The 55,400-nt window shown below is 69.0% G+C and carries 60 protein-coding genes and 2 pseudogenes; 29 read left to right on the top strand and 33 right to left on the bottom strand.

The window, feature by feature from the left end:
• Window positions 1-167: 167 nt before the first annotated feature.
• Window positions 168-1,082 (top strand): pentapeptide repeat-containing protein, encoded by a 915-nt coding sequence (locus tag OHA98_RS39725; protein WP_266933047.1) that lies wholly within the window; start codon window positions 168-170, stop codon window positions 1,080-1,082.
• A gap of 401 nt (window positions 1,083-1,483) precedes the next feature.
• Here OHA98_RS39725 and OHA98_RS39730 read toward each other — a convergent pair whose 3' ends face one another.
• Together OHA98_RS39730 and mobF are read right to left on the bottom strand one after the other, a co-directional pair.
• Window positions 1,484-1,837, bottom strand: coding sequence for a hypothetical protein (locus OHA98_RS39730; protein ID WP_266933048.1), 354 nt, complete (start codon window positions 1,835-1,837; stop codon window positions 1,484-1,486).
• On the bottom strand, window positions 1,834-3,603 hold the full coding sequence (mobF, locus tag OHA98_RS39735; RefSeq protein WP_266933248.1) for a MobF family relaxase: 1,770 nt from the start codon (window positions 3,601-3,603) through the stop codon (window positions 1,834-1,836). Before mobF ends, OHA98_RS39730 begins: the two co-directional genes overlap by 4 nt.
• 1,177 nt (window positions 3,604-4,780) lie before the next feature.
• Between mobF and OHA98_RS39740 the strand changes: the two genes are divergently transcribed.
• The gene (locus OHA98_RS39740; protein WP_266933050.1) at window positions 4,781-5,332 is read left to right on the top strand and encodes a hypothetical protein; all 552 of its coding nucleotides are present in this window, start codon (window positions 4,781-4,783) and stop codon (window positions 5,330-5,332) included.
• Window positions 5,333-5,506: 174 nt separating this feature from the next.
• Here OHA98_RS39740 and OHA98_RS39745 read toward each other — a convergent pair whose 3' ends face one another.
• Together OHA98_RS39745 and OHA98_RS39750 are read right to left on the bottom strand one after the other, a co-directional pair.
• On the bottom strand, window positions 5,507-6,565 hold the full coding sequence (locus OHA98_RS39745) for a ParB/RepB/Spo0J family partition protein (RefSeq protein ID WP_266933052.1): 1,059 nt from the start codon (window positions 6,563-6,565) through the stop codon (window positions 5,507-5,509).
• On the bottom strand, window positions 6,562-7,782 hold the full coding sequence (locus OHA98_RS39750; protein WP_266933053.1) for a ParA family protein: 1,221 nt from the start codon (window positions 7,780-7,782) through the stop codon (window positions 6,562-6,564). The genes OHA98_RS39745 and OHA98_RS39750 overlap by 4 nt, the downstream gene beginning before the upstream one ends.
• A 372-nt stretch (window positions 7,783-8,154) precedes the next feature.
• On the opposite strand from OHA98_RS39750, the gene OHA98_RS39755 reads away from it, so the two are divergent.
• From OHA98_RS39755 to OHA98_RS39790, 8 genes and pseudogenes are all read left to right on the top strand, one after another.
• The gene (locus tag OHA98_RS39755) at window positions 8,155-8,325 is read left to right on the top strand and encodes a hypothetical protein (protein WP_266933055.1); all 171 of its coding nucleotides are present in this window, start codon (window positions 8,155-8,157) and stop codon (window positions 8,323-8,325) included.
• Between the two features lie 357 nt (window positions 8,326-8,682).
• The gene (locus tag OHA98_RS39760; RefSeq protein WP_266933057.1) at window positions 8,683-9,492 is read left to right on the top strand and encodes an ABC transporter ATP-binding protein; all 810 of its coding nucleotides are present in this window, start codon (window positions 8,683-8,685) and stop codon (window positions 9,490-9,492) included.
• Window positions 9,489-10,250 (top strand): ABC transporter permease, encoded by a 762-nt coding sequence (locus tag OHA98_RS39765; RefSeq protein WP_266933059.1) that lies wholly within the window; start codon window positions 9,489-9,491, stop codon window positions 10,248-10,250. The genes OHA98_RS39760 and OHA98_RS39765 overlap by 4 nt, the downstream gene beginning before the upstream one ends.
• A gap of 15 nt (window positions 10,251-10,265) precedes the next feature.
• Window positions 10,266-11,060 carry a MerR family transcriptional regulator gene (locus OHA98_RS39770; protein ID WP_266933061.1) on the top strand — a complete coding sequence of 265 codons (795 nt, stop codon included), beginning with the start codon at window positions 10,266-10,268 and terminating at the stop codon, window positions 11,058-11,060.
• A gap of 223 nt (window positions 11,061-11,283) precedes the next feature.
• A complete protein-coding gene (locus OHA98_RS39775) occupies window positions 11,284-11,766 on the top strand; it encodes an Imm21 family immunity protein (RefSeq protein ID WP_266933063.1) in 483 nt (160 codons plus the stop codon).
• 247 nt (window positions 11,767-12,013) lie between these two features.
• On the top strand, window positions 12,014-12,445 hold the full coding sequence (locus OHA98_RS39780; protein WP_266933065.1) for a DUF5958 family protein: 432 nt from the start codon (window positions 12,014-12,016) through the stop codon (window positions 12,443-12,445).
• Window positions 12,446-12,777: 332 nt separating this feature from the next.
• Entirely contained in the window at window positions 12,778-13,323 is a 546-nt protein-coding gene (locus tag OHA98_RS39785) for a hypothetical protein (RefSeq protein ID WP_266933067.1), read from the top strand.
• Window positions 13,324-13,552: 229 nt separating this feature from the next.
• Window positions 13,553-13,975 (top strand): annotated as a pseudogene (locus OHA98_RS39790) (FAD-dependent oxidoreductase); the annotation flags it as partial.
• A 444-nt stretch (window positions 13,976-14,419) separates the two neighbouring features.
• On the opposite strand, the gene OHA98_RS39795 reads toward OHA98_RS39790, so the two are convergent.
• The 3 genes from OHA98_RS39795 to OHA98_RS39805 all read right to left on the bottom strand — a co-directional run bounded on the left by OHA98_RS39795 (window position 14,420) and on the right by OHA98_RS39805 (window position 19,083).
• On the bottom strand, window positions 14,420-14,719 hold the full coding sequence (locus OHA98_RS39795) for a hypothetical protein (RefSeq protein ID WP_266933069.1): 300 nt from the start codon (window positions 14,717-14,719) through the stop codon (window positions 14,420-14,422).
• A 63-nt stretch (window positions 14,720-14,782) separates the two neighbouring features.
• Window positions 14,783-15,115, bottom strand: a complete 333-nt coding sequence (locus OHA98_RS39800) for a hypothetical protein (RefSeq protein ID WP_266933071.1) — start codon at window positions 15,113-15,115, stop codon at window positions 14,783-14,785.
• Window positions 15,116-15,309: 194 nt separating this feature from the next.
• Entirely contained in the window at window positions 15,310-19,083 is a 3,774-nt protein-coding gene (locus OHA98_RS39805) for a CHAT domain-containing protein (protein WP_266933073.1), read from the bottom strand.
• Between the two features lie 81 nt (window positions 19,084-19,164).
• On the opposite strand from OHA98_RS39805, the gene OHA98_RS39810 reads away from it, so the two are divergent.
• From OHA98_RS39810 to OHA98_RS39820, 3 genes are all read left to right on the top strand, one after another.
• Window positions 19,165-19,560 (top strand): hypothetical protein, encoded by a 396-nt coding sequence (locus OHA98_RS39810; protein WP_266933075.1) that lies wholly within the window; start codon window positions 19,165-19,167, stop codon window positions 19,558-19,560.
• 10 nt (window positions 19,561-19,570) lie between these two features.
• Window positions 19,571-20,494, top strand: coding sequence for a hypothetical protein (locus OHA98_RS39815; RefSeq protein ID WP_266933077.1), 924 nt, complete (start codon window positions 19,571-19,573; stop codon window positions 20,492-20,494).
• A 601-nt stretch (window positions 20,495-21,095) separates the two neighbouring features.
• The gene (locus OHA98_RS39820) at window positions 21,096-21,485 is read left to right on the top strand and encodes a hypothetical protein (RefSeq protein ID WP_266933079.1); all 390 of its coding nucleotides are present in this window, start codon (window positions 21,096-21,098) and stop codon (window positions 21,483-21,485) included.
• Window positions 21,486-21,504: 19 nt separating this feature from the next.
• On the opposite strand, the pseudogene OHA98_RS39825 reads toward OHA98_RS39820, so the two are convergent.
• From OHA98_RS39825 to OHA98_RS39935, 23 genes and pseudogenes are all read right to left on the bottom strand, one after another.
• A pseudogene (locus tag OHA98_RS39825) lies at window positions 21,505-22,098 on the bottom strand (transposase); the annotation flags it as partial.
• Complete coding sequence (locus tag OHA98_RS39830) at window positions 22,088-22,273, bottom strand: hypothetical protein (protein WP_266933081.1); 186 nt, start codon at window positions 22,271-22,273, stop codon at window positions 22,088-22,090. The gene OHA98_RS39830 and the pseudogene OHA98_RS39825, both read right to left, overlap by 11 nt.
• Window positions 22,274-22,332: 59 nt before the next feature.
• Complete coding sequence (locus OHA98_RS39835) at window positions 22,333-23,007, bottom strand: hypothetical protein (protein WP_266933083.1); 675 nt, start codon at window positions 23,005-23,007, stop codon at window positions 22,333-22,335.
• The gene (locus tag OHA98_RS39840; RefSeq protein WP_266933085.1) at window positions 23,004-23,414 is read right to left on the bottom strand and encodes a hypothetical protein; all 411 of its coding nucleotides are present in this window, start codon (window positions 23,412-23,414) and stop codon (window positions 23,004-23,006) included. Before OHA98_RS39840 ends, OHA98_RS39835 begins: the two co-directional genes overlap by 4 nt.
• Window positions 23,415-23,950: 536 nt before the next feature.
• Entirely contained in the window at window positions 23,951-24,391 is a 441-nt protein-coding gene (locus OHA98_RS39845) for an ASCH domain-containing protein (RefSeq protein ID WP_266933087.1), read from the bottom strand.
• Window positions 24,392-25,045: 654 nt separating this feature from the next.
• Window positions 25,046-25,369, bottom strand: coding sequence for a hypothetical protein (locus tag OHA98_RS39850; protein WP_266933089.1), 324 nt, complete (start codon window positions 25,367-25,369; stop codon window positions 25,046-25,048).
• A 179-nt stretch (window positions 25,370-25,548) separates the two neighbouring features.
• Window positions 25,549-25,704 carry a hypothetical protein gene (locus OHA98_RS39855; protein WP_266933091.1) on the bottom strand — a complete coding sequence of 52 codons (156 nt, stop codon included), beginning with the start codon at window positions 25,702-25,704 and terminating at the stop codon, window positions 25,549-25,551.
• Between the two features lie 109 nt (window positions 25,705-25,813).
• On the bottom strand, window positions 25,814-26,038 hold the full coding sequence (locus OHA98_RS39860; RefSeq protein WP_266933093.1) for a hypothetical protein: 225 nt from the start codon (window positions 26,036-26,038) through the stop codon (window positions 25,814-25,816).
• Between the two features lie 397 nt (window positions 26,039-26,435).
• A complete protein-coding gene (locus tag OHA98_RS39865) occupies window positions 26,436-28,904 on the bottom strand; it encodes a hypothetical protein (protein ID WP_266933094.1) in 2,469 nt (822 codons plus the stop codon).
• Between the two features lie 121 nt (window positions 28,905-29,025).
• Window positions 29,026-29,550 carry a hypothetical protein gene (locus tag OHA98_RS39870; RefSeq protein WP_266933096.1) on the bottom strand — a complete coding sequence of 175 codons (525 nt, stop codon included), beginning with the start codon at window positions 29,548-29,550 and terminating at the stop codon, window positions 29,026-29,028.
• Between the two features lie 13 nt (window positions 29,551-29,563).
• A complete protein-coding gene (locus OHA98_RS39875; protein WP_266933098.1) occupies window positions 29,564-30,058 on the bottom strand; it encodes a hypothetical protein in 495 nt (164 codons plus the stop codon).
• A 2-nt stretch (window positions 30,059-30,060) separates the two neighbouring features.
• Window positions 30,061-30,381 carry a hypothetical protein gene (locus OHA98_RS39880; RefSeq protein WP_266933099.1) on the bottom strand — a complete coding sequence of 107 codons (321 nt, stop codon included), beginning with the start codon at window positions 30,379-30,381 and terminating at the stop codon, window positions 30,061-30,063.
• A 275-nt stretch (window positions 30,382-30,656) separates the two neighbouring features.
• Window positions 30,657-30,914 carry a hypothetical protein gene (locus OHA98_RS39885; protein ID WP_266933100.1) on the bottom strand — a complete coding sequence of 86 codons (258 nt, stop codon included), beginning with the start codon at window positions 30,912-30,914 and terminating at the stop codon, window positions 30,657-30,659.
• A 142-nt stretch (window positions 30,915-31,056) separates the two neighbouring features.
• A complete protein-coding gene (locus OHA98_RS39890) occupies window positions 31,057-31,338 on the bottom strand; it encodes a hypothetical protein (RefSeq protein WP_266933102.1) in 282 nt (93 codons plus the stop codon).
• Window positions 31,335-31,535, bottom strand: a complete 201-nt coding sequence (locus tag OHA98_RS39895; RefSeq protein ID WP_266933104.1) for a hypothetical protein — start codon at window positions 31,533-31,535, stop codon at window positions 31,335-31,337. The genes OHA98_RS39890 and OHA98_RS39895 overlap by 4 nt, the downstream gene beginning before the upstream one ends.
• A 277-nt stretch (window positions 31,536-31,812) precedes the next feature.
• Window positions 31,813-33,159, bottom strand: coding sequence for a hypothetical protein (locus OHA98_RS39900; protein ID WP_266933105.1), 1,347 nt, complete (start codon window positions 33,157-33,159; stop codon window positions 31,813-31,815).
• 111 nt (window positions 33,160-33,270) lie between these two features.
• Window positions 33,271-33,849: a hypothetical protein gene (locus tag OHA98_RS39905; RefSeq protein WP_266933107.1), complete on the bottom strand. Its 579-nt coding sequence runs from the start codon at window positions 33,847-33,849 to the stop codon at window positions 33,271-33,273.
• Between the two features lie 123 nt (window positions 33,850-33,972).
• On the bottom strand, window positions 33,973-34,218 hold the full coding sequence (locus OHA98_RS39910) for a hypothetical protein (protein ID WP_266933109.1): 246 nt from the start codon (window positions 34,216-34,218) through the stop codon (window positions 33,973-33,975).
• Window positions 34,219-34,296: 78 nt separating this feature from the next.
• Window positions 34,297-34,488 (bottom strand): hypothetical protein, encoded by a 192-nt coding sequence (locus OHA98_RS39915; RefSeq protein ID WP_266933111.1) that lies wholly within the window; start codon window positions 34,486-34,488, stop codon window positions 34,297-34,299.
• Entirely contained in the window at window positions 34,488-34,922 is a 435-nt protein-coding gene (locus OHA98_RS39920) for a hypothetical protein (RefSeq protein WP_266933113.1), read from the bottom strand. Before OHA98_RS39920 ends, OHA98_RS39915 begins: the two co-directional genes overlap by 1 nt.
• Window positions 34,923-35,059: 137 nt before the next feature.
• Complete coding sequence (locus OHA98_RS39925; protein ID WP_266933114.1) at window positions 35,060-35,290, bottom strand: hypothetical protein; 231 nt, start codon at window positions 35,288-35,290, stop codon at window positions 35,060-35,062.
• Window positions 35,291-35,348: 58 nt separating this feature from the next.
• Complete coding sequence (locus OHA98_RS39930; RefSeq protein ID WP_266933116.1) at window positions 35,349-35,693, bottom strand: hypothetical protein; 345 nt, start codon at window positions 35,691-35,693, stop codon at window positions 35,349-35,351.
• 112 nt (window positions 35,694-35,805) lie between these two features.
• A complete protein-coding gene (locus OHA98_RS39935) occupies window positions 35,806-36,762 on the bottom strand; it encodes a hypothetical protein (RefSeq protein ID WP_266933118.1) in 957 nt (318 codons plus the stop codon).
• Window positions 36,763-37,158: 396 nt separating this feature from the next.
• Here OHA98_RS39935 and OHA98_RS39940 point away from each other — a divergent pair, with 396 nt between their 5' ends.
• From OHA98_RS39940 to OHA98_RS39985, 10 genes are all read left to right on the top strand, one after another.
• On the top strand, window positions 37,159-37,899 hold the full coding sequence (locus tag OHA98_RS39940; RefSeq protein WP_266933120.1) for a GntR family transcriptional regulator: 741 nt from the start codon (window positions 37,159-37,161) through the stop codon (window positions 37,897-37,899).
• A 198-nt stretch (window positions 37,900-38,097) separates the two neighbouring features.
• The gene (locus OHA98_RS39945) at window positions 38,098-39,327 is read left to right on the top strand and encodes an XRE family transcriptional regulator (protein WP_266933122.1); all 1,230 of its coding nucleotides are present in this window, start codon (window positions 38,098-38,100) and stop codon (window positions 39,325-39,327) included.
• A 189-nt stretch (window positions 39,328-39,516) separates the two neighbouring features.
• The gene (locus OHA98_RS39950) at window positions 39,517-39,756 is read left to right on the top strand and encodes an antitoxin MazE7 (protein WP_266933124.1); all 240 of its coding nucleotides are present in this window, start codon (window positions 39,517-39,519) and stop codon (window positions 39,754-39,756) included.
• Between the two features lie 3 nt (window positions 39,757-39,759).
• Window positions 39,760-40,149, top strand: coding sequence for a toxin Doc (locus tag OHA98_RS39955; RefSeq protein WP_266933126.1), 390 nt, complete (start codon window positions 39,760-39,762; stop codon window positions 40,147-40,149).
• Between the two features lie 1,471 nt (window positions 40,150-41,620).
• Window positions 41,621-42,946, top strand: coding sequence for a cell wall protein (locus OHA98_RS39960; protein ID WP_266933128.1), 1,326 nt, complete (start codon window positions 41,621-41,623; stop codon window positions 42,944-42,946).
• Entirely contained in the window at window positions 42,943-43,818 is an 876-nt protein-coding gene (locus OHA98_RS39965; RefSeq protein WP_266933130.1) for a DciA family protein, read from the top strand. The genes OHA98_RS39960 and OHA98_RS39965 overlap by 4 nt, the downstream gene beginning before the upstream one ends.
• 18 nt (window positions 43,819-43,836) lie before the next feature.
• The gene (locus tag OHA98_RS39970) at window positions 43,837-44,307 is read left to right on the top strand and encodes a hypothetical protein (RefSeq protein ID WP_266933132.1); all 471 of its coding nucleotides are present in this window, start codon (window positions 43,837-43,839) and stop codon (window positions 44,305-44,307) included.
• A 174-nt stretch (window positions 44,308-44,481) separates the two neighbouring features.
• Window positions 44,482-45,999, top strand: coding sequence for a hypothetical protein (locus tag OHA98_RS39975; RefSeq protein WP_266933133.1), 1,518 nt, complete (start codon window positions 44,482-44,484; stop codon window positions 45,997-45,999).
• 156 nt (window positions 46,000-46,155) lie between these two features.
• On the top strand, window positions 46,156-46,626 hold the full coding sequence (locus tag OHA98_RS39980; protein WP_266933134.1) for a hypothetical protein: 471 nt from the start codon (window positions 46,156-46,158) through the stop codon (window positions 46,624-46,626).
• 355 nt (window positions 46,627-46,981) lie between these two features.
• A complete protein-coding gene (locus OHA98_RS39985) occupies window positions 46,982-47,599 on the top strand; it encodes an NYN domain-containing protein (RefSeq protein ID WP_266933136.1) in 618 nt (205 codons plus the stop codon).
• A gap of 485 nt (window positions 47,600-48,084) precedes the next feature.
• Here the strand turns inward: OHA98_RS39985 and OHA98_RS39990 are convergent, their stop codons facing one another.
• Window positions 48,085-50,148, bottom strand: coding sequence for a hypothetical protein (locus OHA98_RS39990; protein ID WP_266933137.1), 2,064 nt, complete (start codon window positions 50,146-50,148; stop codon window positions 48,085-48,087).
• A 344-nt stretch (window positions 50,149-50,492) separates the two neighbouring features.
• Between OHA98_RS39990 and OHA98_RS39995 the strand changes: the two genes are divergently transcribed.
• The 3 genes from OHA98_RS39995 (at window position 50,493) to OHA98_RS40005 (ending at window position 52,950) form a co-directional block, all read left to right on the top strand.
• Window positions 50,493-51,020, top strand: coding sequence for a hypothetical protein (locus OHA98_RS39995; RefSeq protein ID WP_266933138.1), 528 nt, complete (start codon window positions 50,493-50,495; stop codon window positions 51,018-51,020).
• The gene (locus tag OHA98_RS40000) at window positions 51,017-52,009 is read left to right on the top strand and encodes a hypothetical protein (protein WP_266933140.1); all 993 of its coding nucleotides are present in this window, start codon (window positions 51,017-51,019) and stop codon (window positions 52,007-52,009) included. The genes OHA98_RS39995 and OHA98_RS40000 overlap by 4 nt, the downstream gene beginning before the upstream one ends.
• Window positions 52,010-52,143: 134 nt before the next feature.
• Window positions 52,144-52,950: a hypothetical protein gene (locus tag OHA98_RS40005; protein ID WP_266933141.1), complete on the top strand. Its 807-nt coding sequence runs from the start codon at window positions 52,144-52,146 to the stop codon at window positions 52,948-52,950.
• A gap of 33 nt (window positions 52,951-52,983) precedes the next feature.
• Here the strand turns inward: OHA98_RS40005 and OHA98_RS40010 are convergent, their stop codons facing one another.
• Entirely contained in the window at window positions 52,984-53,295 is a 312-nt protein-coding gene (locus OHA98_RS40010) for a hypothetical protein (RefSeq protein WP_266933142.1), read from the bottom strand.
• 222 nt (window positions 53,296-53,517) lie between these two features.
• Here OHA98_RS40010 and OHA98_RS40015 point away from each other — a divergent pair, with 222 nt between their 5' ends.
• Window positions 53,518-53,964, top strand: a complete 447-nt coding sequence (locus OHA98_RS40015) for a DUF6228 family protein (RefSeq protein ID WP_266933143.1) — start codon at window positions 53,518-53,520, stop codon at window positions 53,962-53,964.
• A 75-nt stretch (window positions 53,965-54,039) separates the two neighbouring features.
• On the opposite strand, the gene OHA98_RS40020 is transcribed toward OHA98_RS40015, so the two are convergent.
• Window positions 54,040-54,219, bottom strand: a complete 180-nt coding sequence (locus tag OHA98_RS40020) for a hypothetical protein (RefSeq protein WP_266933144.1) — start codon at window positions 54,217-54,219, stop codon at window positions 54,040-54,042.
• An 89-nt stretch (window positions 54,220-54,308) separates the two neighbouring features.
• On the opposite strand from OHA98_RS40020, the gene OHA98_RS40025 reads away from it, so the two are divergent.
• Window positions 54,309-54,437 carry a hypothetical protein gene (locus tag OHA98_RS40025; protein ID WP_266933145.1) on the top strand — a complete coding sequence of 43 codons (129 nt, stop codon included), beginning with the start codon at window positions 54,309-54,311 and terminating at the stop codon, window positions 54,435-54,437.
• Between the two features lie 166 nt (window positions 54,438-54,603).
• Entirely contained in the window at window positions 54,604-54,753 is a 150-nt protein-coding gene (locus tag OHA98_RS40030; RefSeq protein ID WP_266933147.1) for a hypothetical protein, read from the top strand.
• Window positions 54,754-55,400: the final 647 nt, after the last annotated feature.

A 55,400-nucleotide genomic window follows, 5' to 3' on the forward strand; every position in this document is an offset into this window, starting at 1 on the left:
GAACCTCACCCGGCGCGGCTCCGATCGAACCTGGGGGGCGGAATCGGTCATATGGGGCGGGGTTCTTCAGTCATCGTGCTGGCTGCAACCGCTGACCTCAGCACCTTGTCTTCATCGTCATGACGCCTAGGCGAAGGCCACGATCACTGAACGAACGGGAACTGCGGTTGTGGAGGGTCGGCCGGGCTCTCACCCTCACGTTCGTCGCCGCGGTCCTGGTCGCGAGCGGCGTCTTCTACGGCTTGGTAGTCCTGCTGGACGTCCAGCAGATCGACAGCACCACGAAGCTCGACGCGAAGACGCTCCTCGACTTGGTGAAGCTCTCCTTCGGTGTGGTCGCCGGGGCCGGTGCGCTCGTTGCCCTGGTCGTCGCCTACCGCCGCCAGCGCGTCGACGAAGCCGGCGCCCACCGCGAAGCCACCCGGCTCCACACCGAGCGCTTCTCCCAGGCCGTCGACAAACTCGGCTCCGATTCCCCAGCCGTTCGGCTCGGTGGTGTCCACGCGCTGGCCGGCCTGGCCGACGACGCCCCCACACAAGACCTGCGCCAGACCTGCATCGACGTCCTGTGCGCCTACCTCCGCCTACCCTTCTCCCCTGATCCCGGCGACTTGCCCGATACCTTTCCCGACGGGGCTTCACCCTCCGAGGAACAACGCGATACTCATCAGGACAAGAAGAACAAGTACCTCGCACTGCGTGAGGTCCGGCATACGATCTTGCGTCCTATCGGAGACCACTACCGCATCCCCAAGGGCGCTCACCGCTCGTGGCAGGGTTGCAACCTCGACCTCACCGGGATCGTCATCGACGGTGGTCTGAACTTCGTCGGCGCGACGTTCTCCAGCGGCATCGTGGAATTCTCCGGCGCGACGTTCTCCAGCGGCGACGTGAGCTTCGATTTCGTGGACTTCTCCAACGGCTACGTGGTCTTCGAGCAGGCGGAGTTCTCCGGCAGCAACGTGAGCTTCCAGGGAGGACCAACTACTGGCCCTCCTCCGATACAGCTCCTCGCAGCAATCGGTACTCCGGTGCCATCCGAGGTTCGCCTGCCCGACCATTGGCTTCCTCCTGGTCCATAAAAACGGGGGGGCGAAATCGGCCGTCTACGCCCACTCTGGCCGGTTCGATGACCCGAGCACACGTACACGGCCGGTAGCCGCGCAGTCCAATCAGGTTCCCTGCGTTTACGCCTCCCCCTTTCGCACCTCCTTCGCACCGTACGAGACACAGGCGAGTGTCTGGAGAACCGTCGAACTTCGGCTCGTACCACCAGCCCGGCCCGCGCGGCAGCACCGGCACCGCCCTGGCCAGCGCCACCCTGATCGGGAACTCCACACCCCGAGCCTGCGGGCACGGACACACCGAGGCGCGGCAGGCATTCCAGGCGGCCTACCCGCGCAGCGCCTCAGTGCGCCCGCCGAACGCACCACCGGCGTGTAGTACATCGAGCGGTCCACTCGGTGGACGATGCCCGGCATCGTCACCACAGCCAGGCACTGGAGTGCCGCACCCGAGACAGGGCGCGGGCGTCGCGGCGGGCGGCCGCGTTGCCGATCCGGCTCTGCCGGGACCGGGGCCTGCGGGACTCTCCGGCCGCGAGGCGGCGCTTCCCGGCGTCCTGGAGCCGCCGCCGCTGCTTGTGCAGCTCCAGCTTCTCCGCCGCCTTCGACTTGTGCTTTCGGGGCCGCTTCCAAACCGGCTGCCATCCCAGGTCCTCGTCGAGCTCGGGCTCCTGGTCCTCGTCGAGCGCGGCGGTCATCTCCTCACTCGCTGCGCGGGCTCGGGCGAGGGCGTCCTTGAATCCCGGGATCTGCGGGTTCTCCGGTGTGGTCATGCGAGTCCTCCAGTGGGTGTCCGGCCCGGCGCCTGCTGTACGCCGGGTGGCGGTGTGTGCGACGGGGAGGGCGTCGGCGGGGTGGGGTGCGGCCGGGGGCGGTGGGCGACGGCGCGCTCCCGCACGCCGTCCTGGAGCCTGACGGCCATCTTGGCGACGGCCTCGATCGTGGCGCGGGTCTGCTCCAGCGCGGCAACATCGGTCCCCTGCTGCTCCTGGGCGCGGCCGGCCTTCCGGTCCGTACGCGAGAGCCGCGGGCCGGACCTTGAGGCGCCGGGCACGGCGACGGTGTGCGGGCGGGTGCGGGAGCCCAGGCGCTCCGAGCGGCGCACCGCGTGAACCCGGGCGGCGAGCGCTCCGGCGGCCAGCCGGGCCCGCGCGTAGAGGGGAAGCATCCGGTTGCGGGTCAGCGGGCGCAGCACGGCCTGGCCGTCGGTGTCGTGCGGGTACAGGGCGTGCAGGTCGGCGGTCATCGCCAGGCCCCGGCCGACGGGTCGGGTGTAATTGTCGACGACGGTCTGGACTATCTGTTCGTCCAGGCCGGGCTGGTGCGGGCGGCCGCGCAGGACGTAGGAGAGGTGGCGGCGCGCTTCGGCGAGGAGGTGGTGGTGCTTGAACGCTCCGCGCATCACGTAGACCACGGCCACGGTGTCGACGGCGGCCAGCACTATGTCGACCACCGGCCGCACCCGCGCCCACACCGCCACAGCTGCCGCCCGTGCCCGCTCGGCGAGCCGGTCCACGACGTCGGGACCGAACGCGTCGATGGCTGACTCCCGCCATTGCTCGCGCAGCTTGGACAGCGACCGCGGCTCCTTGCGTTTGGGTGGGCGTGTCCGGTCGGCGGCCCGGCAGGCCAGCCCGTAGGCGGCCCGCTCCCCCGGCTCGTGCCCGTGCTCCTCCACGTACTCGGCAGTGAGGACGAACAGCGCTTCCTCGATCTGCTGACGGCGCGTCGACTGCCAGCCGATGAGCCGCCGGTCGATGCCCGCGATCTCCATGACGGGACGGCGCCCCGGGGTCACCGAGCGCGGCTCCCACGCCCACCCGAGCCGGGCGGACACCTCCTCCATGAAGAACAGGAGGTAGAGAGTGTCAGCGGCAACGATGTGGGACAGCAGCGTGTCCGCCGACAGGTTGCCCCACGTCCCTGACCCGTCCGGGCGCCGGGCGCGGATCGACAGCACGGCGTGATCGTGGAGCAGCGGCTTCGATTCGGCGGCTCGGGACTCGTAGTGCCGGAACACCGCGACGATCAGCCCGTCCTTCACCGGGGCGCGGTGCTTGCCGCCGCTCCCCCAGCGGATCTGCGCGACCGAGTCCCCCAGCCACTTCAGCATCTTGTCCACGGCGGTGTCCTGGCACGACTCCAGCACCAGACGGCACTTGTCATCCATCAGCGCCCACGCGATGTGTGCCGTCGGCGGCGGCCGGAACACCAAGTCCAGGCCCAGCCAGGGGGTGCGCTCCTTGGCCTTCTCGGTCTTCGCCGACCGGTTGTGCTCGATGGGCCTGCCCAGCACGGTCGCCCGCCAGGCCTCCGCCGGGCTCTTGCCCTCCGCCACGAGATCGCGCTCGATCCGGTCGGCGTCCGGGTGCCGGCCCTCCCCCAGGAGCAGCTCGGCCTGCCGCTCGGTCACCACGTCCCCGACCGCAAGGCCGACCGCAGCCAGCCCCTGACCCCTCCAGATCCCGGGCGGGACACCGGCCTCGTCCTGAGCGGCGCGCAGCGCCATGCCTGCGGGGCGGTGGACATCGCCGACCATCACACCGCGGAAGAAGTACCGCCACCCGTCACCCGGGCGAACCTCCGATTTACTGATCACCGGCCCATGGAACACCGGCTTTGACCTGCACAAAAGCGCAATCCGAGGTCCCTCCCGCCGGACGGGAAGCAATCACCGAATCTTCACCGCGGCGCCCGCCAGGCGGGCCGCCACACCAGCCCGAGACGGTAAGCCGACGGTGGGTCTTCCACCCATGGAGATCACACGAGACGGAATCGCCTGCGCCCTCTGCCGCACGACCACCCAGGAGCCCCGGTGTACCTGGTCCTCAGCACCCGGTCGCCCTTCCCTCAACGAAAACAGATCAACGACCGCTGGTGCCCCGCCGGCTGCCATCTGCTCCACCCCGCCCGGTGGCGGGAGGTGATGCCGCCACCCCGCAGCGACTTCTGACGACGCCGTGCGAATACTGCGCCACGACCACTCGGGCCCCACCCCCCCCTGCATCGCACCGCAACTCACTCCACCTTCAACGACGGTCCGCAGACCAACCCCGCACTCCCCCAGCGATGACCAACGAGGTCCCGCCCCGCACTAGTCGCTGACTCCCTTCAACCCGAGAGACACATCCACCGCCCCCGGCACCCACGTGCCGGGGGCTTCGTGCGTCCTGGAGGTTCACCGTGCCCACGTACGAGACCCTGCCCCGCTTCAACGCCGACCTTCATCACCTCACCCCCGCCCAGCGCCATCGCTTCCGCCGCGTCGTGCTGGATGCCTCGTGCCAGACCTACGCCAGTTCCGCCCCGGGCTACGCATCAAGGGCGTGCGCATCTCCCCCGGCGTTACGAACTGACCTGGGCCGGGAACGGCCGCGCAACATGGGAGTACGGAGCCTCACGGAAGCCCGGCGAGTGCCACATCATCTGGCGCCGCATCGGCACCCACAACATTCTCACTAACTCGTGACGATCCATGTCGCGGCACGGCATCGGCAGCGGCCGTTCTCCCCGCGACCGTGACTGTCGGAGTCGTGCCTCGTTGAAGCGGCTGGTGCCGCCTGACGCTGCCGCGACGGTGTCCGGCTGAGTGCCGTCCGGCCCATGACCGGCGGACTGGTAGGCCCGAGAAGCTTCGCTTCATCGCCGCAGACCATTGCGTGGACTGCCACGGTCAGTGCCGTTTCATGGGGCCGGTGCCTCCTCAAGGACCAAGCATGACTTCACACGCACGCAAGAACGCGGCCCGTCGGCAGCAAAACCTGACCGGCATGAACCGGAGGGCGGCCCTGCAGGCCATCCGCGACACCCTCCCCCCTGCACCGCAGTCCCGAAGCGTGGCAAGGCCGACGGGCAGCCAAGCGGACCCTGACGTTGTACCGGCTGAGCTGATCGCCCTTGTGCAGGACTTCACGCGTTGGGGCCGTCGGCATCTGGATGACGCGGTCAGCGTGGCGCGCAGGAACGTTGAGCGGCCAGGCGATTGGCATCGTCTGGTGCTGTACGCGCTGACTGATGCCCTCGCGTACAACTTCCTCATGGTGGGCACCCTCGCCTGCTATCTCCAGGAGCAGGGGATCGATGCGGAGCTGCTGTGCCGTCATCTCCAATCGCCTGACGCTGATCGTTTCATTACTCAGGAGGCACTCGAACTGCTGGCGGGACTGAGGGGCAGGACGGTCGCCGAGGGTCAGCTGGAGCCCACTTGGCATTTCATCGGCAGGCAGATCGCCGAGGCCGGTGTGGAGCGCGATGTCATGTCCGAGTGAAAGTGGACCATGAAGATGCTGTGACCAACGGTGGTTCGGGCTGATTGCGGCGGCGTTGGCCTGCCCACCTCAGTCAGTCTGGACTAGAGCTGTGGCATCCCGGCGATCTGCAGAGCAAACGAATGCGGGCGATGCCCCACACTTCGGAGTGTGGGGCATCGCCCGCCTGGCGGTTCAGCTGGCGTTATGGGCTTCGAGTAGCCGCTTCAGGAGAACGGCTTGCTGAGCCGTGTCCATCTTCGCGAAGACGAGATCCGCGACTTGGTTGCCGTCGAACCAGGGCATCCTGATAACTGGTTTGCCAGTCCCGTCCGGGATTCCGTTGCTGGGTCTCGGGGCAGCGGCAGGGGGTTCCGGCGATGTGCCGGTCGTGGGTTGCACATCACTCTGTGGTTGATCAGGGGTGCTAACGGCGTTAGCACCCGCTGTCTCATGACTCTGGGTGCTAACGCCGTTAGCACCTCCAGACGCATCCTGCCTTCTCCGTTTACCCTTGCTCTGTGCTCGCTTCATCAGAGCGTCGGTAGCCGCCGTGTGCTGTTGCTGCGCAGGCAGCTGTCCCACATTCCGCGCGATCTCGACGGGGAGGCTGCGGTCTTCGACTGCTGCCTGGAGTTCAGGAGTGAGTTTGAGAAGGGCGATGCGCTGTGTGACCCATGGGCTCGACTTACCGAGAGCCCGTGCGACTGCACGTTGCGAGCCGTGGACCTGGACCAGGCGCTGCAGAGCTTTGGCTTCGTCGAGGGGGTCGAGGCTCTCGTGCTGGACGGCCGCGGTGAGCGCGGTCTCGAGGAGGGTGTCGGCGTCGTCCGCGAGCGAGTCGTCGATGTGGACGGGTACATCGTCAAGCCCTGCGAGTGTGGCGCCGGCCAGGCGTCGGTTTCCGTCGACGACGATGTACTGGGCTCCCCCGAGCGATTCCTCTTGCCCGGGGTGAGCGCCGAGGAAGGCTTCACGGGTGACGACCGTGAGAGGTTGGATGATGCCGCGGCCGGTCAGGCTGTCGGCCATCTCCTCGATGGCTTTGAGCTCTTCACGGGGGTTGAAGGGGTTGGATGCGATGGCGCTGATCGGTACGCGGGGGGAGCGCGGTGATGGGTCGCCCGCCGCTGTGTGAGGTGCCGGGGGAGTGTCCTGACCGGCGAATCGCGCGAAGGAGGCCGCTCGGCTGCTGATTGGCTGGGCGACGGCGTCGAATGTGGGCGAGCCACCGAGGGAGTCGGCCTTGCTCATGTCAGCTTCACGCCCTTCGCGATCTGTCGCATCGCCTGTGATTGCTCTGAGTTGGGGGAGTAGTCCAGGAGGGACCTTTGCATGCGGACCGCCTCACGCTGTTCCTTGAGGTCAGAGACGATGGCGAGGACGGGGGGTGTGCCGAGTGACTTCCATTTGTCTCGCGATGAGGTGGCGATGTATCCGCGGCGTGAGTCGTACTTGTTGATCACAAGTCCGAGCTGGCCGATCTGGATGTCGTAGTCCCTGGCGAGGGAGTCGATCTGGCTGATGAGCATGCCGTATGCCTGGGCGGAGGTGTCCTCGGCTTCTACAGGGATGATCAGGCCGGATGCGTCGGGCTTCTCGCCGTCGCGCTGGCGGCCGTAGTAGATTCCGGCGTCCATCGCGAGACCCAGGCTGGGCGGGGAATCGATGACGATGACGTCGAAATGCTCCTCGATGGGCGCGAGTGCTCGTTCGAGGGCGGCGTGGCGCGGGCCTCTGAACATAGTCAGACCGGAGTCGAGCAGGAACGCGTCGAAGGCCGCCGGGAGGATGTGGAGCCGTCCGCCGAAGCGCTCACCGTCTATGGGGACGGTGAGGTCGAGCAGTGGGTGCTGAGTCTGCTCACGGTGGAGCATGTGCGTGACCAGGCTCTCCTCTCCAGCGGGGATGGCCTTGAGGCCAAGCTGGTGGGAGAGGTGGCCTTGGGGGTCGTAGTCGACAAGCAGGACGCGGAGGCCCCCCGCTTCCGCCAGTTCCTTCGCGTCTTTCTTCGTGAGTCCGGCGGCGAGAGCTGCTTTCAGGATGTGTTCTTCGCCCTCGGCCAAGGCCTGGGCCAGCCCGGCCGCGACGGATGTTTTGCCGACGCCACCCTTCTGGTTGCAGACGACGATGCGTCGGGCTACCGGCTCTTCCCCGGCCGGGTTGTGGGCAAGCCACAGGGCCACGGACTGTGCCAGCCCTTGGATGTAGGAAACGTCGCGGTCGCGGCAGTCCTGCTTGAACTCGTCGTAGAGGCCTTCGGGGAGGTACGTGCCGAACGATTCAGCGCCGGCCGTGTCGATCGTGGGCATCGGCTCGACGCGTGCCCGCCATGCATGGATACCGGCAGCAACAGCGTCTTGTACGTCCGTACTGAGCTGGGCTGCGCGGACTTTGAGTGACTGTTTGAGGGCTGCGGGCAGCTTGGAGACCAGCTTCTCGCGGTCGGCAGCTGAATTCGGAGTCGCCATGTGCGGCAGCATACTGCCGCACATAGGATTCAGACGCATCGATAGATACGTTTTGCCTACTTGAGGCGTTAGTTTCACCAGGGTGCTAACGGCGTTAGCACCCTGAACCAGGCACTGCAGACCGACTCCGCATCACAAAAACGCGGCTGTCCCGTCTCAACTAACCCAGTCCGCGCCGTTTCGTCTCACCGAATCCAGTCGACGCAGGCCGGCACCGGGGCCTCGGTGGGTGCGCCCGGCCAGGCCGTCTCAACGAAGTCAGTCGACCCAGGTCAGGCGCTGGCCGTCGACTTGATTCATTGAGACGGGACAGCGGCCCCCACTCCCCGAACGCCCCTTAGGTTCTAGCGATCCTCGCAACACTCATGATCAATGGGAGTTGCGAGGACCGTGGGCGGTAAGAGGCTTGATCCGGCGTTGAAGAGGCGTTTCCTTGAGCGGCTGGATGTCGTGGGGAGCGTGTCTCCCGTGGCCCGTGAGCTGGGGCTGGTAGTCGTCGGCGTGACCATCGGGCACGAGGGCACCGCGACGCTTGAGTGGTGAGCCAATCAGTCGACATTCTTGAGCAGGCTCGGTGTGCGAGTCGCGGTCCGTGTCGTCGGCAACTACTGGACGTGCACCGTCATCTCCCGCAGGGGATCCCCGAGCATCAACGCCGCGGCCGTGAGTGGCAGGAACCGACACGTGAGTGGTTCACCGACAGCTATGAGTACGGCGGTTTCGCGGCCTACGAGCTCGGGGCTAGCAGTCCGGCATCGCTGCGATGTACATGATCGACCGGCGATTCAAATGCCCTGGTCGGAACAGGCTTGACCTTGACGTTGGGTCAACCCTCCATCCTTCCTGGGAGGAGCTTCCGCGCAGTCGCCTGGAACAGCTCCGCTAAGGAGGCAGATGACCATGGCAGCCCAATCGAACGCCGGTCCGGCGATTCGCGTGCAAGGTCTCAAGAGGTCGTACGGGAAGCTCGAAGTGCTGCGCGGTGTGGACTTCGACGTGGCGCGGGGCAGCATCTTCGCCCTGCTTGGTTCCAACGGGGCGGGCAAGACCACGACCGTGAGGATCCTTGCCACGCTCCTGAAAGCCGACGCGGGGGCGGCAAGCATCCATGGCTTCGACGTTGCCACACAGTCGGCGAACGTACGGGAGTCCATCAGTCTCACCGGACAGTTCGCGGCCGTCGACGAGATCCTCAGCGGTCGGGAGAACCTCACCCTCGTCGCCAGGCTGCGCCACCTCAAGGACCCGGGCGCGATCGCGGACGACCTGCTGAGGCGTTTCTCGCTGACCGAGGCCGGCGCGCGCCGAGTGTCCACGTACTCGGGTGGGATGCGCCGCCGACTGGACATCGCGATGAGCCTCATCGGGAATTCGCCGGTGATTTTCCTGGACGAGCCGACAGCCGGACTCGACCCCGAAGCGCGCATCGAGGTGTGGGATGCGGTCAAGGAGCTCGCCGGCCACGGAACGACGGTGCTGCTCACCACGCAGTATCTGGACGAGGCCGAGCAGCTGGCCGACCGGATCGGGATCCTTCACCAGGGTCGGATCATCGTGAACGGCACCCTCGCCGAGCTCAAGCAGCTCTTCCCGCCCGCCAAGGTCGAGTACGTCGAGAAGCAGCCGACTCTCGAGGAGATCTTCCTCGCAGTCATCGGCGGCAGCGACAAGAGCGACGTCACTGGCACGACAACTGGGGGACAACAATGACCGCGTACTTCTTCAGCGACACTGTCGCGCTCACGGGGCGGACCTTGCGCCATGTCACCCGAAGCATGGACACCATCATCACGACTGCCATCACGCCGGTCGCCATGATGCTGATGTTCGTTTACGTGTTCGGCGGCGCCATCGATACCGGGTCGGTTTCGTATGTGAACTACATGCTGCCCGGCATCCTGCTCATGACCATCGCATCGGGCGTCTCCTACACCGCGTACCGGCTGTTCACCGATGTGAAGAGCGGGATCTTCGAACGATTCCAGTCCATGCCGATCGCGCGGTCGGGTGTGCTGTGGGCCCACGTCGTCACCTCTCTGGTCGCCAACCTGATCGCCCTCGCGCTCGTCGTGGGCGTTGCTGTGCTCATGGGCTTCCGCTCAGGGGCAGGTGTGCTGGCCTGGCTCGCCGTCACCGGTATCCTGCTCCTGTTCACCCTGGCGCTGACCTGGCTTGCCGTGATCCCCGGGCTCTCCGCGTCGTCGGTCGAGGGCGCTGGCGCGTTCGCCTACCCCCTCATCTTCCTGCCGTTCGTCAGTTCGGCGTTCGTTCCCACAAAGACGATGCCCGGCCCGGTGCGCTGGTTCGCCGAACATCAACCGGTTACGTCGATCGTCAACACGATCCGCAACCTGTTCGCCCAGCAGCCGGCCGGCGACGACATCTGGACCGCCCTCGCATGGTGCGTCGGCATCCTCGTCGTGGCGTACATCTTCGCGATGGCCGCCTACCGCCGGAAGATCGCCTGAGGCAGGCTGAGACCCATGCTCACCATCAGCCAGCTCGCGGCGTACGCCGGGGTGACGGTGCGGGCGGTACGTCACTACCACCGGATCGGGTTGCTGCCGGAGCCGGAGCGCGACCGGTCCGGATACCGGACCTACGACGCTGTCGCGGTCGTACGACTGATCCGGATCCGCACCCTCGCAGACGCCGGCGTGCCACTGGCCCGGGTGCAGGAACTCCTCGACGCCGGCCCGGAGAAGTTCACCGGCGGTGTCCAGGAGATCGACAAGGCCCTGCGCGCCGAGATCCGGCGGCTGCAGAACACTCGCAGCCGACTCGCCAGGCTCGCCGCAGGAGAGCACCTGGCGCTCCCGCAGAGCGTCGTGGACTACCTCGACCGGCTGCGCGGTCTCGGCATTGGGGAGCGGTACATCGAGATGGAGCGGGACGCCTGGATCATGATCGCTGCCCAGGTGCCGCATGCGATCGACTCCGTGATCGCCAGGAAACATGAGGAGCTGGACGACCCCGACATGGTGAAGCTCTACAGCCTTCTCAGCGGGGCACTCGACTGGCCGGCCACCGACCCGCGGATCGTCGAGGCCGCCGACATCATGGAGCGCTTGATGATTCGCGCGGTGGAGGCCGGCGAGGTGGGTGTCGACGACGGCATCGACGACCAGTTCGTCGACCTGATGGACTCAACCATGCTCGAGTCCTCACCGCACGCCGCACAGCTGTTGGCGATCCTGCAGGAGCGTGGCTGGAGGGGCTGGACCCGCATCGAGCGAGTGCCTGCCGACAGACTCAACACTGAACTGCCGCCACCTTGAAGGCAGGTCAGGGTCCTGGAGGGACACTCTTTGGGGGTGCACGCGCTGGCCGCGGGCGACCGCCTGCCTCAGTGAGGAACAGGGCCGGCGCGGTAGGGGTGGGCAGCGTGGATGTACTGCTCGTCACCGGGCACCCCCAACCACCAGAGACGCGAGGCCGCGCTGTCCGACCCTGCGCATACGCTGTCGCGTCGGAGCTGAGAACCTTGGAGCTGGAGGCGGCATGTCGTTGACGTGGCTGGAGACGGGGGGCGGCCCGTTCATCGTGGTTCCACGCACCGCGTTGTCGCACTGGTCGGGAACGGAGGGCGACTACGACCGGGCCTGCGAGATCATGGATCTCGTCGGAGTACTCGAACTGCCTGACGGAGGCGAGGCGCTCGTCCTCGGGGACGAACCGCTCTCCGCTGCCTACCTTCCCGCGCACCGAGTGCTCGTCCGCTGGTGCTATGCGGAGAGCGAGGAGGGCGTCGCTGACATCATCCTGGCCGGACTTCCCACTGCTGAGTGGGACGAAGGGCCCGTTCTGAGGACCACTGGCGAGCTCGTCATATTTGACGCCGCCTACTCCGGCACTGAGGTCGGGACGCTCGCGGACAGCACCGTTCTCGAACTCGGCGCCAGCCGCTACCGGGTGGACTCGGCAAGCATCGAACCTGACCAGCTGACGTCCTTTCGCGTCCACCGATTCGTTGAGCTGGACTGACCCGAAGCCTGTGCAGAGAAGGTCGGTCAAGTACGCGCCGTTCGTCCTGGCCGACTTCAGCTCCGCGTCTGTGAAGCTGACCCGCCCCAGAATCCAGCGGACCAGCCACCTGCAATCGAAGAACACGTTAATCACGAGCGAGACAACTGGACCGGTTCCTATAGATCCTGGGCATTGGCTTGGGGAGAAGTCGTGCCGCATGCCGCCAGCTCCCTCTCGGACCGAGGCGACGTGGGATGATCGAGGAATGCGGGGGACCAGCAGCGAGGACGGGCGAGCCCTTCGGCGTGACGCCGAGCGAGTCGTCAACGAGGTCGCGCAAGGACACCGCACGTTGGATGACGGGACGTCCTGGTTCGCAGCCCTCTTCCCAGCGGGACGGCAGGTGGTGCTGCAGGAGGTCGTCGGCTATGCGATGCAAGCGCACATCACGTCGGCGGACGGCCATGCGGGGGTTGCCCGGTCCGGAGTGAAGCCCACCGCTAACCCTGCGGTGATGATTTGCATGGACCCACCCCGCTACGGGTTCGTAGCCCTCCCCGCCGACGAGCACGTCAAGGCGTTCCGTGTCCTTGTCTCGGTGTTCTCCGTCGCCGACACCCGCCGCAGACAGACCTACTGCAGAGGCACCTGCGGACACGCGTGGCACAACTTGCCTCCCTCAGTGGAGAAGCTGTAGCGCAGCTGGCCGAGCAGTATTGAGAGCCGGTCCGCCGGCCGCAGTCCGGCTTCCGAGCAGAGGCTGCTTTGTCGGTCGGCTTTCGATCGCGAGTCCTGCAAGCAGCGCAGGCAGGGCAGTTGTCTGGCGGGTGTCTTGAGTACGCGCGGCAGGTGGATGTGCAGGTGCTCGACTTTCCGGCCGCGGACCAGCAGTTCCGTGAGGCCGGATGCCCTTTTCCGGACTGAGACACTGCTTCTCCTGGTGGGTAGGTGCCGGGCATGATGGTCATCGACGGGAGCCCATGCCCGAGAGGACGAGTGCGACAGGTGTTTGGAGACGTACGGACGGACTTGACGGACCTGTGGCAGCAGCATTGGCCCGACTGCCCACCGGTTGGTTACAAGCTCCGCGACCCGTATCGCAATGTCTGGGTGCGCTTCCACAGCCTGCCGGAGTCGAAGCGATACGCAGAGAACGAGAGCGAGTACGCCGTCGTCCTGGGGCGATACAACGCGGTCCTCGATGAGTTGTTCGCTGGTGGGGATGTGTACGTGATCACGCCGGTCTGGACGACCGAAGCCGACGTTCCGCCGTTGCTGCCCGACGCCACCTACTGGCAGAGCCTGCTGGTGGAGAACGATCCCGACCCGGAACTCCGCACCTACTGCCATCTCTTCGCCGCCCGCCGGCCCTGGCGGCGTGGCTGCCTCGACGAGTTGCTTCGTGACATCGCCGACGAGAAAGTGGCGGGAGTCCTGGTCACCGACATGCAGATGCGGCGCATCCACCACCCCTACGACGGGGGCGCTGATGTCTTCCTCACCACGCCTGAGGAACAGAATCTCACGCGCGAGCGGCATGCCAACTGGCTTTCCAGCAGCCCGTCGGGGCTTTGACGGGCCAGGACCACCAACCACCGCATTCCTGGCTGAGGATGATCTCCTGAACTCCAGGGAAGGCGAGCCGTCGAGGTCGAGGTCGAGGACGTGCTGGTCGCGGACGTCCGCCGTCCGATCGGCAGCGGGCGGGGCGGGGGAGCCGTCCCGGCCGGTGGGCAAGTGGAGGTAGCTGAAGGAGATCAGGCGGATCTGAAGCGCACCGGCCGCGTTCCGCAAGGACGATACCGACTTCACCGATGCCGCTGCGGCCACCACGCGGATTGCGGCCGAGTTCGACGGCTGGGCACCGGAGCTCACCGCACTGATCACCGACGGCGACACCGCGCCGGTCCTGCGCCCCCAGTACGCCCTGCCGACCGGGCACCGGTGGGATCGAGTGCCGGGGGTCACCCTGATCGGCGACGCCGCCCATCTCGCGCCCCCGAACGGCGACGGCGCCAACCTGGCCATGTACGACGGCGCGGAACTCGGCAAGGCCCTCGCCGCGCACCCCGACGATGCCGAGGCCGCGCTCACCGAGTATGAGCAGGCCATGTTCCCTTGCGGCGCCGAGGCCACCACCTCTGAACGTGGAGAGGTTCCGGGGACCGACTCCGAGTACAACACGGCCCAGGGCCTGATCAGCATGATCACCGAGAAGAGCCAATGAGCCGCTCAGGCCCCGATCTGACGCTGGCCGGGATGAGAAGCGGACGGCCGGTCGACTCCTCAGAGGCCGACCCCGACGGGGTCAGCATCTACGTCGGACGTGCCTCCGAAGCGGGCGACGACGGTAGAGACCAGTCACACCCAGGCTTCAGCGGCTCGTATGGCGCTTCAGCGCCACTTCCCTGGCACCAAAAACCGCTGTGCGCCTCTCTGACGGCTCACCACGAAGCTCGACACCGTCTCGCACCAGGTGCATCGCGTTCAGCCGCCTGAGGTGCCATTCTGGGCATCGCATTTCTTCCAACTTAGGAGTTTTGCCGGATTGATGTGCTGGCGGCAGCTGGACCGCGAGCACAAATCCGAATGTGGCCGGGGCGCCCGAAACACAAAAGGTCCGTGCCACCAAGGTCTTGGTGGCACGGACCTTTCCCGTCAGTCGTACATGTCAGCCAGTTCGCGTCCCGCGTTCACCGTCCTCGACGGCTGCGGCCAGGAGCGCAACGACGTCCGTCTCGTACGGATCGACGTAGCGCTCGTGGTCATTGAAGTCGCACGGCGCACCGTGCGCGGTGACGGTGAATCCGGGGATGACGGTGGCTGCCCTGCCCTCCAGTTCGGTGTTGAGGCGGTCGGCGTCCCGGTCGGCAAGCCAGGTCTGGGTGTAGGGGCCGAGGCGGAGCAGGGTGTGGCCGGTGCCGTCGCCGCGGCGGGCTTCGACGTGGACTCCGTAGTGCGCGGGTTTCATGCCGACATTGTCGGGGAGGTCGAGGCCGGCCGCGGCGTGGGTGAGCGGCGTGTAGGCGGGGTTCTAGACGCCGAGGGTCGTAGCTGTCTTGCAGCGGAGCCAGCCCTTGTTGGTGTAGCCGAGTTGGTGGCCGTGGAGGTAGGCCATGGCGTGTGGGCTGTCGGGGTGTTGCAGGGCGATGGCGATGAGGTCGGGGCCGTGGTCGTCGCCGGGGCGGGGGCGGGCGCGCTCGACGAACGGGCCGATCCTCACCGCGATGTCCTGGGCGCATCCGGATCCCCAGGGCTGCGGGGTGTGCAGGGCGGCGAGCATGGAGCGGAATGCGTGGACGACGGCCAGGTCCTCGGAGGTGAGAGCAGTGCCGGGGTGTTGCCGCAGCGGCGGCGGGAGAGTCACAGCTTCATCGGGTGGGCTCCTGGTCGTGGGTGGGGTGGGTCCAGGGGAGGGTGAGGCCGTCGCCGGCGGTGCGGGGGAGTAGATGCCCGTGGTGGTGTTCTTCGCGCTCGGCACGTCTCATGAGACATGCCGTCTGATGCGAGCGGGGTGTCTGGGCTGGGGCTGAAGGAGCCGGATCTCCAGAAGACCAGCCATTAGGGCCCCGCGTGTACCTGGCACGCCCACAGGCTGGGCGTCTGGGAATAGGTGTCGCGCAGGGTGCGTACAGCGCGGTGCAGGGCCTCGGCCGTGCGGGCGACGTCGAGTGTGCCGTCGCCCCTTTTCAGGGTGTCGTACACGCTGAGCGCGACTTCCGCCCCGATCAGGTCGTCGACGTGCCACAGGGAGCCGACGACATGAGGGAAGCCAGCCATCTGGAAGGCGCTGACGATGTGGACGGCCTCGTCTGCGAGCTCGGGGCTGGTGCGCAGGGTGTCGCAGGCGGACAGATAGGCGAGCCGGACCGACGGCAGCCGCAGCCGGGCCAGGTCGCGGACGGTCAGCGGGCGTTCGGTGTGGTCGTGCAGGACGAGCCGGCTGCCGGAGGCGCGTTCCAGGTCGCCCAGGGCATGGCAGGCGAAGTGGGCGTAGGCGTGGCGGGGCAAGGCCGAGATGACCGCGGAGTGCGTGGCCGAGGCGTCCGCCAGCAGCGTGGCTTGGGGGAGCAGGCGGGCCAGGTGGTCGGCCTCGCGGCGTGCGCCGGGGAGCGGAGCCTGTCCGGTGGCCTGTGCGACGCTGACGACGAGGGTTCCGGTGCCCGCCGGGCGGGCGACACGCTGGCGGGCGTGGTGTAGGGCACGCAGGGTCGGCGTGTACGAGGAGACCACCCGGTCCAGCGCGCCCGGAGCGGCGCCCGCGGGAGCCGCCGCGTGCAGCGGCAGCGTGCCCAGGAGACCGCCAGGCGACCACCACACGCGGGTTGCCGCGGGGAGGCGGTTGAGGACCGGGCCGGTAACCGCCTGCCACAGCCAGGCCAGGGTTTCCCGTACGTCCTGCTGCGCGCGCTGCGACTGCTTGCGGGAGGTTCCGGGTGTCTCGATGCGGATCAGCGCGTCCTGGAAGGTCTGCCGACGTGTTGCCGTCGTCCGTGGGTCGAGGCCCGGGAGCGGTATGGCGTCGATGGAGTGCTCGGTGACGACCAGGGCGTCGCTGCCGTAAGGGGAGACGTTGACCAGGACCACCGGGCCAGCGGCGGCCGTCGCGCACAGTTCGCGTTCGTCCCAGTCCCGCACCGGACGCAGCAGGCCCAGTTCGGGGTGCTCGGCGCGGATCCTGGCGGTGAGGTCGCGCCACTCGGCGGCCAGTCGCTGCCGAAGGTCGGCGCGGGCGTCGTCGGGGCCGGACGGTCCCTCTTCCAGGAACCCCTGGCTGTCGGTCGCAGTGTCGAGTGCTTCCCGGAGTTCCTCGAAGCGGTCGGCGAGGTCCGGGGCGGCCTCCCGGAGCCGGGTCAGATCGCTGTCGGCGTCGAAGGCGTGGGAGAGGATCACGCCCCTGGCCTGTTCGAGCAGACCGACCGCGAGCCAGGGCCGGCCGCAGCGCACCGCGCAGGCAGCGGCGGCGGCGCCCAGCCCGACGGTCCGGCTCAGCAGGAGCTCCTGGTCGTCGCGGACGAGATGGCGCGGCGCCACGGAGTGCAGCAGGTCGACGGCCACGACATAGCCGTCCAGAGCGCCGTCCCAGTCACCCAGTTCCGCCTGGACGTCGCCCCAGGACCGTGCGGCGTCCAGGCGCAGGGCGGGCGCGCACTGCTGCTCCAGGGCCGCTTCCTGGAACCGCTTGGCCGCTTCGACTAGATCAGCCGGGCGGCGACGGCGGCGGGGACCCACGTCGCGCAGGGCGCGGCCGAGGTTCGCCAGGCGCGGTGTGCGCGTGGGGTGGCCGGGCGGGGTGGCCTCGACCGCCCGGCGGTGCAGCGCGACCGCCTCGTCCCGGGCGGTCGACGACAGCAGGGTGCGGGGGCTCAGGAGCCGTGCGTTCGCGGCCACCGTGAGGGCACCCGGCAGGTCGGGGGAGTTCGCGGGCAGCATCGCGATCACCGAGTCGGCCAGCTCGCGTGCCTCGCTGGCGTCGCCGAACCGCAGCGTCCGCGAGATGCGGAGCAGCAGGGCGACGGCGAGGTTGCGGCGGCGCCGGGGCAGCATCGGGTCGCCCTCCGGGGTGAGAGCGAGGGCCTTCCTCAAGAGCCCTACGGCCTCGTTGACTTGGGCGGCAGGGTCGGGGGCACGCTCGAAGCCCGTCATGAGACTGAGCCCCGTCGAGCTCAACAGCGCCGCCCGGTGCGCGGGGCCCATGCCGGGCAGCGCGGCGGCCCGGCGCCGGCACTCCTGGGCCTCCCGCAGGTCGTCGCCGTCCTCGGTCAGCTGGTACCGCAGACTCAACGCGGCACCGAGGTTGAGCAGCCGCAGTCCGAGCGACCCGTGTCCATCCTGGGTGAGTGCCACCGACCCCCGATGAGCCAGCACGGCCTCGTTCAACTCCACCGCTTTTCCGGAGCGCTGATAGCAAGTGATCAGCACCAGGCCGAGGTCGTCTAGCGCTGCGGGACGGTCCGGGTGGCCCGGCCGCATGAGCGCCTCGGCGTGCCGCAGCTGGCGCAGCGCTTCGTCCAGATCCGCCCCGTTCGCCTTCGGGTCGCGTAGGTAGCGGTTGTACAGGGCCATAGCGGGGGAGATGAGCGGCAGTTGTGGGTCGGCCGCCATCCCCGCAGATGCGCTGGAGCGGTCGGTGAGGTCGAGCGCCGCGTCCAGGTCGGACTGGGAACCGGTCGCGACGGAGCGGGCACGCAGGGCGTTGCCCAGCGCGTTGCGCAGGGCGGCGGTCTCCCCCGGATTCCCTGCCGCCCGCAGCGCCTCGGTGAACACGCCGATCGCCTCGTCCAGATCCGCCACGCGGCCGGTGTGCTGCGCCCTGAGGACGAGCGCCATGCCCAGGTCGTGGCCCGCCGCCGCGGGCCCCTTCAGATGGCCTGCGACGGCCCGGCGGCACACGTCCACCACCTCGTCGCACTCCTTGGGCGTCGCACCCGCCACCTGCCGCAACAACACCAGGGCTTGCCCCAAGGCGCTGAAGCAGCGGGGCAAATGCGGGTTCCCGGGCAGCAGTTGGGCCAGTACGTCCCGCGCGATGCCCACCGCCTCGTGCAGGTCCTCGGTATCGTGCGAGTCCAGGTAGCGGTCCAGGAGCCGACGGCCCAGGCCGTCCAGGACGAGGAGCCGTTCGGGGGAGTCGGCCGGGATCCGCTTGAGGGCACCGTGGACGAACCGGACCGGATCCGCGTCCGCCAGGTCCCCGAACGGCCAGGTCGTCCCCGCGAGGGTCACGATGCCGGTCACACCTCTGAGCCGGCTCGGGAACCAGGGGTCGTACTCCGGCGTCGCGAGGACGGCGAGGCTGCCGAGGCCGATCGCGGTGGCGAGCTGAGCGTCGCGCGAGGGGGTCATGGTGGCCATCACTACGGCCACCTCATGAAGCCAGCGGTCGGCCTCGGAGGCGCCCGGCGGCGGGTTGTGCTGCCGTCCCTCCGCCACGATCTTGAGCGCAGCAACCTGGGCCGACCACTCGTTGGGACCGTCCGCGTTCGCCGGGTCAGGGTGTATGGCGGGATCGTTGGACGCATAGCCCGCCGCCAACTCCGGCGGCACCAGCCCCGGATCGGCAGCCCACACCGGGTAGAGCAGAGTCCCGGACATGCACCCGTGGACGGCGCCGCCATCCCCCGGGTCGGCCATCGCACGGGCGACGCAGAGCCAGCCGGCCGCGTGCCGGGCCTCCATGTCGGTCCTCGTGTCGCAGGTCCGTAGCAGTCCCCGGAGTTCGGCATCCGCGAAGGGACCGAACACCACGTCCGCGTCCACACCCCCGTCCGCCGTCTCGGCCCGGTCGAGGCGCACGCGAACCGCCTGAAGGAACCACTCCCGGTCGTACCTCACGCCTTCGCTCCCCCCAGCCGTCGCCTCCGACGGCGCGTCAACTCATCCTTAACTCTGCCTGATCTACGGCACACTTGGACCATGACTGCATCTCCCGACTTCCCCCAACCCGACCGCAGGGCGGCAGCGGCACTGTGCGCGCTGCTCGGCTCTCCGGAGGACCTGCGGCAGCCCGGGGTCAGGGAGACGGCCGAGCGGGCACGGAACCTACTGCGGTCAGGCGCGGGTTCCGACGAACTCGCCGCCTGCTTCCGTGCCCTGGACATGCTGCTGCGCCAGACCGGGGACGCACGCGGGCTGGTCAACGAGTCCCGGGGCGGGGAAGTCCCCGGCATCACACCCCACATCAAGGTGGCCGTATGCCCAGGACCGGCCCAGTGCACCCGCGTCAAACGGGCCCGCGACCTGCTCCCTGCCCCCCACTGCGCCGTCAACGACACCCGCATGCGCAAGGGCCGACTGGGCCCCGCCCAGTGACCCCGCCCGCATGAACCCTCTCCTCGCCACCTTGGGCGGCAAACTCACCGAACGCTGGCTGAACCTGCTTGTCCTCCCCGGCGCCCTCTTCCTCGCCGCCACGGCCCTCTGCACCACCCTGGGCCACCGTCACTGGCACGACATCGACCGGCTGCGCACCACCCTGGACGACCTCGCCACCCGCCCCGCCCTCGACCACACCGGGACCGCCGCACTCCTGGTCGCCCTCGTCCTGCTCACCGCAACCGCAGCCTCACTCGCCGCGCAGTTCCTCGGCAGCGTGATCGAGCAGTACTGGCTGCGCTTTGCCCGCGACCCGCTGTCGCACGCCCTCGTCGACCGACGCAGGCGGAAGTGGGGGCGCCGGGAGCAGGAGCTCGATGCGGCCTACCCCGTCACTCGCACCGATACCGAAGACGGCGACGCGGTGCCGACCCCGGCCCCGACCCATGCGCAGATCCAGGCCCTCACCGATGCCCGCAACCGCGTAGCGCTGCGCAAACCCACCCGCCCAACCTGGTACGGCGACCGCATGCAGGCGACGGCAGACCGCGTAGAGGCCGCCTACGGCGTGGACCTCGCCGCTCTCTGGCCCCGCCTGTGGCTGATCCTCCCCGAACCCGCCGTACACCACATCCAGTCGGCGCACGACTCTTTCAGCACCGCCGCCCGCCTCGCCGCCTGGGCCGTGGGCTACGCCCTGCTCGCCTGCTGGTGGTGGCCGGCCGCTCTGGTCGCCGTCGGCTGCGCGGCGGTCGCCCGCTCCCGCGCCCGCGACGCCCTGGACGCGCTCGCCGGGCTCATCGAGGCCGCCGTCGACGTCCACGGCCGGGAACTGGCTGGGCGGGTCGGTCTGATCGGGACGGACTCGGCTGGGCTGCTCGGCCATGAGGCGGGGGACCGGATGTCGGAGCTGTTCAGAAAGGCCGAGTGAGGGCGCGGGCGACATCTATGGCCGCGGGCCAGTGGCTCAGATCCATCGAGACAGGTCACCCCATCACAGCACGCCTCGATAACGGCGTTATGGTCTAAAAGCGCTAAAAGCCCCGCTCCTGGTGGAGCGGGGGCCAGTGTCCCGTCTCAACTAACCCAGTCCGCGCCGTTTCGTCTCACCGAATCCAGTCGACGCAGGCCGGCACCGGGGCCTCGGTGGGTGCGCCCGGCCAGGCCGTCTCAACGAAGTCAGTCGACCCAGGTCAGGCGCTGGCCGTCGACTTGATTCATTGAGACGGGACAGCCAGGTCGCCCAGACCACGGGCGCGCTCTCATCGGAGCTGGGATGCCGACAGCTGTCACGGGTGCGGCCGGGTGCTGCGGGACGGTGGCCGAGATGGCACCGGCATCGGATTCTCTGGGCGCCGAGACCCTGCACCAGCTGTCGACGCCTTTGACAGTCCCGATCTCGTACGCCGACAACTAGTGCCGTGACCGCGAAGGTTCACCGGGTCCCGGCGGTCAGGGTGAGCTCCGAGTTGGGATGGTCTGGTCAGCCGTGTAGGGAGCCTGTCGTGCCCCAGCTCTGCGACGATTGCTGAGTGAGCAAGCAAGAGTGGGACACATTGACCAAGTCTGAAGAAGCCTTCATGGTCAATTCCTATGAGATCGATATCCTGCCTGGTGTCTGGGGCGATCTCGACGAAGCCGACCAGTCTCGACCGGTCAACGAGCTGGCGGGAATCTTGCTCGCTCTCATCGATCGCGGGTGGACCGAGGTCCGCCGACTCGCGCCGTGGACCTCCCCAGTCGGGGAGAACGGCTTCCAGCCCGGCGAGCTGGTGCCTCGTGATCAGCTTCCGGCGATTCTCGAAGACGCGGCCAACTGGGAGTATCCCGAAGATGGGAACTGGATTGGCGCGTTGACCCTGGTCGAGACCGAGGCGGGAAAGAAGATCACTCGTCTTTCTCCCGAGGAGATGGCCGAGTAGGCCGTCATGGCGGGAAGCCTCAGGCCGCGGCCAACGATCGGCCGGCCCAGCGGAGGCCCTTCTCGCTGCGGATGCGGGCTCGTTCGCGGCGTTGGGCGGCCAGGAGGTCGGGGTGGCGGGCGTTGGCATTGCGCCAGCGCAGATGGCGGTGCAGGTCGCGGGTCTGAACGGTGTGGTTGGGGTGGTTCGAGTTGGCCAGGGTGAACTGCCGCAGCGGCCCGAAGTGCGCCTCGATCGGATTGGCCCAGGAGGCGTTCGTCGGGGTGAAGCACAGCTCGACTTTGTTCTTCCACGCCCACCGGCGGATCTTGGCGCCCTTGTGGGCGGAGAGGTTGTCCATGATCACGTAGATCGGGGCGCCATCGGGGCGAGCGGCGCGGATTGACTTGAGCGCGGCCAGGCTGTTGGTGGTGCCCTTGCGGTGGCGGTTGACACCCCAGAGGGTGTCGTCGCCGATGGAGTAACAACCGTGGAAGTAGGTCACGCCGTGGGTGCGGTGGTAGGTCGCAGGGACCCGGTCGGGCCGACCCTGCTCGGCCCAGCAGGATCCGCCGGTCGGGCGTATGCCGAGCGGCCCGAACTCGTCGAATGCGAAGACGCGGTCAGGGAAATGGTTGCGCTGTTCGTCGAGCGGGCCTTTGAGAACGCCCAGGGTAGCCGCAGGCGTCCGCATCAAGCATCACCATGTCCTGGTCCTCGATGCCCAGGCCGCGGAAGCCTGGCGGGAACGACATGGCCATGTGCTCGGCCATCACCTGCGAGAGCGCTTCGAGCTTCTCTTCGAACATGCACAAGATCCTGCCGGATCCCACCCGGCGAACCAAAGCGGTCACGGCACTAGCCGTGGTTATGCGGCGGTCACATCTTCGAGGGCGGCGTTCAGGAGCGTGACGGCGTCGGTCTCGTACGGGTCGGCGTGAAGCCGGTGGTCGCTGACGTCGAACGGTGCGGGCCGCGCGGACACCCTGAACCCGGGCAGGGTCGTGGTCTCACGGCCTTGCAGTGCGGAGTCGAGGCGGTCGGCGTCCCTGTCGGCGTGCCGTGTCTGGGTGTAGGGGCCGAGGCGCAGGAGTGTGTGGCCCTGGCTGTTGTCAGGTGTCCGGGCCTTGACGTAGATGGCGTAGTGGGCCGGTGGCATGCCGATGTCGTCGGGGAGGTCGAGGCCTGCGGCGGCGTGGGTGAGCGGTGCGTATGCCGGATCCCAGAGCCCGAGAATCTTGGCTGTCTCGCAGCGAAGCCAGCCGATCTTCCGGTAGCGGGATCCGTAAGGCGCGTACGGCCCTCCCGGGTGCTGGAGGCCGACGGCGATGAGGTCGCCGTGGTCGTCGCCCGGCCGGGTGTGGGCGCGCTCGACGAAGGGTCCGATGCGTACGGCGATGTCGTGGGCGCATCCCGGCTTCCAGGGGTCGGGGGTACGGAGGGCGGCGAGCATGGCGCGGAACGCGTCGATGGCGGCCTGATCCTCGGGGGAGAGAGTGGTGCAGGGCAGGGTGGCGCGGCGGCTGAACATGCGACGGATCATCGGGTCTCCTGGTCAGTGTTGGCGGGTGCTTTGAGGACGCGCGGCAGGTGGGCGTGGAGGTGCTCGACTTCGACCTGGCGGCCGCGGTCGCGGAGTTCGTGGGCAAGGATTTCGGTGAGGCCACATGCCCTGTGGCGGCCTCCTGCGCATCCGATTCCGATGCGGCGGGGTCCGGCGGGGAGGTCGGCGAGGTTGGCGAGCAGTTCACGGGCGCCGGGTGTGTTGAGGACGACGGCCTGGACGCGGGGATGGAAGCCGTCGAGGTCGAGGATGTGCCGGGCGGCGGCCGGGTCGCGGAGCCGGTCGCGGACGTCTTCGATGCGGTCGGCGGCGGGCGGGACGGGGGAGCCGTCCGTGCCGGTGGGCAGGTGCAGGTAGCCGAACGAGATCAGGCGGATCGGGTGCAAGGGGGGTCTCCTGCTCGGGTGGGGGGGGGAAATGCGCTGAGCACCGCACCCGGCCGGGAGGGGCTGGGTGCGGCTCTCGGTGTGTGCATCAGCTCGCCTCCGCCAGCGTGTTGGTGGCGCGGGTGCGGGATCGGGCGGGGCGTTGTGCGAGGACCAGGAGCTCGAGGTTGCGCCGCTGCTGCCCGGGGTGAGCAGCCGGGTCTTCGGGCCCTGGCGGTGCCAGTGCAGGGAAGCGGGCGGCTCGGGGTGGGCGAGGTGGTCGGCTTCGTCCTGCGGAGTGCTGCTCATGGGAGCCTCCGGGTGGAGCGGGTCAGGCGTGGTTGTCGTCGCGCCGGCGCTTGGGCTGGACGTCGGAGGCGACGCACACCTTGTGAGCGGGCTCCCCGGAGTGGGAGCGCATCGGTGTGAGCTGCTCGCACAGTGCGCAGGGTGTTCCTGCCAGTGGTCGTAGTGCCGGGCGTCGCGCCAGTCGAGGAGGCCGCCGGGGAGCGAGATCAGGCCCGGCTCCCACAGCGGTTCCTTGTCTCGTTTGCGGGTCAGGGCCGGAAGTCCGGCAGCTGCTGGAACACCTGGGAGAGCAGGTCCGGCGACGGTCTCCAGGGACCGAGCTGCCCGCGTGCGGGGATGGGCAGGGGCAGCTCCTGGATGTCGTCGAGCACCAGGTGCCACGCATTGGGCTGCGCCCACTCGGTGCAGGGCGGCGCTCCGGCGGGGTCCTGGTGGCAGTCGGTGATCCGGGCGATGCCGACGACCGCGCCGGTGACCAGTGCGCGGTCGCGGATCGTGCGGCTGATCAGCGGGACGCGCAGGGCGGGCTGGTCGATGGTCCTGCTCGTGTGCAGCAGGACCCAGCCGGTCCGCCACCGGGCGGTCCGGTTCTCCACCGTCTTGGCACCGGCGAGAATGGCGGCCGCGTACGGCTGCTTGATGCTGATGCCTCGGATCCAGTCGCCCTCGGGGAGGGTTGCGGCGCTCATGCGGCTCACCCCCGCACGCTGGTGCCCGGGCGCCCGGATCGGCGGTTGTTGCTGCGCAGGGTGATCCAGGTGGTGCCAGGGCGGCGGCGACTCCGATCGCGCGATGGGCCGCCTGGTCGATTTCCGTGAGCGCGGTGCCGGGTCCGGAGATGTCCTGGACGGGTTCGGTGCCCTCGCCGCCGGCCTTGCGGACGACGGTGGCGTGCTCGATGTAGCCGGTCTTGCCCGCCTTCTCGGCGAGCCAGAGCAATGGGTCACGCCTGTCCAGGATTCCGTGGGTGATCGCGTTGATCGCGGTGCCGGTGAGGAGGGCGGTGGCGGGGACGCGGTAGCCCAGGGTGCGGGTGACGGCGAGGGTGGAGGCCAGTTGCAGGGCGCTGTAGCTGGCGACGTGCCGGCTCGCGGAGCGGCGGCCGTAGGCGCTGGCGGTGCAGGTGCGGCTCTTCTTGCCGTGCCGTCCGGGGTCTTCCTCCACTGGGGAGCCGTCATTGCGGTAGACGAGGTGGGTGCCGTGCATTCCTTTGGTCGCCGCGTCATGCGCCCGCTGTACGACCTGGTCTCCCAGGGGGTGGACTGCGTCGAAGACGGCGGTCAGGGTGGCGATCAGGGCGAGGCCCTCGATGGCGCGGAGGTTGGTCATAGGGAGGGTGCTCCTCAATTCGGATCTGGGGTGTGCGGGTGTGGGGTGGTCGGTCTCTTGCCGGTGTTGCGGGCGCGCACCACCGCCCCGGCCGACTGCTGCTGGGGGGTGCCGGAGCGGTTGGGTGTGTGCCCCGGGCCGGAGTTGTTCCGGCGGTCTGCACGGCGTTCACGGCGGCCTGCGTCGCTGCCTCGCGCTTCTTGCCGACCCTTGAGGCAGTCGATGGCACGGGTCAGCAGGACGGTCCGCTCGCTGTCGTCGGTGCTGCCTTCGGCGTCGGCGAGGTACGTGGCCGCGTTCTCCAGATCCTCGGTCCCGGTGATCCCGACGGCGCCCATCCAGCCAGCCGCTGAGCGCGCAGCTGGTCGGTGAAGTCGGAGACGGTGGTGGCCAGCTGCTCCTCGGCGACGAACGCGATCCCGTGACGTAGGAGGTAGTTACGCTGCCAGGTGTCGGAGGCTCGGAGGGGCGGCCGTGCACCTGTTGGCAGACGGCCGGCCCGGCTGCTGAGGTGGTGTCAGTCGTCCTGTTCCTCAGTCGGCTTGGCGGTCTGGTAGTGGTTCGTGGTGTTGCCGTCGGTGGTGGTCATCGACTGGCCGCCGGTGTTGGTCTCGGAGTCTTCCAGGGCGTCCGTGAATTCGCCGTCGCTGAAACCGAAGATGAGCTTTCCCATGGTGATGTCCTCCTGTGCTGGTGGATGTGGTGGTCGGTGCTGGGCAGGGGAAGGTGGCGGACCGCGGTTGGTCTGTCGCGGTGGGGCCAGGAGTTCCAGGGGCAGGCGGTTACGCGTTGCCGCTGGCGGTGTCGAACGTGGCATCGGCCGGGTGCTGCCAGTACGACCTCTGGGGGTTCGGCCGGGGAACGCGGGGGTTGCGGCCGTGGCGAACCACTTCGTCGAGCAGTGCCCGGACACCGGGCCGGCCGAGAGGGGAAGGCGGGCTGCTGAGTGCGGTGGTCTCGTCGGACATGATGACGATGGGCGGGTCGGGGCGGTCCTGGTCGGACATGAGTTCCTCTCACGGGTCGGTGGGGCAGGCCCGGCGGCCTGCGCGGTCTTCGGCAACGGTGAGGGCCGCGTCTCCTCCGGTCGCCGGGCAGAGGATCGAGCAGTCTCGCCCAGCGAGTTCGGTCACGTTGCGTGGTGGTTCGCCTGGGGCGGGACGGATCAGCGATGCTGATGGCCAGCAAGGGTGGGGAACAGCCCCCGGTCGGGCTGCGGGACTGTTCCCGGAGGGTGTGCAGAATCTGATCCGTCTGAACTGTTTCCGCAGGTGACGATCCGCTTTCTGTTCTGTTGGCGACCCGTCGTGATCTGTCCTGCGGGACGGATCGGTGGGGGGTCGCCGAGGTGGCGGACGGATCGGTCGACAGGTCACGGCACTTCGAGGCCGGTGACGCTGTGTGTCAGTCGGGGAGGGCATCGAAGGCGGCTTCGACGTCGGCCAAGAGGTATCCGGAGGGCGGATTATCCTTGTCGAGGTCGGTGCGACGGACTGTTCTGAGGGTTCCGATACCGGCCTTCTTCAGCTCCCGGGCGATCTTCTTGGCGCCCTCGCGGCGACGGTCCGCCGGCTCCCGGCCCTCCCACTGGCACCACTCGGTGCCGGTGGTCGCGAGGTGGTCCAGGACCTGATCGGTGAGCAGGAAGCCGGGATCGCCAGCGGTCTCGAAAGCCTTCCGGACCGCCATCAGGACCGGCGGCAGGTCCACCTCTGCGACGTCCTCGGGCTCAGGGTCGTCCTCAGGATCGGCAACCAGGCCGAACAGCTCGGGCCACGGCTTGTAGTGGAGGTACTCCTCTTCCTCGTCGGCGAACTTCAGGCCCGGCGGGTCCGGTGCCCTCGACGCGGCCTTGATCGACACCTCATCGACATCGATCAGACCGGCGGCCAGCCGCTCCGCCGCCCGCCGGCCGCCCTCGTCGTCGGGGATGTAGTGCCACTTGTGAAGCATCGGGTCCTCGGACAAGCCGGGGGCCCCGACGATGTATGTCTGGGCGCAGTGGTTGAGCTCCTTGCCCGACTTCGGACGCAGCCGGTGCGGCAGGTACCCGAACTCCATCGCGCCGCCGCCCAGGGCACCGGTCGTGTCGACGGACCGGCAAGCGCCGAGGACTTTCAGGGCAGGGTGTTCGGCGATGTTGCTGCCGAGCAGCACGCTGGTCGCCCCCTGTGCGGCGAAGACCAGCCAGACGCCTTCCTTACGGCCCACCAGCATCAGTTCGGCGATGATCTGCTTGCTGCGCTTGGTCAGCTTGGGGAACTCATCGATGAACGCGATGACCGCCGGGTGTTCCCGGGTGCACCGCCAGCTGTCACCCATACCGAGTTTGCGGCGGATCCGGGCTCGGCCAGCAGCAAGCCGGTACAGCGACAGCAGGATGAACTCGATGTGGATCGGGTTCGTGGCGGTCAGTCTGACCGCGTCGGTGAACTGGCCCGGTCCGTCACCGGACGGGTCCAGGAACAGACTGACGGCGTTGTGGGCGGCGGTGGTCCAGTCGAGCAGGGCCCGCATGATCGTGGACTTGCCACCACCGGAACGGGCGATCACCTCGCCCATCAGCTCGGCGAGGGAGAACGCGAGCTCACCGCCGTCCGCGCTCATCCCGAAGACCCCGGCGTCGGTGATGTCCACCGAATGCGGCGCCCGGTAGGGCGGCGGCTTCATCCCACCGAACAGATCGCCGGTGACCACCCTCAGCAGGGCCTCCGCGGTGCGCTTGCGGTTGGGCTGGAGCATCACGTCGCCGTCACCGACGTCGAACTTCGTCTCCAGGTCCGCGAGCTTGTCCGCGATGGCACCCGGAGTGCCGTCGGACACCCGCACCACCGCCTCCCAGCCCCACGGGTAGGACACGGCCTCTCCGACGTGGGCGAGCGGCACACCCTCGGCGCGCAGCGCCCGCCGGAAACACTCGGTGGCCAGTTCGGGTGTGGTCGCGGAGTGGATCGGGAACGGCTTCCCGTCGTCGCCCGGGAACAGCCCCGAACCAGCCCCGGTGCCCGTCGGGACCTGCCCGTCCGCATGGGCCTGCACGGGCTGTTCCCCACCGGCCGAGGAGCTCCGGGCAGTCGTGCCGGCGGTGGCGGGGTGACCGCTGGTCACCTCGTAAGCGAGCGGCGGAACATCCGGGAGTTCACGACGCCAGCCGGTGAAACGGCCCTTCGCCCACATCGTGACGGCTGTACCGGTGACGGTGAGGACGGGAAGCAGGCCGCCGATACGGAGCTCCGCCCATCCGATGGCCAGCCCGAGGGCCGCAGTGGCCGCCCAGCGGCGTTTCGCGGTACGACGGCGCTGGCGCCCCAGCTCCGCGCCGGTGGGCTCCTGATGGCCGCTGTAGGGCCGCTGAGCGGCCTGCCGGGCCTGCTCCCGCCACCCCGCAGCCTCCTTCCGCAGGACAGCAGCCTCCTTCCGCAGAGAGGCGGCCTGCTTCCCGGTGCGCCCGGGGTCGTTCCTTGCCTCGGAGACCAGCCGCTCGGCCCGTCTATCGAGCCCGGTGGCCTGCTTGTCCAGCTCGGTGGCCTTCTCCTCCAAGGCCTCAGTCTCAGCACGCCGGTGGGCGGTCCAGGTGCTGTAGCGGCGGTTGAGGAGATCGGCGCGCAGGTGGGCGGGGGACTCCGCAGAGGCGTTGAGCCAGGCCCCGCACTCGGCTGTCAGGACCCGGGCGCCCGTGCGGAAGGCCGCGCCTTCACGGCGGGCCGCACCACAGGTGCCGGCGGCGAGGCGGGATACGAGAGCGGGCCTGGCGGGGCCCTGCCCGGCGGCCGCCTGGCCTTCACCCATGCCGGGGCCGGGCTGGTCGTCGGTGAGGAACTCGCCCTCGACGCCGAGGTCGATGACGATGCGATCGGGCGGATGAGTGGTCACAGAGCCTCTCCAGTCGTGCAGTTCGGCCGGCCGGTGGTCCGGGCGGTGACGGCCGTCCACGCACCGCGGCCGCCCAAAGGGCGAGGTGCGGGGCGTGGGCGGCCGACGGCGTCCGGACGGGTCAGGCGATGGAGCCGACCAGGGAAGCGCCCCAGCCGTTGACGGCGGGGATGACGAGCGCGGCGAACCAGCCGCCGAGAGTCGCGGACAAGCCCAGCAGGACCCCGGCGCAGATGCCCTGGTGCATCTTCGGCTTGGCCTTCTTCGGGATCGCCTTCCAGCCACCGAGGATCGCCACGGTGATCAGCAGCAGGACCAGGTTCCCCATGCCTGTCAGCACCGCCACGTTGCTGCGGGCCGCGAGGGTGGTCTCACCTCCGGTAGCGCCCCACATGGCCAGCGACCCGGCGCCGTTGCCGAGCCAGGTGATCGCACCGGTCGTGAAACCGATCAGGCCTGACGTCGTGGCGGTGGCCAGCCCTCCGTAGCCCATGCCCGCGACCAGCGGGATCAGATCCTTCGCGTCCTTGAGGATCGCGTCGCGCTTCTTGATATGGGCGACCACGAACCGCGACACATGCCACGTCGGGATCGCCATGCCGACGAAAAGGCCACCGATGGTCAGCGCGGCGGTAGGGATATTCACGGGTGACCTCCGGTCACTGGAAGGGAAGAGCGGCGATGATCTGAGCGCCGCTGTCGTTGACGGCCGGAATGAGCGTCCGGGCGGCCAGACCGGAAGCACCGCCGACCAGTCCGGCGGCGGAACCGACAACCGCACCCGCCGCGATCTGACGGCGCAGCTGGTTGTCGCAGCAGCGCCAGGCGAGCAGCACGACGGCCAGGAGCACGGTGGTCGCAACGCCGCCGTCGGCGGTCATCCCGGACGGCGCGGCCTCAGGGAGCAGCCAGCTGCTGCCGTCGCCGGAAGCGGCATCACCGAGCGGGTTCGTGACACGGGCGACCAACCGGCGGGCCGCCCAGCCGAGCAGGCCCCCGGAACACAAAGCGGCAAGCAGGCCGACCAGCAGACCGCCTGCAATAGCAGCCGCCGACGGCGCCCGGCACCCACCGCGCCACCAGCGGACCAAGGTGAACACCAGAACCGCGACGGTCAGCGCGAGACCACCCAGAGAGAGCTGAACAGGCGTCATCGTCACGCCCCCGTGACGAGGTAACCCCACAGATACAGCCCCGCACCCGTGACCAGACTCGAAGCCAGCAGGTTGCAGGTCAGCACCCGTACCAGCCAGGAACGACCCCGAGCACGCAGCTCCAGCAGCCCGGCAGCGGCCAGCGCAACCACCAGCACCCCGGGCTCGTCACCGCAGACGTGCAGGACCTTGCCGGTCACCGGGAGCAGCACCAGGCCCGCGACCAAGGCACTCCCGTTCCACGCCGGGTGGAGACGAGACAGGCTGAACCGCCCCCCGGCAGCGGGCTCTTCCGGAGCAGCCGGGTAGTGGTGGTGCGTCACGTAAGTCACCGTCGGCGGCCCCGAAGACGCCACGGTCGCCACACCACCACCCGCTCCTGCCCCCGACTCCGGCCTGCGACGCGGAGGAACAGCCGGGGGCCCGGCCGGTGGCGGGGTCCGCCCCCGGGGCGGCGGCGGAAACGGGCCCGGGACACCCATAGACGACGGATCAGAGGCCGGCGGAGACTTCGTTCCGCCGTCGGTGCGTTCCCCGGAAAGCTCGACCACAGTCGGCTCGATCGGCTCCCCGGACCCGGCCGAGTACGCAGTGCCGGTCATCGCCGGGCCTCCTCATCAGCGCTGCCCGTCACGGTGTCGGTACGGCCGTGCTGGTCGTAGTGCAGCCACCTGCTGACCCGCACCTCGGCGATGTCCGGAGCGGCCGCGCCGGCAGGCGCGGGGGAGGGGGAGTTGGAGGTGGAGGTGGAGGGCTGGAATCCGCCGGACAGCGGAAGCGGCAGCGGGCCACTGGGCAGCGGAGGAGGCAGAAGCCGGCCGGGCAGCCGCGTGACGGTCAGCGGAACAGCCGACACAACGCCATGCAGACGACGCGGACGCAGAAGACGCAGGCGGTTGAACAACACGAGATCTCCAGAAGTGTGGGCAGGGCACGCCCCAGTGGTCCGCACCGGCGATTCACGGTGCGGACCACTGGCAGCGTCCGAAGTACGCGATTCAGACAGGACGGAGGGCGCGGGTCGACGCCCGGACTGGTACAGGGACACGAAATCCGCAGCCGACCGCGAGGGGACAGATGGCGCAGACCTGACTGGCGCGGAGCAGGATGTCGTGGCCGGGATGGTCGACCTCGGCCCTGTCGAACAAGGCCCGGTGCCCGGTGCAGGCGGCGATACCGCTGGTGGACGGCTTGACGGTGGCGACCGCCCTGCGAGTACGGCGGTCACGCCGGGCCGTCTCCGACGTCACGTCCAGCAGCTCGTCCGGGGTGGGGGTCACCGGCTGCGCCAGAAGCCGCCGCGGTCCTGGCGGGTGCGCTCCGAGGCCTCCCAGGCCTGGCCCCGACGGTCGGCCTTCTTCGCGCCCGAGCGGTGGTGGGCCGCGACGCGCCTACGCCTGCCCGTCTCACTCGCGGACGGGCCGCCGTAGTCCTGCGAGAGCTGCTGGTCGTTGCCGATCAGGCCGAAAAAGGCCATGGTGAAAACACTCCTGACACGTTGTTGGGGGTTCGCGGAAAGGCCGCTCCCGGCCGGGCCCTGGAAAGCGGGCCGGGAGCGGCGTCGGCTGACTGCCGTGGATGTGCGAGCGGCGCTCGCCGGGTCTGCTCATCGGGTCTGCGGGGATCTGGGTCCCTGCTCGCCGGGTCACTCGCCGGGTCTGCTGCGGCTGTTGTTCCGACTGTTCCGGCAGTCGCAGCGAGGGCCAGTCCGGCGGGTTGCCGGGCTGGCCCTCACTGGTGGTGCCGGAGCGTTTTCAGGGGCGCGGACCGGCCCCTTCGCCGTCTTCTTCGTCCGTGTCCGCGTCGCCCTCGGCGCGGCTGGGCTCCGCGGCACCGGGGGTCTCGCTCTCCTCTCGGGACAGCAAGTCGCCCCAGGTGCGGCGCACGCGCTCCTCCCCGCCGACGTACCCGGCATCACGGAACGCGGCCACCGCCTGGCGGTAGGAGACCGGCGGATCCTCGCGATACCGGAGGTGCCGCAGCACCACCAGGAGCTGCGGGTCACTCAGACGCTCACCCGTCACGGGGGTCGGCACACCTGCGACGGACGCGATCTGCTCAAGCGTCACGGTGCCCTCCAGGGCCTGTGCCGCCGAGCCCTCCGTGACGGAACCTGCCGCGGACCGCCCGGCCGTGACGGACTTCGTCACGGTGTCCGTGCCGGACCCCGTGACGGCCGCGCGGTCGTCGTCCGTGACAGTCTGCCGCGGCCGTGACGCTTCACCGGCCATCCAGTCCCTGAGCTGCGTGACCCCCTTCGTCACGGCACCCGTCACGGCCTTCCCTTCAGCGTGACGGAATGCCGCACCCGCCCCGGACCCCGTACCGCTGGTGCGCCGCTTGCCGTCGTCCGTGACGGATCCGTCACGGCCCGGTCCTGCGGGCAGGGCGGGAGTCACGGACGCGGTCAGAGCAGGCACAGCAACCGGGGCGAACATCGTTGCCAGGGCCGTGTCCGCACCCTGCGTCATCCGGTCGCGCTGCACAGTGACGAGACCCGCGCCGAGTTGCGTGTCACCGACACCGACCTTCCTGGCCAGCCGCCACGACCTCAGATCCGACCGCCTGCGCGCTCCCTTCTTCGGATGACCCGCCGCCCTGGCCCGCTCGTAGGCCAGGCGCTGCATCGTCACAGCGTTACGCCTCTGTGCCTCCATATCGATGCCGGACCGGTAGATGACGACGCGTCGGGCCACCAGGCCGATGCCCTCGGCGGAGGCGCACATCGCCATCGGCGTGACGGCGTAGACCACGGCCTCGGTCGTGTCCGACGCGAGCTTGGCCCCGGTGCCCGAGGCGACGGCCGGCAGGATCCACAGTCCCAGCCGGACAGCCGCCGGCGCGGACTGGCCCAGCAACGTCATCAGCACGTACGCGATCGCGAGGACGAGCGTGGCGCCCTCGCCCGCAGCAACCACGCCCAGCGCGGTCGCGCTTTCGGGGAAGACCGTACTGACGTTGGTGTAGGTGCCATAGGCACCCAGGCCGCCCGCAAGGATCATCGGCACGATGCCGCCGATCAGCAGAAAGATGTGGGCGCCGCTCAGGCTTCGAGGTGGCGCGGGGAGAGTCTCGTACGGACCCGCAGGTGAAACGGTCATAGTCTGCTCCTGGGCATCGATATGGGAAGCGTTGGAAGAGGGCAGGAATCGCGGCGCGACGGGCGCGGTACCGCCCTGCGGGAGCAGCGGCGGTACCGGGGGAGCCGACGGTCAGGCCGTAGCGGCCTCGGCAGACACGGCGGGCGGGCCGTAGGCACGGGCAAATGCGGCTCCGGCGGTCAGCAGCGCAACAATGTCCTGATGCGTGCGGACCAGGCGCTCCGACCACGGCACGGCGCGCGCGGAATCGGATCCGGTGTGGGCCTTGATCACCACGTCCAGCACCGATCCCGCGATCCACGCGGTGTCCGGGTCGCCCTGGTCGCCCTGGCTGACGCGGTTCAGCGCGGTGCCCAGCGAAAGCTGCGCGACGGGGGCGTCCATCTCGTCCCTGATCAGGCGCAGCAACGCCCGGAGCATGTCCTTGACCGTCATCTTCGCGTCGTCGGCGGGCAGGTCCTCGGCGGTGATGGTGTTGTAGGTCGTGGTCCGGGCCCAGCCGTCCCGGTCCAGGAGAGCGATGGTGGCGTCCAGGTGGCGGGCCACGGCCTCGCCGGACGACTCCTCGCCGGACGGGCCGGTCCAGATCGGCCGGTAGGAGTCGTCCGCAAGGGCCTTGGCTGCGGCCAGTGTCTCGTCGCTGAACACGGCGGCGGAAAGGGCGGGAGCGGGGGTGGTCTTCTGGGTCATGTGATCCTCGCGGTCTACGCGAAGGGCGGCCGGTCATCCGGCCGGAGCGGGGCGGGCTGCCCGGCGCTCTCCACCGTCCCCGCACCCATTCAGGGTGCGGGGACGATGGGCTACGCCGGGCGGTCAGCCCCGCAACCGGGCCCTCGCACGCTGCAGTTCCTCGGCCGACATGAACCGCGCGAGGTCCTCGACGGCCGCCGGACCGCCGTCCCGGGCAGCAGCGAGCTTCTTGAGGAGCGTCTCAAGCCCGGCCGCCAGCGTGTCGGCGCGGCGGCGCTGCGTCTCCGCCCGGTCGTGCAGCTCTCCGAGCTGCGCAGCGATCACCCGTTCCTGTTCCCGCCAAGTGCGGGAACGGATCATGCGGATCATGAAATCTCCTGGAGAACGTCGGACCCGCCCGGCCCGGCCGCATTTGACACGGCCGGGCCGGGCGGAACAGGCAGCCCGTCAGCGGGTGCGCAGGTGGTTGAGGTACTCGTCCTGAACGGTGACCAGCTGCTTGTAGTGCGGGGCGCCGCCGGTGCAGGCGGTCCCGGTCCGGGAGCGGATCCATGTCCGGCAGACCGGACAGACCGTGACATGTGCGGTCCAGAGGTCGCTGGCGCGGAGGTAGCGCTGGTGGAGGGTCTGGGCGGCCATCAGGCGGCGTGGGTGTGGGCCATGGCCGGGGTCGGGGCGGCCCCGCTGCATCCGGGGCAGAGCCACCGCCCGCAGAAGAGGCACGGCTCGTCCGCCGCTCGCATCTCGTCCGACGACCGGAAGGTCAGTGGCCGGGTGAGGTGGAGGATGGGCTGTCGCTCGTGGCCGGGGTCCATCTCGCCGAGGGTGCGGCGGGTGCGGCGGCCGGCGATGTGGGCGCGGTGGTCGCCGTCGGCGACCAGGCGGTGGACGAGCTGGTGGTGCCGGGTTTCGGTCTCGTCGGGCATCGGGCCGAGGTCGGTGTCGCGCTGCTCCTCGTCCTCCAGCCATCCGGCACGCGGAGCCAGGGACGGGACGATGCTGCCATCGCAGGGGCCCGTCTGAGCCGGGCCGGTACGGGTGGTGCGGGCGGGGCGTGTCAAGATTCCGTTCACAGGGACTCCCGGTTCCTGTACTGACGGCCCGGAGGTTGCACCCTCCGGGCCGTCGCCGTGGCTGGTCGGACGAGCAGCCACGGCCCGGGCCGTCCCGCGTGGGGCGGGACGGCCGGGGCCGTGGTCGATCGTCCGGGTCAGTGACGGTCCGGGTGGGTGTGGTCAGCCCACCCGCCGGCAGGCCAGCCGCGAGCACCGGAGCGGGCGGTGGCCTCCGCCGTGGCGATCGCGGCGTATGCCTGCGCCACCGCGGCGTGGGTCCGGGCGGAGGCAGGCGAGCCGCCCTCCGCGTAGGCGGCTGCGCGGTTGGCGTGCTCGACCGCGCGGGAGTACGCCTCGGGACCGGTCATGGTGGGCAGGTCAGTCATGCGTGTTCCTCCTGGGTGACGAGCTGGTGATGGGCAGTCGGACGGGTCAGCGAGCAGGTCAGGCGGCCCTGGCGGCCAGCACCCACACCACCGCGGACGGGAGCGGCTCCAGCGGGGCCGGCGGGAGAGCCCGGGCCGCGGGCGGCTCCATCCCGGACGGGAACTCCCGGCTCTGGGAGGTCTCCAGGTGTCCGAGCGCCTGATCGAGCAGCTCGGTCAGGACCGGCCACGCGAACTCCGGCTCGGGAAGCACCCGCAGTTGCGCGGCGGCCAGCCACACGTCCTGGGTGACGTCGTCCGCGTCGCGTACCGGGTCGGCGGCCATCTCGGCGAGCTGTTCGGCAGCGGCTGCGGCGAGCCGGGCGGAGTAGCGGGAGTAGAGGCTGGTCAGAGTGGTACGCATCAGGGGGTCCTCCAGGATCGGGGCGACTGTTCGTACGAGCAGCCGAGGCCCCGGCCGACCCGAGTGATCGGGTCGGCCGGGGCCTCGGTCGTTCGTCATCGGGAACTCGCGGTCAGAACGAGGTACGCGTCCAGGCTGGGAAGCGACCGGCGCAGCGTCCGCAGTGGGACCGGTGAGTGATCCGGCACCATCCGGCAGCGACCGCGCTGGTCAGGCTGGACTCGGTGGCACCGCAGCGCTCGCACGTGAGCGGGCCCTGTTCCGGCTGCTCGGCAGCCTGGCGGGGGACCAAGTGGTCCAGGGGGACCCCGGGGCCCTCGGCGGGCTGCGCGCCCTGCGGAACGGCGCGACGCGACTGGTCGGCGTTCTGCACCGCAGGAAGTACGGCGGCCCACCCGGCCTCGCGCTTCGGAGCGGCCCCGGCGTACTCGCGGTCGAACCGGCGGCGCTCCCGGGCGAAGACCTCCCGAACTGCCAGGCGCTTGGGCTCCTGGCGGACCAGCCGGAGGAAGGTGACGGCCAGGCGCTCGCCGTCACGGCAGGGCAGTGTCTGCCCGGCTCGGTCCGTGGCCTCGCCCCTGCAGGCCAGGCACCGCTCGTGGTGCCGACGGAACATCACGCGGACCTGCTCCGCGCTGAGCGGGACGGGCCTGAGCTGACTCGCGGCCGGTGCCGGGTGCGCCTTGGGCTTGGGCAGCACCTTCGTCGCCCGGCGGGAGGCGACCGTCGAGGACACCTCGGTCCGCTCGGCCAGCTCCGACCGCCAAATAGCGACCTCGGTGTTGAGGACGATCCGTCGGTTGCTGCTGGAGCAGCGGCGGCGGGGTGTCGTGGTGGGGTCGTGGTACGGGGTGGTGTGGTGCGGGACCAGCACCGGCGTGCCGAGGACTCCGGTGATTGGCGTCCAGCACTTGCAGGCCGGGCACATCACGTGCTCTTTGCCGGGCGTCAGGTTGATCTCGCTGGTCTTGAGCTCCGAGGCGATGATCGCCGGGAGGGTACTGAGGTTCTTCGTGCGGGTCTTCCGGCGGCGCTTGCGGGCCTTGGGCTCCACAGTCGGTGTGGCCATGGGGGACTCCTCCGGTAGAGGGGAGAGGGGGCTGCGTCACGGGTGGGCTCTCCGACCCCCAGGACCCCCGACCGAGGCCGGCGTCCTGGCTGATCGGACAGCGCATCAGCGCTGCGACGTGCAACAGGAGTTGACCGGCCAGGTGACCGGCCCAGGGGATTTGGTGGAGCTATCAACCCTGGTCCTCCCCTTCGGGGAAGCACTCGCAAGTGACGCTGAGCAGAAACCACGCGAAGACGGTGCCTTCAGCGGTTCAGCAGCGCCGCGACATCAATGTAGACCACTAGCGCCTTCCAGCGCTAGTGGTAGCGCTGGAAGTTTGCGTGGCGTAGTCTTCGACGTATAGAGCTGCACCAATGGAGGTGTGGCGCGCGAAGCCAGAGGGAGGAGACCGGCATGCCCAGCACAGTCGGATATGCAGAGATCGCCGCGAGCTATCGCAAGCAAATCCAGGACGGGGCGCTGAAGCCAGGCGCCACCATGCCGTCGCTGCGGCAGGTTTGTGAGCGCTATGGCGTGGCGCAGACGACCGCGAACAGGGCCTACCGAGTCCTCAAAATGGAGGGACTGACCATGGCCAAGCCAGGCGTGGGCACTGTGGTGGTCGGGCCGGTCAGCAACAACATCAGCACCCGCGTGCGGCTCTACGAGGAGACGGGAAAGGCGCTGGACGACGGCGAGAGCTCTCGGATTCTCGAGGTAGGCACCGTCGGAGCAGACGAACTGGTTGCGCCGCGCCTGGACGTTACGCCCGGCACGCCTGTCCATGTTCGCCGCCGTCTGGTCAGCCGCAATGGTGTCCCAGTACACCTGAGCAGCTCCTACTACCCCGCCTTCGTGGTCGCTGCGACGCCAGAGCTGGCTGAGCCAGTCTCGACTGGAGGCTCGCGCGAACTGGCAGCGACGCGTCTCGGTGTCGCTCAGGACCGTGTGCTGGAGGAAGTGACGTCGCGTCTCGCCACCAGCTCCGAAAAGGAGCACTTGGGCCTGACGGCTGGGGATGTCGTTGTAAGCCAGATCGTCCGGACGGTAACGCTGGCCAACGACCGCGTAGTTGAAGTGGCCGTCAAGGTCACCGGTGGAGCAACCATCCTCCGCTGGAGCACATCTCTGGCAGCCAGCACTCTCAAGAAATGACACGGGACCCCCTCAAAGCAAGGCGCTTGGACAGCACACACTGCGTTCGAAAGGCAGCTACCAAAAGTGACGAGTGGGGGTGACATTCAAGTTGTCACCCCCACTTGTCACTCCGCGCGATCAAGGGGCCGTGCCAAGCTCGGCCGCAGAAGGGCCAGCCCTCCGGGCCGCCAGCACCGTACGGAAAGGGGATCGGCGATGGATGTACGTCCTGACTGGGCGCGCCGGATGGCGGAGGAGCGCGCGGCGCGTGACTGGTCCCAGCCCGATGCCGTACGGGCCCTGATGGCTCGGCTCCCAGACGACCAGGTCGTGAGCGAGCAGGACTTGCTCCGGCAGTGGAAGCGCTGGGAGGCCGGCGACGCGCAGCCGGTGAAGTACCGGTCCGCCATCGCTCAGACCTTCGGCACGACCACCGGCGCTTTCTTTCCCGAGCGGTCCCGCCGGGACGGCCGGGCGGAAATCCTTCAGGTCAGCGGCATGGACACCGTGGACATCATCGCCCGGCTGCGCGCGTCCGATGTCGATGTCGCGACGCTGGACGCGCTGCGGATCACGGCGGACCGGCTGTGTTGCGAGTATGCCTACATGCCCGCCGACCAGCTGCTCCTGGAGGGCAAGGCGTGGCTCGCCCGCGTCGTCGGCCTCCAGCACCAGCGGGTCAGCCTCGCGCAGCACCGCGACATCATCGCGCTCGCCGGGAAGCTGTCGCTGCTGGTGGGCTGCGTGGAATACGACTCCGGCCGGCCGCGCGATGCCGAGGCCACGCGACAGGCCGCGCTGATGCTCGGTCAGGAGGCCGGTGAGCTGAGCGTGCAGGGGTGGGCCCACGAGATGCGCGCGTGGTTCAGCCTGACCCGGGGCGACTACCGCGGCGTCATCGCGGCCGCAGAGGCCGGCATCGCCGTGGCTCCCAATGAGAGCGTCGCCGTGCAGCTGTACGCGCAGAAGGCGAAGGCGTGGGCGCGGCTGGGGGACAGGGCGCAGACCGAGGTGGCGCTGGATCAGGGCCGTCAGCTCCTGGAACGCATGCCGTACCCGGAGAGCATTGAGGATCACTTCGTCGTCGACCCTGCCAAGTACGACTTTTACCGGATGGACGCGCTGCGCAAGGTCGGCGAGAACCGCCTCGCGGAGCAGCTGGCCCGCGAGGTGATCCGGGCGGGAACGGACTTCGACGGGACGGAGCGCTCGCCCATGCGGATCGCGGAGGCCCGGGTCACGCTGGGCGTGGTTGCGGCCCGCGAGGGTGACCTGGACTCAGCACTGGCTTTCGGCGAGCGGGCTCTGTCGGGCAGTCGGCGTTCGTTGCCGTCGCTGGCGATGGTGTCCGCCGACCTCGGTCAGGCCCTCCAGTCCCAGTACGCGCATGCATCCGAGGCGCAGGAATTCGTCGCGCATCTCCGCGAACTGCGGGGCGGCCAGTGACCCAACGACTGGCCCTCGCCCGGGGCCCTCTGACGGGTGCTCTGGGGTTCCACCTGTGCGTTCTCACGTCAGGAGCGGGGCCCGGGTCGCCTGGTGAGGATCCCGTGGGTCCACGCAGCGGCGGCGTTGCGCGCAACGTCGCCTCCACTCTTGTATTCACAATAGTATTCACGGAGGTATGCTGAGGTTATGGCTGACACGACCGTCAAGATCGACACGGCGACTCGGGACCGTTTCGCCGCCATCGCCGCTGCCCGCGGACAGAGCGTCCGGGGATATCTCGCCGCGCTCGCGATAGAGGAAGAGAACCAGTTGAAGCTGGGCCATGCGACTGCCGCCTTCCGGGCCGCTGTGGCGCGTCCCGGCATCGCAGAGGCATTCGACCGGGATTTCGGCGGACTTCCTCGGCGCACCGGCCGGGCGGCCTGACCCTTGGACCTCCACGTTGATATCCGGTGGCTGCTCGATCGCCAGGAGGATCTTCTCGGCAAAGAGCTGACGGTGCGGGACTACTCCGCCTTGGTCGCTGCCGTGGCCAGGCACCGGGTGAACACTCCCAGCCTGGACGAGACCTCACCTGACGCCTTCTGGCGCGCAGCTGCACTGCTGGAACAGATCGTGCTGCTGCGCCCGCTGCCGGCCCGCAGTGAACTGTTCGGGTACGGGCTCGCCACGGCCTACATCGAGGCTTCGGGCGAGTCGGTGGAAGCCGTCTACGAGTCCTGGCGCGACCTGATCATGGACATCCAGGCCCTTCGGCTGACGGTGTTCGACGTGGCCGACCGGCTGCGCTCCTGGCGCGTACCCGGAACGGAGGCCTAAGCAGGTGGTTCGCAGTTCCGGAAACGCTTCGGGCGTAAGGAAGTTCGTCACGCGCCCCCGTGAACTGGAAAGTGACCGGGGGTTCCCGTCAGGCGGACACGGCATTCGTGGTGCTCGGGAATTTGTGCGAATGCGTCCGGCGGTTCCGTCGGATTGTGCGGTTAGGCTGTGCCCAGACAAGATCCATAACGTCGAGAACCCCAGGGACCGGGCAAGGTCCGCTGGGGCTTCTCAAGCGAGGCTGAGCCTCGTTGGGCGACTCACCTGGAAAGGAGGTGATCGCGGGATGAAGAGTACCCGCCCTCGCGGAACTGCACGCGCAGCTACACCGTTTCACCCTCGCGGTCACGCCGCCAGGCGCCTGCTTTCGGGCAGGCCGACTCCACCATCGGTATCGAGGGGGTCGGGATGACCTAGGTCATCGGCCGCGCGCCAATGATGTGGACTGGTAATCCACTTCGCCTCGCGCGGCCCATCGCGCCAACCTTCAGGTCGGCCGCCCAGTCTCCGGAATTTGGCGCCGGTTCTGGGCTCCAGCTCACTGAGCTGGGTTTCTCATCACAAGCACTCCACTCCCGCCTGGCAGCGGGGGTCGCTCCACCCCAGTTCCTCGGGGCTCCTATGGCAGGGAGCCGGTGAGGCCTGGACAACAACAGAGCTTCCAGGGCTTCCCGTGGCAGGGGGCCCGTGAAGTTCGGCCGAAGTGAGCTTCTGGGGCTTCCCGTAACTGGGGAGCCGTCGAAGTTCGGTGCCCGAGCTTTCAGGGCTCCCGTGGCAGGGGGCCCGTCGAAGTTCGGTGTCGTTTCACCCCGGGTTCCGGTGGCCTTGGCAGGTCGTCGGGCTCGGGGGTCCACGTGATCGTGGCCGGGTCCCACAAGGGGGCTGGTCACGGTCTGAGCTTCCAATATGAAGTTGGTGTCCCCGTCATAGTGCCTGATCTCCCTGTCTATGGAAAGCGGACCCCTGTCCGTTTCGAGCTGATTCGGTCGTCCGGATCGTCCCGCGTGACGGGATCGACGGTCACTTTGACCGCTTATGCGGCGTATGCGACGCGCTTTTCTCCTCTCGTAGGAACACACACATACCTGTCAGTGACCCGGCATAGCGGCGGTTTCGGAGCTGTCTCGCCGGGCTCGGTCGTGGTCGCGGTGTCGGCCGCCCGGCTCGTGCACCCGCTCGCGGAGGTCGTCCACACCTGCGCCGACGGAAGCGTCCGCGAGGGCGGCTTCCCGCCTGGCGGGACGAGCTCCACGATTTCTGCCCGCCGTGCGGGAGCGCGGGGGGTAATCCGCGCTGAGCGCCCTCTGTCCACAGGCCGGGTGCTGCAGGGTCGGCGGATGGATCATGATGCACGCGTTCTGCCTGCTGCGGGAGGTGTCCGCTTTGGCGTGTACACCGGCCCGATGACACAGGCGATGTTGGGATGTTCGGCCCTGGCGGTGTCCGCCGCTCCGGTCGGGACGGTGGGCCGATGAGCAGCGTGGCGGCATCAGCCGTCGCGCTGCTTCCTGCTCCGCGTCCGTCGGCCGACGGTGACGCGGCCGGTGTGCTGCCGGGTGTGCGGTTCTGCCGGGTGGTGGAGGAGGAGCAGGACATCCTCCGCACGGCGTCGCGGCGGTCTGAGCCGCGGGCGTGGCTGCGGTCGGTGGTATGGCTGGTCGCTGCAGGGCTGCACCCTGAGGCCGGGCCGAAGACGCTGGTGATCGCGGAGAACCTCGCGGACCGGATGGATTACCGGCGCGGGATCGTGGTTTACGACCTGAAGGGCACGGTCCGGCGGACCGGTACGTCGCCAGCGACGGTGAAGCGGCACGTGACCGTGCTGCGGGAGCTGGGTGCGCTGGTGTGGCTGGTGTACGGATCGAAGCGGAATCTGGCGCTGCCCGGTGAGCCGTACATGGCGACGGCGACGATCTACGGTGCGGTCATCCCCCCGGCCTATGACGAGGCAATGGGGCACCGGCTGACCGGCACGGGCTATGAGGGCCGGGTGTGCGGGGTGACCGAGGCCGGCCGCGAGCGCGCGGTCGCCGAAGCGGTCGTGCGGAGCGAGGCCCGCTGTGCCGGTCGCCGCCGGTCGCAGCGGTCCGGTTCGGATGTCCGTCGCGGTGCCGGTACCGGACGGGGCCGGGGGACAACGCCTGTGGATAACCGGGGTGTGGATAACTCCTGCTCAGGAAGCCGTGAGCCCCATTCTCCTGGTGGTTACCACCGATCACCTGATGCTGATGTTGAGAGTGGTAGTAAAGACACCTCGCGCCAGCGCGCGAGCCGCACAACCGCCCCCCGTTCTCCCCACCAGATCAGCTACAACAGCGACGGCACCCGTCGAACAGCCCGCCAGGCGCAGCAGGGTATTGAGATCGCCCGGCAGGTCAGGGCCCGGGTCAACTGGGCTCAGACAGCCCGGCTCCGCCGCCTGGCCCGCGTGCTGCGCCCGCTGACCGATGCGGGATGGGACGCCCACCAGATCACCGAGAAGCTCCACTCCTGGACGCTGAGCTGGCGCCCCGCCCAGCCCGCGGAGTACATCCGTGCCCGCCTGGCCCAGCAGGCCACCGCCGAGCACCAGACGGCCGCAGCAGAGGCGGCCGAGGGCTGGGACGAGCAGGAAGCCTCCAGGCCCTTCGCCGCCTCCGCCGACCTGGTGCGCACTGTGATGGACGGCCTGGCCCAGGGCCTCGCCACGTACTCCGCCCGCCAGGCCGAGCAGGGCCTGGACGACCTCACCACCACCGCCGCGGCCGCCGACATGGCAGCAGTCCTCGGCACCACCACGACGGGAGCCCTGGCATGACCACCACCACCCCCAGCAACGGCGTTCCCGGCAGCAGCGGTGTGGATCTCGCCCGGGTCGCGCTCCGCAACGCCCGCGCCGCCGCGAAGACCCAGCCGCAGCCCAAGCGCCGCACCGGCGCTTCCCCGTCCGGGCGGCCACGAACCGGCGGCCGTGACCCGCTCCCCTTCGGTGACGCCCTCGCACGAATGGTCGCGGAACGCGGCTGGGAGCAAGCGGCAGCCGGCGGGAACGTCCTCGACCAGTGGCCCACGATCGCCCCCGAACTCACCGGGAAAGTGACCGCCGTCCGCTTCGACACGCAGACCCGGACGCTGCACCTGCTGCCCTGCTCACCGGCCTACCGCACCCAGCTCACCCTCCACCAGAAGCAGATCACCGCCAAGATCAACGACACCGTCGGCCCGGACACCGTCCGGCATCTGGAGATCCTGCGCCCCGCCACACTCACCACGCCCCACCACGCCCCGCCCGTGCCCAGCGCCGCCCGGACACCTGCGCCCGCTGCCACTCCGCACCCCGTCGCCGTGTCCGGGAAGTCTGCGCGGCAGGAGGTGCCGGAGGGCTACCGCGATGCCATCGCCGCCCACCGCGCCACCTGGAACACCACCCGGCAGCACACCAGCCCCGAGGTCCAGGCGGCCGCCGAACGGCAGCTCCGGAACCGGCTCCGGGAACCGGAGGAGAACTTCGCCGACGGCCGCCAGGCCCTCGCCGGGCTCCGCGCGAAAGCGGCCGCCCAGCAGCAGGTGCGGCCCAGCGACGCTTCCCGGGCACGGGCCCTGCAACGCCTCGCCGCCGAACGCGAGGGGCTGGCCACGCTCACACCAACCTCCGCTCTCAACCCCGCCCGGCCCTCCCAGGCCGCATGACCACGTACGGAGAGACACATGCCGGACCAGACCGAGTACGACTACTTCTCGCCCAACGAAGGCCCGGACTGCACACGGTGCGCGGAGGCACGTCCTGAGCTGGAGAAGATCAGGGACTTCGCCCTGGCCCAGAAGGAGCGGTTCGCCGCTCAGGCCCTCCACCCGTACGTCGCGGGAAAGACCGCTCTCCACCACAGCAGCTGCTCCACGCTGGAAGACCTCGCGCAGCAGGGACGCCCCCTGTCGTGGGACGAGGAGACAGAGTCGCCGGCAGACGTGTTCGAGGGTGAGCTCCTGGGGTTTGCTCACGCCGACGTCTTGTCCGCGTACCGGCCGAACTTCACCGTCATGACCGCCCAGGAGGCCGCCGGGTGGGTTCGAGCCCATACCGGCCCCAGGGGCGGAACCCGTTACAGGCTCTGCAAGGTCTGCACCCCGGACCTTCCGGCTGCACACCCTCCGCCGCCCACCTCCGCTCCTCCCGGCTGAGCTCCGCTTCCGGGCTCATCCGCCCACCGGAACGACAGGCACCTAGCAGTGCCTTCTCGGCCAATGCTCATGAGGAATCAGGCAGGAAGGGCCGCTCTGGACGTGCCGCCCACTGCCGGGTCCCATGATCTGACCTGGGGACGAAGCGACCCCAGGACGGTGAGGAGCAGCGGTATGGGTGTGAGCGAAAGCTATCTGTCCAGGGCGGGAGTCCAGCAGCTGCTGGGCATCAACGCCTTTGGGCTGTGGCGGCTGGTGAGGAAATACGACGACTTCCCGCAGCCGACCGAGCCGCCGCACGACCCGTTCGCCTCCTTCAACGAGGAGAAGGAGCCGGAGGAGGTCTGGAACGGATTCCAGGTCTACCGGTGGGCGGCCCGCACTCCGGAGTTCGCGCACCGCGGCGCCGTGCTGCTGCGCCCGGTCCCCGAAGACGTGGCGCCCGGCCGGTGGGCCGGGTACAAGGACACGGTGCGCGGCCCCGCGCTGGACTGGCATACGGTCCTGGGGACGATCCGCATCGTGCACTGCGACGACCGCAAGGTGGCCACCGACGTCGCCACCGAGGCGGTCGGCGGCGGCAACCCGGACGGCGTCGTCACCGTCTGTGCCCTGTACGGGGACATGAGCTTCCGCGGGCCGGCACTGGTCGCGGCCGACACCGCACGCCCGAGCATCGAGTACGAAGCCGACTGGGGTGACGTCGCGGCCCTAGCCGGGCAGGACCTGCCCTGGTGGCCCGAACTGCTGCGCCTGCCGCACCTGATCCGGGCCTGGGAGCCCGGCGCACCCGCGGCCACCGCGGAGGTGCCCGCCAACAACAACGAGAAGATCCTGCGTCGCGTCGTCGGCAAGGACGCCTTCGACGTCACCTCGCACCTGGCAGCGACCGACATGGCCAACGACATCCGCAACAACCGGATCGACGCAGCCCTGCACGACAACGAAGTCTTCGGCAAGAAAGCCTACGGCGAGCGCCGCAACCCCGTGGCCATCGCAGCCGAACCCGACACCGGCCACCACCCCCTGCGCTCCGACGGCGACCGCCAGATCCTCAAGGCCGGCTGGCTGAGGCTCGCCCTCAGTACCCACCCCGACGCCGTCGCCGCGATCGAGGTCGCCGTCGGCCGCCAGCCGGACCTGCTCCCCTTCGGTGCGCTCACCGAGGTCCCGGTCCGTCCCGGCGCGGTCAGCGAACGGTGGGCCCGCCGGCTCACCATGTGCGATCCGACCGCCGCCCACGTCGTCCTCGCCCAGAGCAAGAAGGCGGAGGCCTTCTTCATCGACCCGCTCACCGACATGCCCGTCCTGCGCACCGTCGCCGACCACGGCGGCAAGCAGGTCTGGCGGTTCTACGCCCCGCTGTCCCTCCCGGCCGACGACGCCGAACTCGCCTCGGTGATCCTGCACCACACCGTGTGGGTCACCACCAGCGACGGCCACCTCCACCCCGCCCCCTGCACCCCGTCCGAGCACCTGTGGTGGGGCAACGGATACGGCGACCGTCCCAGCGAGGCCGCTACGGTCATCAACCTGCTCCTGGACGACCTCAAGGCCACACCCAACCTGCGTGAGCACTGGAACGCGCCGAAGGGCCTGACCGCCTTGCTCAACGAGGACCACAAGCACGGCACCGAACTCACCCGCAGCACCCTGCTCCACGCCCGGATGACGCCACCGCGTACCCGGTGAAGCTGAGGCAGCCCGGCCGCCGAACCGCTGATCGGCTTCGATCCGGCCGTCCTCGCCCTCGAAGCGAGTGAGCCGTACGTACGGCTCACCTGCTGTGTCACCGCTGCTTCTCCTGTCTGGCCCACACCTTTGCGTCAACGTGTCAGGATCGGAAGCATGGCGATCATCGGGGTACGCGTCGAGTTCTATGAAGAGGTCGGCGACGTGGGGGAGTCGTCCCAGAACATGCTGGGCGCGCTCTACCGCGAGCGTGGATTCAAAGCCGAGGCGGTGCCCAGGGTGGGGGAGCTGTTCCGGCTGTCCTCCCTGCGGGTCGGATCGAACGCGCTCCCCACCGGCTTCGGCTTCACGGTACCCGGCCCGTTCCTGCCGGTGCGGGCGGTCGAGCACTCCCCCGTTCCTATCGACGATCGAGGCAACACCGTCCAATGGTGGGACCAGTCTGCTGAACCCTTGGTGAGCGTCGTGCTGTACACGACGAGGTCGGATGACCCGCGTCTGTTCCGCACAATGCTGGAGCGGTTCGCCGCACCGGATTCCGGCTGGAACGGGGTATTCGCCCAGGGCACAGAGCTGGACCGCCTCTGGGGGGAACTGCGTGACGCCCACAGCCCTGCCGCCGTGTAGGCGGTCGCCGACTGCGCCGTCCGGGCTGTGAAGGGCTGGCCACCGTTCCCTTCAGAAACGACAGCGCCTTGGGTATCACGCCTGGTCAAAGGGCGGAACAGGTGCCCCTAGCTCTTACGGCAGGCTTGTTGTCCGGTGCCGTCGGTGACTGCCTCGCATTGACGCAAGGCATTGCAGGTCGTACGATCGATGCATACCCCGCCGGGTCTGCAAAGCCCCGGTTCGACGGCCCCGCAAGGGGCCGTTTTTGTATTCACAGACAGGTTGTGCGCGCAGGCGAGCGAACCCCGGCTGTTCGCGGTCGGCAGGACCACGGCCCGGGCATCGCCTCTGGCTCTCGGGAGGGGCACCCAGCGTGTCTGAGCTGATCGTCTACGTCGACGGTTTCAATCTGTACCACGGGCTCCACGCCAAGTACGGACGCCGGTTCCTCTGGCTCGACCTGGAGAAACTCGCCCGGACACTACGTCCCCGCGACCAGCTGGTGAAGGTCAAATACTTCACCGCGTCCGTCATGAACGACCCCGGGGCCTTGAGCCGACAGGACGCCTACCTCCAGGCTCTTCCTGCGCACAGCGGCGACACGGTGGAGATCATCAAAGGCCGCTATCAGGCGAAGCAGAAGACGTGCCGGCAGTGCGGCAGCAACTGGACGCACTACGAGGAGAAGGAGACCGACGTCAACATCGCGGTCTCCCTCGCCGCGGATGTGGCAACAAAGTCGGCGACCTCGGCCGTCATCATCAGTGCCGACAGCGACCTCGCCCCCGCTGTCCGCAAGGCCAAGAGCCTCGCGCCGGGGACTCACATCATGGCGGCGTTCCCGCCCAAAAGGTACTCCAACGAACTGAAGACGCTGATGCCAGCGTCCTTCCTCATCGGCCGTGCCAAGTTCTCCGGCGCCCAGTTGCCTGACCAGGTCGTCGACCCGGCGACCGGACACGTCATCGAACGCCCGGCAAAGTGGGCCTGACGGAGAATCCCGGCGAGACCCAGCTCATGAGGCAGCGCCCCGTTGATGATGCTGTCGTTCTCGGTGGTCACCACGACAATGGAACAGCCCAGATGCTCCTCAAGCACGCACGGCCACCAGGCCCCCGAGCGGGCCGACATGGCCCAGGGCCGGGATACGGAGGTTCCGGACTGTCTCCCGCGTCTGGCAGGGGACCTGCAGTTCGGGCTTGTTTCCAGCGGTCCGCCAGGCGCGTACGCTCCGGCCATGACACCTAGCGCAGCGTTCCCCGCACACTGTCAGGAGCCGGATCCCGGGTGGGGTTTCACCCCCGCACCCTGAACGCCCGGAGGCCCTCACCGATTGCTGATCGGTGAGGGCCTCCTGCTGTGCCACGGCGGGCCGACGGCCGTCCAGGCCGGTACGCGCGGCCGCCAGACGTTGTGCCTGGACACGGCGCGAGTCCCCGCAGCACTTGCAGGTCAGCGGTATGGACACCGTCGACATCATCGCCCGGCTGCGAGCATCCGACGTGGCGGCGCCGAGCTCTTGCGCTCCTTCCGGCCGGTTTCAGCGGGAGCGCCAGTCGGTGAAGACCTGTTCGGCGTCGGCTTCGACGACGTCGCGCAGGTCTTCGTCGTCGTCCGGGGCATCCAGGCCCAGTGCGTTGAGGACGTGCCGGTAGTACTGGTAGGCGAAGTGGGGGTCGCCCGCTGCCAGCACGGACGACAGGAGCGGCTCGTCGTCGGCCGTGGACCGGTCGACCTTGACCAGTACCTGGACGCGTTCGCGGTTGCTGAGAGGGGGAGAGCGGAGCCGAGCTGCTGCTCCAGCCGGCTCCAGCTGGTCGATGTCCGCTCCCGCGCTGCCTTCTTCAGGGCTCCACGGACAGCCGCCGCGGCGGGCACGAGGTGCGCCGGCAGCGTGGCAGGGTCCGTGATCGGGTCCGGCTCTGGATCCATGGCCGGGGGTGTGCTGGTGTCCGGCTGCCGCTGTGTGGCCGTGCTCTTGGGCGCGTCGGGTTCTTCTGCGGGGCCGACGGCTTTTCCTGCCCATTCATTCACCTTGTGCTGCTCAGCCGACGACAGGATGTCTCCGGCCTCCTTCGCCGCAGCCACGAGCTCCTCGACAAGCTCCTGCTGCTGTTCAGTGGACAGGGACTCACGGCGTAGACGGCCGGTGATGCTCTGAACCCGCCCTCGTGCCTTGTTCCGTGCTTTGCGCTCCAGGGCCTCCGTCACGGGCTGCTTTTCCAGCTCCTGAGCCTCTGTCTCGCGACGCATCCACCGCTCCTCACGCGTTGCCGCTCGGCGTGCTCTGCGTTCCTCCTCGGCTGTGGCCTGGCGCGCTTCTCGCATCCGGGCCTCCTGCTCGCGCCGTTCCCTTGCCGCACGCCGTTCCCGGGCAGCACGACGAAGTGCCTCTTCGAGGAACGTGTCGGCTGCCCGGAGAGTTGCGGCCTCTTGCGGTGTGGCCGCCGCGTCGCCCAGAAGAAGCTTTCTGGCCTGGGGAATCAGCGTTGAGACGTTGCGGTCGTGTCCATGCCGGATGGCTTCGTCAAGTCGGTGAAAAAGCCGCCGGCGGGCCCGGTCCTGCTGGTGGATCCAGTCGTTCGCGTGGTCGATCGCGCGTTGCAGGTGCTCAAGGGCCTGGCCCTCGCAACGGGATAACTGGAGCCGTGCTGTGTCCCGCAGCTGGCGGGCGGCGTCGGTCTCCTGCTGGTGCACGGCGTGGTGGATGAGCCGGGTCAGGGCCCCGATCTGCACCGGCCCCTCCGGCCCCTCCGGCTTCTCGGTGCGCGGCCGCGGCACGGGGGCCTGGCGTGCGGCGTCACGTGCGGCCTCAAAGCGTGTGACGACAGGGGTGATGAGCCGGCCGTGCTCGTCGACGGTGCAGTCCGCCAGCTCGAAGTCCCAGTCGGTGCCCACGTGCGGGAGCTCGGTACCGAGCACCATGACCCGCTGGTTGCCCTCGCTGACGAACTTGACGCGGTTGACATAGCCCCGGCGCGCCAGGGTGCGGTGATCGATGTGGACACCGGGGCCGAGGATGATGTCGGCTGCCTCCGTGGCGTCCCAGTCGGGCGGTGTGATGGGGTCCATGTGCAGCAGCAGCGTGTGCCCGTCCAGTTCGATCTCCACGAGAGAGCCGACCGGGGCGTCGTCCCGGTCGATGTAGCGGTAGCGCGCGGTATGCCCCTGGCCGCGCAGCCACGCCTGGGTGGCCGTACGTACGTACAGGTGGTCCGCGCTCGCGACGTCCCTGGAGCGGCGCCCGCATTCGGGCAGCAGCCCGTCGGGGTCGGGGAAGTGGGCGAAGTGGCTGACGCGGACGTTGCCCCGCCTCGTCAGGAGCTGGCCGCCGCACCCGCCCAGCAGGACCCCGCACCAGAACGTCGTCGCGGAGAACTCCTCGCGGAACTCGTCGAGCTCGTCGGCATCCGTCGGGCAGACCACCGGATCATCGGACCCGGGATCCTCCAGAACGGCCGTCTGGATCTGCCGGTTGTCCACGCCCATCGCCAGCCCCTTCGCCAGCACAAACCAGCTCTCCCGTCCGCACGAGAGCATCCTGCGGACGCGAGAAGAGGTAGATCGCTATCGGCTGTTCAGCCTATCGAGCGTCACGGAGAGTCGCGCCGGAACGCGGGAAACGTAGTCAACGCGACGGACCGCCTCCGCTGTTCGCCTTGGCCGCCTGTGTCCGCGCTGCCCGGCTCCTGCTGTGGGCGGAGTCAGCCGGCGGGCCGGAAGAACGAGATCAGCCTGGCAGTTGGCCCGAGCTCCTGGTCCAGGCCGTGATGGTGGACTTCGCGCCATCCTTCGTCAAGATCCAGCGGGCCCGTGCGGCTGTCGCGATACTCGTTTCGCCCGCTCCCGGAAAGCCGGGGGAGGGCTCAGAGCGAGGGGGGCCGGTGGGCGAAGCGCGGACAGGACACGAGGTGCACCAGGAGCACGAGAAGCTGGTCCGTGCTCTGGCCGATCAGCACGCTCGCACCGTCGCCCAGGACCGCGGCGAGGGTGTTCCGGACGAGGCGTTCGACGTCCTGATGGAACACGCGCAGACGCTGATGGCATACGAGAAGCAGATGCCCGCGTTCCTGGCCGAACCGGAGCGGGTGCGTAGCCAGAAGGTCATCTTCTGGTCCTGGCGGGTCCAGAGCGCGGTGGCGATCGCGCTGATCTTCGTCTTGCATCTGCTGGGGTACTCGCACGGGTGGTACTTCCTGGTCGTGCCCCACCTGGTGGCCACCTTCTGCGGCTGGCCGCTCGAAGCGACCGTGAAGAACCACCTCGCCCGCCGTAGCGCTTCCATCGTCCTGCACGCGATGGGGGTGGTGCTCGTCCTGGTCGTCCTGTCGCCCTGGTTCATCGTCGCCCTCCTGATCGGCTGGGCCGTCATCGGCACGGCTGTCTCGGACGGTCAGGGGGCAGGGAAGTGAGCGACGCCCTGGAGGTTCAGTTCCGGGACACCGACCGGCGGGTGCGCAGTACCGACCTGCGGGTGAGCGGTCTCGACAGCCGCCTGGACGATCTGGAGGGCGAGCACGAGCGGTTGAAGTCCCGGTTCGGCTACACCGAGGACCTGGACCACGAGCTGCGTTCCCTGCGCGACGACATCTCCGGCCTGGAGACCACGACCGAGGAAGTCGACGGCCGGGTCGACGAGCTCGACGACCGCGTCGAGGCCGCAGAACGGACGGTGAAGCGGCTCACCCAGCACGTGCGGCTGCTGGAAGGCCAGATCATGGCCACGGGGAACACCCCTCCGGCGGACCTGGACACCTTCACCAAGGACCAGCACGCCCTGGCCGCCACGATGCGGTCCGGCTGGGACGCCGCCGACGCTCTCCTCACCAGCACCGTCCGCACTCACCACCGGACCCGGGTACAGCGCTTCCACGACGCCCAGGCTCAGCACCGGGCCACCCGGGAGGAAGCCGTCGGCCTGGTCGCCACACTGCTCTCCACCCCCTACGGCACCCAGCCCCACGCCAAGGCCGCCACCAAACTGCGCTCCGTCATCGCACGCGAGGCGACCGAGCGCCAGGGCCTTGCACGGCAGGCTCCCGAGGCCCGCAAGGCCACCGCAGCCCTCGCCGCGGACCGGGCGGCCACCGCCGACAAACAGCCGTCCATCGCCGCCGGCGAACGTGCGGAACAGCGGCTCACCCTGGCCCTCCGCAGCAGGCTGGCGCACGCTGTCAGCGATCGTGTGCTCCTGCCCTCCTGGTTCGCCACCGTCCTGGGCCCGGCACCACCGGCACAGGCCACCGAACGCTGGCTGGAGTGCGCCACCCACGTACTGCTGTACCGCCTCACCTACCGCATCGACGACCAGGTCCTCGCTCTCGGCCCCCGCCCCAACCCCACACACCAGCACCAACACCTGTGGCACGAGGAACTCCGCAAAGAACTGCGCCACTGGTGAACCACATGTGATCAGCCGTCCCCGGGAACCGGCCGGAGTAATGACTCTCTCCGGCGTACCGTGAGCGCTTTCGACGCCGCGGCGACCGGACGTGACACCCGTCGGTCCGGACGCCCTACTCAGGAGATCCGACCGTGACCGAAGTCGCGCTGGACGAGTCCCCCTACGAGATCCACACCGACCAGCTCACCCGCGCCCAGGCCGACACGCTGTACAGCTTCCTGAAGGAGCGGACCCGCGCACTCCTGGCCGAGCACGAGAACGGCACCGAGGAGCACCGCGCGATTCTCGCCCTGGACACGGCCGTGGACATGATCTACGACGAGATCACCGGGTACTTCCGCTACGAGACCGACCTGGACCGTGACTTGACGGAACTGCGTGAGAACTGGCAGCGCCTTCGCTGGTTCTCCTTCCCTTGGCGGGACACCCCCGGCTACGACGACGCCCTCTGGCCCCGGGCGAAGTACGTCCCCCTGCGAGCGGGGGAAGCCGCTGAGGGCGACGCCCAGAAGAAGCTGCTCCAGGCCGCAGCCCAGGTCGGCGAGATCCGGCAGAAGGCGTTGGCGCAGCTCGCGGCCGTCCGCAGCGAGGACGGCATGCCAGCGGATCCCGAGGACGAAGTCATCGCCCACCGGATGCTGGAGGCGTACTTCCAGCACTACGAACGGATCGCCGCCGAACACAACGCCCCCGTCATCGGGCGCGAAATCGCCGACCAGCGACGGGCCTGGGCCGAGGAACGGCGCATGACGGGGCTTGGCCCGACCTGGCTGCTCAAGTTCGCCACTGAGGAGGAACTCAACTCAATCATCCAGAACTTGCAGGGCGACGGGTTGGCGGAGGAGATCACCCGAGCCACCTTCGAGCGTGCTGCCGTGAAGCGCTGGCTGACCTCGCAAGGCCACGACATCAATGAGGACGAGGTCCAACCGCAGTGACTACGGGTGACCGCCCTTCATCCGATGGAGTGACTACCGCCGGGTTCGGACAGTCCGGGGGACGACACTGAGGCTGTGCCCGCCGCCGATACCGCCCGGGAACAGTAGATCCGTGGTGGCTTCGCCGGAGTCGGTTCCGAAGTGGTCGGTGACCTCGGTGCCCGTGCCGACGGGGCGGTCCCAGTCGGTGTAGAAGACCCCCGGTGGCTCAAGGCCGAACAGGAGCTTCGGCTGCGGGGGGCGCGGTGTCCTGGGCGGGCGTGGGCCGATGCGCTGGGCGGCTGCGACCCGGCGGGCCGCCTCGCGGGATCGTCGGGCGGCCGGGTCTGCTTGTTTGCGTGCCATACATCGACGACACGATTCCCGAGAAGGTGTAGCAGACCGGCCGCCCGCCGCGGGGAGTGGAGGCCAGCCGGGAAGCGGCTGCCGCGCCGTCTGGAGCGGGCGGCGCGGCGGCACGGAGTCAGAGATCCTCCCGAACTGTCCTCTGACATCGAATCCTGGACCGATTGCCAACAAAGCTGGACCGCAGCACGGTTGGCTGCGCGGGTTTCCTAACCTGGCTGGATGATCGCCGATGACACTTCTGACGGACTGACCGTTCGCGTGGGAGTCCCGGGGGAGCAAGCGGTCCACCTGCTCTTTTCCGAACCCACGCGGCCCTACGGAGATGAGCCGACCCTCGACTTCATCGTCCGGGCCCGTAGCCGATGGGTAAGCATCGAGACTTCGGTACGGACCTGGGACGGCGACGGCCTCGACTCTTTCCTCTCCTCTCTGGCCGAGGACTTCCGCGGCTGGGAGGGAGCACGAACCTGGCACTCCCTCGAATACGACCTGGCCCTTTCGGCAGAGCACCGATCTGGCGGCCACGTTCACTTGACCTGGGGTATCCACGACCGGCCGCCCGCCGAGGAATGGCACTTCGAAACCACCACGGTGCACGCAGCCGGCGAAGACATGCAGCGTCTTGCCGAAGAGATCCATGCGCTGCTCACCAGCGGGGCCCAATAGCCGGAACGCCGGGCTGCCACGCGAGCTGGTCCAGCAGCCGGTCCAACTTCATTGGCAGTCGGTCCAAGTCCGGTGTCAGAGGACACGAACGGGCCAGCAGCAGCCTGTGACGGCCTCCAGCCATCGGACGGGTGAGGGGTGGGGGAGGCCAGCCATGAAGTGGGCGATGTCGAGGCAGTACGCGTAGTCACCGTTGCGGGTGAGGTGGGACAGGGGGAGCTCGGCCTCGATGTATCGCCCGCCGGGCGTTCCCATCTGCGTAACTCTGAACGACACCGTCCCCACCGCACTCGCACTCACCGCCCGCTGAAGAGACAGCAACTTTGAGCGCCACCGGAGAACCCGTGGAACTGGTCGCCGGCGTGATCCGCGAGACCGTGACCTGCGACGGCGCCGAGTGCACGCCCGACGACCACCACCGGTTCGTCACGGAGAACATGCGAATCGCGGTTGAGCGCACCAAGACCACCTGACGACTACGGCCCGGCAGCACCCTGCCGGGCCGTCCCTGAATACCGGTCCTGCCGGTAGGGAGGCATGTTGCGTTCTTCTGGGATGAGGAGCTTGTACCTGGCTCCTTGGGCCAGATGCCGGCTGGCAGAGATCCGTGGCCATCAGGCCGACACAGGAGGCGTCCCCATGCCCGTCAACCGCACACAGCAGATCGTCCTGGCGCTCGTAGGAACCGGGCTCGTCGGACACATCGCGTACGCGTATCCGAGCGCCATTCCCGTCCTGACCCTGTGCGTGGCAGTCTTCATCGCCTTGAGCGCACTGCTGAGTCAGTGACACGTCGGGGCCATCGGTCACCTTCAACGCAACGGCGTCAACGGAGACTATTCGGGGCGGGAGCCCCGGACGAGTGTTCGGGGCTCGGTCGCTGTGACCGAGCCCCGAACGGAATCTCCTGATAGTGCCCGCACGCACTCAGCGCACCGCGGATCCCCGCAGGTGATTCACGCCCGGGAGGTCCGGCTGTGAAGAGGGTGATGTGTCCGGCCTGCGGTTCGACGGCCGGGGCGCCGGCACGGAAGCCGCGGGGCGGCAGCGCTGGGCGTCCGAACATTCGGTGCGCGAGGGTGCGAATCAGTCACCCATTCGGGTTGAGAGGGTGCACGGTATAGCGGATTCGTTGACAAACTTGTGGATCTTCGAGTGGCCCGACGAGGGCGCGAGCGCCGCGCGTCGGGGTGATTACGGTTCGCGCGCGCGTGCGCCGGAGATGGCGAATTCGAGGGCTTCGCGGCTGTTGCCCGCTTCCCGGGACCGATTTTGATCGACCGGCGAATCTTTGTGCACGGGTGAGTCATTGATTGGTCATCAGGTGGGCGACGGGTGCCCATGCCCACGGCGCTACATTCCGAAACCGTGCAGGTGCGGAAGGTAGTACTGTCCGATTCCCGGTCTTCGCCGGGCAGGCAAAGACCCCGGCTGCT

The sequence above is a fragment of the Streptomyces sp. NBC_00654 genome (assembly GCF_026341775.1).
In the GTDB taxonomy this organism is placed as follows: Bacteria; Actinomycetota; Actinomycetes; order Streptomycetales; family Streptomycetaceae; genus Streptomyces.

Coding starts and splice junctions, on each gene's coding strand:
- OHA98_RS39815 (WP_266933077.1), top strand. CDS start 19,571: ATGAACCCTCTCCTCGCCACCTTGGGCGGCAAACTCACCGAACGCTGG.
- OHA98_RS39750 (WP_266933053.1), bottom strand. CDS start 7,782: ATGGCGACTCCGAATTCAGCTGCCGACCGCGAGAAGCTGGTCTCCAAG.
- OHA98_RS39935 (WP_266933118.1), bottom strand. CDS start 36,762: ATGGCCACACCGACTGTGGAGCCCAAGGCCCGCAAGCGCCGCCGGAAG.
- OHA98_RS39925 (WP_266933114.1), bottom strand. CDS start 35,290: ATGACTGACCTGCCCACCATGACCGGTCCCGAGGCGTACTCCCGCGCG.
- OHA98_RS39970 (WP_266933132.1), top strand. CDS start 43,837: ATGCCGGACCAGACCGAGTACGACTACTTCTCGCCCAACGAAGGCCCG.
- OHA98_RS39900 (WP_266933105.1), bottom strand. CDS start 33,159: ATGACCGTTTCACCTGCGGGTCCGTACGAGACTCTCCCCGCGCCACCT.
- OHA98_RS40020 (WP_266933144.1), bottom strand. CDS start 54,219: ATGGGAACGCCCGGCGGGCGATACATCGAGGCCGAGCTCCCCCTGTCC.
- OHA98_RS39755 (WP_266933055.1), top strand. CDS start 8,155: ATGGGAGTTGCGAGGACCGTGGGCGGTAAGAGGCTTGATCCGGCGTTG.
- OHA98_RS40015 (WP_266933143.1), top strand. CDS start 53,518: ATGATCGCCGATGACACTTCTGACGGACTGACCGTTCGCGTGGGAGTC.
- OHA98_RS39850 (WP_266933089.1), bottom strand. CDS start 25,369: ATGGGCGCCGTCGGGATCACCGGGACCGAGGATCTGGAGAACGCGGCC.
- OHA98_RS39950 (WP_266933124.1), top strand. CDS start 39,517: ATGGCTGACACGACCGTCAAGATCGACACGGCGACTCGGGACCGTTTC.
- OHA98_RS39930 (WP_266933116.1), bottom strand. CDS start 35,693: ATGCGTACCACTCTGACCAGCCTCTACTCCCGCTACTCCGCCCGGCTC.
- OHA98_RS39810 (WP_266933075.1), top strand. CDS start 19,165: ATGACTGCATCTCCCGACTTCCCCCAACCCGACCGCAGGGCGGCAGCG.
- OHA98_RS40030 (WP_266933147.1), top strand. CDS start 54,604: ATGCCCGTCAACCGCACACAGCAGATCGTCCTGGCGCTCGTAGGAACC.
- OHA98_RS39770 (WP_266933061.1), top strand. CDS start 10,266: ATGCTCACCATCAGCCAGCTCGCGGCGTACGCCGGGGTGACGGTGCGG.
- OHA98_RS39945 (WP_266933122.1), top strand. CDS start 38,098: ATGGATGTACGTCCTGACTGGGCGCGCCGGATGGCGGAGGAGCGCGCG.
- OHA98_RS39740 (WP_266933050.1), top strand. CDS start 4,781: ATGACTTCACACGCACGCAAGAACGCGGCCCGTCGGCAGCAAAACCTG.
- OHA98_RS39765 (WP_266933059.1), top strand. CDS start 9,489: ATGACCGCGTACTTCTTCAGCGACACTGTCGCGCTCACGGGGCGGACC.
- mobF (WP_266933248.1), bottom strand. CDS start 3,603: ATGGTCGGCGATGTCCACCGCCCCGCAGGCATGGCGCTGCGCGCCGCT.
- OHA98_RS39915 (WP_266933111.1), bottom strand. CDS start 34,488: ATGGCCGCCCAGACCCTCCACCAGCGCTACCTCCGCGCCAGCGACCTC.
- OHA98_RS39855 (WP_266933091.1), bottom strand. CDS start 25,704: ATGGGAAAGCTCATCTTCGGTTTCAGCGACGGCGAATTCACGGACGCC.
- OHA98_RS39990 (WP_266933137.1), bottom strand. CDS start 50,148: ATGCTCTCGTGCGGACGGGAGAGCTGGTTTGTGCTGGCGAAGGGGCTG.
- OHA98_RS39940 (WP_266933120.1), top strand. CDS start 37,159: ATGCCCAGCACAGTCGGATATGCAGAGATCGCCGCGAGCTATCGCAAG.
- OHA98_RS39830 (WP_266933081.1), bottom strand. CDS start 22,273: ATGTTCGAAGAGAAGCTCGAAGCGCTCTCGCAGGTGATGGCCGAGCAC.
- OHA98_RS39895 (WP_266933104.1), bottom strand. CDS start 31,535: ATGGCCTTTTTCGGCCTGATCGGCAACGACCAGCAGCTCTCGCAGGAC.
- OHA98_RS39860 (WP_266933093.1), bottom strand. CDS start 26,038: ATGTCCGACCAGGACCGCCCCGACCCGCCCATCGTCATCATGTCCGAC.
- OHA98_RS39775 (WP_266933063.1), top strand. CDS start 11,284: ATGTCGTTGACGTGGCTGGAGACGGGGGGCGGCCCGTTCATCGTGGTT.
- OHA98_RS39845 (WP_266933087.1), bottom strand. CDS start 24,391: ATGAGCGCCGCAACCCTCCCCGAGGGCGACTGGATCCGAGGCATCAGC.
- OHA98_RS40010 (WP_266933142.1), bottom strand. CDS start 53,295: ATGGCACGCAAACAAGCAGACCCGGCCGCCCGACGATCCCGCGAGGCG.
- OHA98_RS39965 (WP_266933130.1), top strand. CDS start 42,943: ATGACCACCACCACCCCCAGCAACGGCGTTCCCGGCAGCAGCGGTGTG.
- OHA98_RS39975 (WP_266933133.1), top strand. CDS start 44,482: ATGGGTGTGAGCGAAAGCTATCTGTCCAGGGCGGGAGTCCAGCAGCTG.
- OHA98_RS39730 (WP_266933048.1), bottom strand. CDS start 1,837: ATGACCACACCGGAGAACCCGCAGATCCCGGGATTCAAGGACGCCCTC.
- OHA98_RS39980 (WP_266933134.1), top strand. CDS start 46,156: ATGGCGATCATCGGGGTACGCGTCGAGTTCTATGAAGAGGTCGGCGAC.
- OHA98_RS39910 (WP_266933109.1), bottom strand. CDS start 34,218: ATGATCCGCATGATCCGTTCCCGCACTTGGCGGGAACAGGAACGGGTG.
- OHA98_RS39905 (WP_266933107.1), bottom strand. CDS start 33,849: ATGACCCAGAAGACCACCCCCGCTCCCGCCCTTTCCGCCGCCGTGTTC.
- OHA98_RS39745 (WP_266933052.1), bottom strand. CDS start 6,565: ATGAGCAAGGCCGACTCCCTCGGTGGCTCGCCCACATTCGACGCCGTC.
- OHA98_RS39835 (WP_266933083.1), bottom strand. CDS start 23,007: ATGATCCGTCGCATGTTCAGCCGCCGCGCCACCCTGCCCTGCACCACT.
- OHA98_RS39795 (WP_266933069.1), bottom strand. CDS start 14,719: ATGAAACCCGCGCACTACGGAGTCCACGTCGAAGCCCGCCGCGGCGAC.
- OHA98_RS39960 (WP_266933128.1), top strand. CDS start 41,621: ATGAGCAGCGTGGCGGCATCAGCCGTCGCGCTGCTTCCTGCTCCGCGT.
- OHA98_RS39875 (WP_266933098.1), bottom strand. CDS start 30,058: ATGACGCCTGTTCAGCTCTCTCTGGGTGGTCTCGCGCTGACCGTCGCG.
- OHA98_RS39780 (WP_266933065.1), top strand. CDS start 12,014: ATGCGGGGGACCAGCAGCGAGGACGGGCGAGCCCTTCGGCGTGACGCC.
- OHA98_RS39760 (WP_266933057.1), top strand. CDS start 8,683: ATGGCAGCCCAATCGAACGCCGGTCCGGCGATTCGCGTGCAAGGTCTC.